Below are 56,225 nucleotides of genomic sequence, written 5' to 3' on the forward strand. Positions count from 1 at the left end.
CCGGCTCCATTGTTCGAGATCGTCCAGCGTGCGAACATGGCGAAGCTTGGACCGGACGGAAAACCAATCTTCCGGGAATCGGACCAAAAGGTCATGAAACCGGAAGGCTGGCAACCACCGGAACCACAATTAGAAGCAGAAGTACGTCGGCAAATCGCTGTAGCTTCGAGTACGTCGAAAGCGTGATTCATGACGATAAAAAGAGAGGGATGACTGGTCTGCGAACCGGTCATCCCTCTCTTGTTGTATCTATTCACTTTTGACTTGATAACGCGATAAATCGAGTTGACGGGCGGTCAGGAACTCGACCCCCTCTGCTTCAAGTGCCAGTCGCTGTTCATCGCCTTCAAGCGATAGTTTTCCGCCAGCAGCAAGCACGCGGTGCCACGGTAGACGTTCCGTCTTACTCATACTGTGAAGAATCCGCGCTACTTGTCGGGCGCTACGCGGATGACCGGCGAGTCGAGCGACTTGCCCGTACGTCATGACCCGACCAGCAGGGATCGAACGAATGATAATCAGGACATCTTGCGTGAATGGTGTCATGTTTCGTCCGTAGCAACGACATACTGTTGAATCTTATCGTCTTCATCAAATCCAATCGTCACATCGATGATACCTTGTTGCAGGCGAATCTGGAGTTCGAGACGGTCCTTGATGTCGTCCGCTTGTGCGATTGTCAACGTCGGGTCGACTTCAATCTCGACTTCGACGTGGAAATGATCGCCTTCCTTAATGACTTCGAGTTTACTGATGTCCTTGACGTCAGGGTCCTTCATGATTAGTCCACCGAGACGTGCTGCCATCGTCTCATCGGCTTCACCTAGTGCACCAGCTGCGTTTTGCAGGAAGACATTCCCGACGACGTAAAACATCATCAGTCCGATGAGGATCGAAGCAATTCCTTCTGCCTGATGAAACGGTGTTACATGCGAGATGATGACGGCAATCATTGCGACGATGCCACCGGCCGTTGCGACCAAATCTTCCAGAAACACAAGGCGTGTGGCGGGTTTTGCTTGTTTGAGTGAGCGGAAGCTGTCAAGAATCAAGCGTGGTCCTTTCGAGTCTAACTTCGCATCGTGTGCGATCTCTTGCATCGCTTTCACGAAAACGCCACTCTCTAAGACGACACCGACGAACAAGACAGACAACGTGATCCAAAAGCCAGTTGATTCCGTCGGTTCGATGATGTGGGCGATCCCTTCATGAATTGTCTCGTACGCCATGATACCGACGAAGAGGATGGCACCGAGCAAGACGAGATTGACGAGACGACCGAAGCCGTTCGGGAATCGTTTCGTCGGTGCCTTTTTACTGAGGGCAGAACCGATGAAGACAAAAAATTGGTTGGCAGCGTCCCCGAGCGTATGCATCATCTCCGCGAACATCGCGACATTTCCCGTCAGGACGTAGGCAATTGCCTTGATGATAGCGATGACGGAGTTAACGATGCCTGCCGTCAGCGCCGACCGGTTTCCCCGGCGTAATAATGTAAAAAATTCTCCCATGATTGTACTCCTTTTAGTTAAGTTACGTATTAGTTCACTTTATTATGTTACATCATTTTGAGAAAAACGACTATCTTCACACGAAAAAACCCACGCAAGCTGCGCGGGTTTAACTCGTCAAGACAAGTCGACTGTTTTATTGATTTCGTTCTCATCGTCTTTGCCGACGACTTTCTTCAAGACTTGTTTGACGGACTTCGTCGTGTTTCCCGTTTCCCAGTATTCAGCAGCTTCCGTGTTGACCTTGATCAAGACGACTTTCGGATCTTCGTATGTCGTTCCAAGGTATGCTTCGTAGCGTGGGCTCCAGAGCTTTTTTTTTCGTTCGATGTCTTCGACGAGTTCTGCTGTCCCACGGATCGAGACGTATGATTTGTCGACGTATGCGACGTTAACACTCGGATTCTTAAGTAGTTCTTGATACTTGTCTGTTTCTTTTGAAGTGAGGAACCAGAGGTCGCCATCAAATTCGATATCCTGCGTTTGCATCGGACGCGATACGAGCCCTTCTGTTGAAATCGTCGTCAGCATCGCTGTTTCGATTTTATCAATCAGTTTCTTGACCGTTTCGACTGCTTCTTGATTTGTAGTATGGGTTGACATGTAACTCCACCTCATTCGTTAGATTTTTATGCTCACTTAGGCATTGTTCCCTGAATTTCAAAATGAAAACGTCCCCATGACAGAAAGAAGCAGTTTCGTTGCACCGTACAACGAGGAGGCGTACAGTGTAGGTACGCATTCGAAAGAAAAAGGAGAGACATACATGAAACTTAGTATTTTAGACCAATCCCCGGTCTCTAAAGGACAATCCCCATCTGATGCCTTACACGAAACGGTCGAGCTCGCGAAAATCGCGGACGAACTCGGCTATCATCGCTTGTGGGTATCTGAGCACCACTTCGCTAAAACACTGGCTGGTTCAAGCCCGGAAGTCTTGATCGCCTACATGGCGGCAGTGACGAAACAGATTCGCCTCGGTTCAGGGGGTGTCATGTTGCCGCATTACAGTGCCTATAAAGTCGCAGAGAACTTCCGTGTCCTTGAAGGGCTTGCACCAAACCGGATCGACCTTGGCCTCGGTCGGGCACCGGGCGGTATGCCGCTTGCTACACGTGCGTTGCAAGAAGGATCGTCGCCACGTTTTGGTGGAGCCGATTACGGCGAACAACTCGATGATCTCGTCGATTACTTGAAAGACGGAGCGCCTGCCGGACACCGGTTCGCGGGACTCGTCGCAACACCAGAAGTCGATACGACACCAGAAGGCTGGTTGCTTGGATCAAGTGGTGGTAGTGCCTTGAACGCCGCACAACGCGGATTCGGATTTGCCTTTGCTCACTTCATCAATGGACAAGGTGGACAAGAAGTGATGGACTACTACCGTCATAACTTCATGGCGACGTCGTTCAATGAGACACCACAAACGCTCGTCTCGATCTTCGTGACGTGTGCTGAAACGACGGAAGAAGCAGAACGGTTAGCTTCAAGCCTGGATCTGTCACTCCTCCTACTTGAAAAAGGGGTCTCGTCGACAGGAACGCCAACTCCAGAAGAGGCAGCGGCGTATCCGTATACGTTCCAAGACCAATTCCGGATCGCTGAAAACCGGAAGCGGATGATCGTTGGTAACCCGGAATCCGTTGCAAAACAATTGCAAGAGCTCGCTGATTCCTATGGCACAGACGAAGTAATGATCGCTTCGATGATCGCTGACAAGGAAGCAAAACAACAATCATTGAAATTAATCATGGATGCCGTCAAAGCGACGGTCTGACCGATACGCACGTCCTTTCTCACGAAGTGAGGGAGGACGTGTTTTTTGCTTCTGCTACAGGAATGCTCTCGGATAAGATGTCTTTACGAAGTCGGAGGAATCCGAATGATGCTGCACCGAATAAGCCGACTGTACCGACTCCAAGTAGCACGATGATAGATACATGATCACTGAGTAAACCAAACAATAGGGTACCGATCGGCATCATCGCCATTGCAATCGATTCCAGCACACCGATGACACGTCCGAGGTAAGCCGGATCGGTCTGTTTTTGAACGATGAGCTGTAGTGGAATGTTCATCCGTAAGACGAGCATGCCGTCGATGAATAATAGAATCATGAAAAAAGGTAGTAGTAGAGCAGATGGAACATAGCCGAGTAGAGCAAGTGCAGGAAGCGCATAACAAGAGGCGATTAAAAAGAGCGACTCGAATATCGTGCGTAACGAACGTTTCACCGTAAAGCGAGGTAAAGCAAGAAGCAACGAAGCGACAAGAAGACCGGCACCTAGTGCGGACTCGACCATTCCAAACCGAAATGGTGTGAATTGCAGTCGATCGAGCAAGATGATCGGTAACAAGATTTCGAAAGCGACAAAAAAGAAGTTCAGGACGATCGCCATCAGGACGAGTGTCGTCAATACTGGTTGACGGAACAGATAGCGGTAGCCCTCTTTAAACTCCGAGACGAAAGACGGAGTATCGGTAGTAGCTAGAGGAGAGGTATCCACTGCAAGAAAGCGGAGGCGGCTATTCCACCAGGCAGCAGAGGCAAACAAGAGAAACGGTAAGATCAAGAATTGCGTGATGGAGACAGTGGCGATGAGCAATCCCGCAACGAGTGGAGCAGTGATCGTTGAGGTCGATTGAATCGTCGAGAAGAGTGCGTTCCCGCGTTGTAACTCCTCTTCTTCTACGAGTCGCGGTAACGAGCTTGATAAGGTAACGGACAGGAACGTCGACAGGCTCGTCAAGAGGACACTAGCAACGATGTAATGAACGGTATGTAGAGGGGCTAGTAGCGAATAGAACAAAAGTCCAAACAAGACGAGTGCACTTAAGCTTTCGGTCATGACGATGATTCGTTTCCGGTTCCAACGATCAGCGAGGACACCAGCAACCGGTGAGAGCAAAATCCGTGGCACTGATCCTGCAAGCAGGACGAGCGCAAACTGAAAACCAGACGATGTTTCCCGTAAGACGGTTAATCCGGCGACGAACGTAAAGAGACTAGCTGCGAATAATGAACAAAACTTTCCGAATAAGACACGCTTTAAATTAAATGACATCCTGTTCACTCCTTCAGAGTTAAATTTTATTGAACTTTAGTGTAGAATAAAGGAGTGGAAGAAAAATGTAAAGATAAAGTTCAATATAATTTAACTTTTATGATAAAAGGAGTGACTAGTGTGTTAGGGGAACGTATCAAACAGATCCGAAAACAGAAAAAAATGACGCAAACGGATGTTGCGACCGGCATCATCACGAAGTCAATGCTCAGTATGGTCGAGAATGGGAAAGCGACACCGTCTGTACCCGCACTACAGGCGATTGCTAGGCGATTACAGGTGACGGTCGAAGAATTGATGCTTGATCCGCGGGATGTTCAGATGCGGGAACTCATCGAAACAATCCGTTCGCGGCATACCCCATATTTTTCAGACGAAAAAATTCAGGAACTGCTAAAACCTTACTTGGTTCCGGAAACGACTTCTTATTGGCAAGGGCAGGTCTACCATAAATACGGCGATGCCCTCCGAACGAAGAATCCGGAGCTTGGTTTGACGTATTACGACCAAGCGGAGCAGATTTTTCGACAGCTCGGTCGTCAAGATGAGCAGTTGCTCGTTCAGATCTCGAAAGTCTATTTTTTATTCAATCTCAAACGGACAAAGGAAGCATACGAGCTGATCGAAGCAATGGATGTACCACGCGAGATTCCACTTGCACCGAAAACCTATTTAAATTTCCAAATCTTGCGTGCACTTCGAGCAAGTTTGTTCGATGATCACTACACAGAAGCGATCGCCTTATTGCGTGAAGGGGTTCAGTATATGCGGGAGCAAGATGTCTATTATCATGTCATTTCGTTTCAACGTTTTCTCGGACTGTTTTTATATCTAGAAGGGGAAATCGAACAATCACAGCAAGAGTTTGATCGATTGGAGCAGTTTTTTGCATTTAGTGAAACGACTGCCGTTGGACGGATTGAAGTCGATTTGACGAAAGGACTCATCGCGATTTTTGAAAACGATACGACCGGCATGCAGATGGCGTGGGAAAAACTCGTTACTGTGGCGATCGACGACGCGAAACATTACATCGGACAACTCGAAGTCCATCTCCTTGTGAACGGCATCGAATTACCGAATCAGACGCTTCAGCAGAGCGTCGATAAGATATGGGAGATGCAAGATGACTGGCTTGCGGCGAGTGGGTTCGACCAAGCGATGATGTTGCGGACGCTCGTACTGGCGATGCAACAAGGTGTCGGTCAGGAACGGCTGAATGATGTCTTACGATTGAAGGATGATCTTCAAAGTGAACGCCTCAAAGGCGATCTTGAGCGAGAGATACAAACATTGGTTAATATTCAATGACGAAAAAACAGGCATGAAGCGAGTGCGCTTCATGCCTGTTCGTGTGAGGATGTCGTTCTTCTGAAGATCAATAAGACGCATGCGACGACGGAAACAATCAAGTGACCGACATAGACGTCTCCCGTCTGGATATAATGCAAGATCATCGAGCCACCAAAAATCAATAAGGCAAGAAAGAGGAGCCGAACATAAAGTGTTTTATAAGACATGCAGACACATCCTTTCCATATCCAGTATATCCCAAAGTAAAGTGAGAAGACAAAAAACATCCATCCTAAGGGATGGATGAGGAAATGTTTAAAGTGATTTAAACCCTAACAGTTTTTGTGTCCAGTAACGTTCCGATACACGGCTGATGCCGAGTGCCGGTGTATTGGCATGAATGAACTGATCGTTGTTCAGCATGATTCCGATATGCGTCGGACCAGCAGCATATGTGTTTTCGAAGAAGATGATATCGCCGCGCTTCGGTTGACGTAATTTTGATAACTTCGCTCCGAGGTACCGATCATCGTTCCAGTAGCCGTTGACGTTCGTTCGTCCGACTGCATAGCCAGCGGCATTCAACGTATAGTTAATGAATCCAGAGCAGTCGAATCCACCATTAACGGGGTTGCTTGATCCCCAGACGTATGGTGTACCGAGATATTGTTGACCAATCGAGATGGCACGTTCCATCAATGTCGAACCAGGAACGGTCGTCACAGGAGGTGTCGTCGGAGTGACCGGAGGCGTCGTCGTGACGGATCCCGTCGTGATGTAACTCTTCGCGACATAGTAGAGACCCGTTCCGATCTTGATCTGGTACCAGCCGCTATCTTTACCTGTCGTTTCACCTGTGACATTGACTGTCGAACCGTGTCCGACTTGTGTGAAGACTTTAGACGACGTCGAAGGCAATGTGCGGACGTTCAGCCCGGTTGGTGCATTGACGCGATACGTCTTCGAGGCATCAACTGGCGTCAAAGAGACTCCGGGAGTCGTCGGTGTTGTTGGTGGTGATGCTTTTGTTGAAGCTTTGACATAGGTCGAAGCGACATATGCTTCTTTTCCGTCAAGCTTGACTTGGTACCACGAATCAACGGCACCTGTGACATCGAGCACCGTCTGATGCGGTAATGTCTTGTAGATTTTTGCGTTCGTCGCTGCAGCAGTCCGTGCGTTCAAGCCTTCCTTCGCATTGACCGTGTAGACTTTCGATCGATCAACCGCTTTAACGACTTTTTTGACGGGAGTCGTCGCTGGTGGCTTGGAGTCTGTCGTGACGTTCGACGTCTTTTTGCTGACTAACGTCGCATGGACGTAAGCCGTTTGCTTTTTATACGTGATTTGGTACCAATCTCCTGTTTTTTTCTTAACAGATAAGATTGTGTTCTTTGCCAGTTTTCCGAGTGATTTCGAACTCGTCGTTGCTTTTTGGCGAATGTTGACGGCATCGGTGTTCGTTATGTAGGTCGTAGTTGTTGGAGCCTTTTCCGTCGTCGTTTTGACATATGCTGAAGTGATGAAGGCTGGTTTGGACTGATAGCGGATTTCATACCAGCTGTTGACTTTCTTGACAGCTGTCAGCTTCGTACCTTTTTTTAGCGTCGTGATGACCTTCGCGGAAGTCGAGGCAGCCGTGCGAATGTTGACGTTATCCGTCAAAGTCAGTGTCGTTGACGCGGCTGAAACCGGAACCGTGGTACCGATCAAAGCGAGCGTCGTGAGTGCGAGAACAGTCTTTTTCACGTGACATAGCTCCTTCCAATAGATAGGTGAAAATCGTTGTTACCATTTTGTCATAAAAAGTGCTGATTCCCCTGATTTAAAAATATAATTTTTGTCTGGAAAACTGTAATACCGTTTTTCAAAAAACGAATAGGTAGAATGAGTATTTTCAAAAAAGTTCAAGTACACTAGGAGTATTAGGAAGGAGGCTACACATGTTACGCCGTTTTTATCAGTATTATATCCCGCACAAACGATTATTCTGGCTCGATTTCATATCTGCCTTATTCGTCGGGGTTTTAGAACTTGCTTTTCCACTCGCTGTCCAATGGTTCATCGACTCATTGTTGCCAAACGGTGAGATGAACTGGATCATCCTCGTCAGCGTCGGACTATTAGCACTCTACATCATCAGCACGTTGATGCAGTTCGTCGTCAACTATTTTGGACATAAGCTCGGGATCAATATCGAGACCGATATGCGTCGTCAACTGTTCAGCCATGTGCAGAAACAGTCGTTCCGCTTCTTCGATAATACGAAGACGGGTCATATCATGAGTCGGATCACGAATGATTTGTTTGATATCGGGGAACTTGCCCATCACGGTCCGGAAGATGCCTTCATTGCCGTCATGACATTGCTTGGTGCATTCTCGATCATGTTGACAATCAACGTACCACTCGCGCTCGTGACAATCATCGCCGTACCATTCCTGATCTGGCTGATCAGTTATGCGAACGTCCGGATGAATAAATCATGGGACCGGATGTATGGCAACATCGCGGAAGTCAATTCACGCGTCGAGGACAGTGTCTCTGGTGTCCGTGTCGTTCAGTCATTCACAAACGAAGCTTACGAAATCGAGCGTTTTGAAAAAGACAACGCGACGTTCAGGCAGTCGAAGATCAATGCCTACAAGGTCATGAGTAAGAGTCTATCCGGCATCTACTTGACGACCCGTGTGATGACGCTTGCCGTCTTAGTCGTCGGTGCCTACTTGACGTATCGCGAAGCTTTAACGGCAGGGGAACTCGTCGGATTCATTCTTTATATGAACATCCTGCTGAAGCCAATCGACAAAATCACCGCATTACTTGAGATGTATCCAAAAGGGATGGCTGGCTTCAAACGCTTCCTCTCGATGATTGATGAGGATGCATCGATTCCGGATGCGCCAGACGCACTCGTCGTTGATCGGTTGAACGGTGGCATTACATTCAAGGATGTGGCGTTCGGTTATGAAGCCGATCGTCTCATTCTAGAGAATATCAATCTGACGGTCGAACCGGGTCAGACAGTCGCGTTCGTCGGAACATCAGGGGCAGGGAAGACGACGATCTGTTCGTTGATTCCACGTTTTTACGATGTTCTAGATGGCGCAATCACGATTGACGGAATCGATATCCGGCAGATGACGAAGGAGTCTCTGCGACAACAAATCGGGATCGTCCAGCAGGATGTCTTCTTGTTCTCAGGGACGATCGCTGAAAATATCGCCTACGGTGACCTGAATGCGACGCACGAAGACATCGTGCAAGCGGCGGAACGTGCCCATCTCGGTCCGATGATCGCGGATCTTCCGGATGGGTATGCGACACAAATCGGCGAACGGGGACTCAAGTTATCGGGTGGGCAAAAGCAACGACTTGCCATTGCACGGATGTTCCTTAAGAACCCGCCGATTTTGATTCTCGATGAAGCGACGTCTGCGCTCGACACGGAAACGGAAGCACTGATCCAAGAATCGCTCGCCGAGTTGTCCGAGAACCGGACGACGCTCGTCATTGCCCATCGTTTAGCGACGATCCGGAATGCGGATAAGATTTTCGTCGTCACGAAGGACGGCATCGTCGAAGAAGGCTCGCATGATGAACTCATGAATCAAGGTGGTTATTTCTCCCGGTTGTTAGAGAGACAACGAGTTTGAATCGAATTGAAAGAATGAGAGGCGACGGACATGTTCTGTCGCCTTTTTTTGTTCGTCTAAAAATAAGGTTGTACAAGACAATTTTAGGGAAAACGATTTATAGAAAAGAAGGCGAGGTGGAAGGATGTACGGTCAATTCTGTGAGAACTATGATGAGAGTTATCCCGTCTTGCGGGAGGAATCGTCACATGATTTCCATCGTTTTTTTGCACTGTCCTACACGATTCATGATACCGTTTTTGAACAAACTGTCTACGAACGGCTGATGCGGACGATCAAACATAAGACGTCGCGTTTTTCAGCACTTCGGAGCCGCTATACACCGTTGCTCGTTGCCCATGTTCAATTAAATAGCACAGATCCCGATGTTCTCATCGAAGAAATCATCGTTGCGGAAAAGAAGATTAAACATCGCTTGATTCGTGATAAAGGAGTTCGCCCATTTTTTGCACTCAACGAAGTGCTGAACCGTCGACAAGGAATTGATGCGTTCCCTTATATGGAACGATTACATGCGACACGACCTCATTTGAATGCCGCGAAACAGTACGTCGTGACATCGACCTTGCTTGAACAGCAGCCATTACCAGAGGAATTTTTAGAGCGTGTCGATACATCGGAAGAATGGCTCGCGCAATATATGGAACGGACGAGTGAACGTGTCATTACGGCGCAAATCTTAGCGGCGCATCCAGATCCTTCAGCGCAACAGGAACGAATCATTGCGTGGCGGGAACTGTTAGAGCGAAGAGAAATCATCATCTGGGATCGTTTAATGCCGATTCTTGCGTTACTGCCTACAATGGAACGTGTCGACTGGATTTACGTGACCCGGATCGTCGACCGGGAGCGGGCACGGAATCGATTTTCAGACGAGGTCAACTGGTTGATTGCCTTTCATTTGTTGCTCGCTAAAACAGGTGTGACACGAGTTCAAGCCACGTTGCTATTGCTGGCTGCACTAGAGTTGACGAAAAAACCGTAAAACGAAAAACGAACGAGGAGTGGCGCGCGCCATTCCTCGTTCGTTTGGTTTAGTGACTCAATCGAACGTCGTAAACGTCGCATGTCGTTCGACCGGATACAGTTCCGTACCGGCGACAGCGTTCAAGATCAACTGGTTCCGCGAGACGGACATCCCGAGATTATCCGCAGCCGGACCGTGTGACAGCTCTAAATTAGCAGTTGCGTAAAGATGATGGGCTGTCTCGACCGAACGCACGATTTGGTAGTCGGCATCGACTTTCCAGGCATTCGGTGCTTCGAATACAATATCAAGTCGGTCGATGAAGCTCGGAAGGGATGGCGAAAAACCAGTTGCTGCAATGACGGCATCTGTTACAGACGAGCGCTCGTCCTCAAGTTCTTGATGTTGCATCGCAATCGTGAACCGCTCATCATAGGTGATTTCTTTTACTTCGAGATTCGCGCGGATCGCGACCTGTCGTTGTTCCTCTTCCGTCAAATCATAGAGATGGGCATAGATTGATTGAAGTGTCTCCGGACTGATACCGTTCTGAGAGCGGGCAAACTTCTTGACCGACTCTTGTCGTACTTCGAGTGGAAGTTGGTTGAAATACGTGACGTAGCTCGGTGAAAAAATTTCTTCTCCGAGTTTGCCGGTCTCAAGTGTCTCAAAAAGTGTCGAACGCGCGATCCACTCGAGTTCAGGACGCTCTGGAGCAGGCGTCGTCAAGAGATCAAGGAAAATCTCGGCGGCACTTTGACCGGAGCCGACGATGCTGATTTTGTTGCGCTGAAGTAAATCTGCCTTGTTCATGACATATTGCGTATTGTGGATGACGCGTTCGTCAAACGTATCTGGGATGGCGGGTTTTGAACCAGTGCCGATGACGACGTTTCGTGCTTCGAACGTTTCGCGTTTACCGGTCGAGACATCTTCGACGAGGACTTCAAAACTATCACCGGTGTCTTGCACGTCGATGACACGTGTCGAAAAGCGGAGATCTTCAAGTTGTGTTGCGACCCAACGTAAGTAATCGTTGTAACCTTGTCTTGAAATCAGAAGTTTTTCATAGAAGTAAAACGTGTGGAGACGGTGAATCGATCGTAAGTAATTGAGATAGGAAAACGAACTTGTCGGATCGGCGAGTGTGACGAGATCGGAGATGAAGCTCGTCTGCATCATCGAGTCCTGGATCATCATGCCGGGATGCCATGAAAATTGTTCGCTTTCGTCAAAAAATAACGTCTTTAAATCTGTCGGATGCGCAAGTGCGCTCAATCCTAAATTCATCGGACCAATGCCAATGCCGATTAAGTCATACATAGAAAAAGCCTCCCAATTCGATATTGTTCTAAAACAATACCCGAAAAGGAAGGCGGACGAAACGTCAGGCTGAAGCTTTACAGCTGGTCGGTCGTCGTTGTTTTGGTTTCGACCGTCATCGTTTTCCCATCACGGATGATCGTCAAGGAGAGCGGTCCATCTGATTTGATCAGTGCCGTTTTGATGTCAACGAATGCTTTGATTTCGGAGTCATTGATTTTCGTGATGACATCACCTGTTTTCAGTTTAGCCGCAGCAGCTGGACTGTTCGGTTCGACTGACATGACGACGACACCTGTTTTTTGACTGTCTGGTAGTTTGACTTGATCTTTAAGATAACCGGCAGGGAACGCCGCGACGTCTTGTAAGGACACACCGAGCGTCGGATGCTCGACTTTACCGTTTGTTTCAAGCTGTTTGAGGATTGGTAATGCATCATCGATCGGGATACTGAAGCCGACACCTTCGACACCAGACTCAGCGATTTTCATCGAGTTGATTCCGACGAGTTGTCCTTGTTCATTGATCAAGGCACCACCCGAGTTCCCTGGGTTGATGGCAGCGTCCGTTTGAATGACTGTCGTATTGAAATCGTCTTGTCCATCACTGTTCGTATCGACCGGTACGGTCCGGTCTTTCGAACTGACGATTCCGCGTGTGACGGAGTTTTGGAACTCACCGAGCGGGTTACCGATTGCAAGGACCGTTTGTCCGGCTTTTAAGTCCGCTGATTTCCCAAGTGTGATGACGCCCGGAACATCGCTTGCGTCAACTTCAAGCACTGCTAAGTCATAGGTTTCGTCGCTACCAAGCAGTTTAGCCGAGAGCGTCTTGCCGTCATTCAACGTTACATCGAGTTTTGATGCCCCGTCGACGACGTGATGGTTCGTAATGATGTATGCTTTGCCGTCCTCTTTCTTATAGATGACACCGGACCCTGAACCAGCCGCTGCTTCTTGTTGCGACATCGAGTTGCCCGCTTGATAGTTCGTTACGGTCACGACAGATTTTTGAGCCGTGGCGACTGCGTTCGTCACCGGATCATTCGTCGTCGTTGAGACTTGTTTTGGCATACCATTTGAAAGTGGGGTATCAGCGACCTGTTGTTCTTGATCGAGTAGGATCGGAAAGGCAACCGTAGCCGTCAAGACCGCGCCGATGATGCCTCCAGTCAATCCAGGTAAAAGTGCTTTCGTTTTTCCAGCCATAAGTCATCATTCCTCTCTGTATGATTTCTGATTTCATCATAGCAAATGAAACAACCTCTTCACTGATTACGGGAGACATTCCGAAATGACTCATCATTCCCCATAATTCGACGACAATTTCTAAAAGTTGAGATAATCAGGTCAGTTCGATACACTGAAGCTGTCTCGAACATATATTTCATTAACAGAAAGAGAGTGTGGAACATAATGCTATTGCGTCTAGTCTATGGAGCAGGATTGTTGTTTGCGGGAGTTGGTCATTTCCGCAATGAAAAAGGGTTCGTCAGCATCATGCCGTCGTTCATTCCGTTCAAGCGCTTCTTCGTCCAAGTGACAGGGGTCATCGAAATCGCTTACGGTGTCATGTTGTTGACAGGAAAAGGGGTGCACCTCGTTCGTAAGACTCTTCCTGCCTTCTTATATGCTGTCTTACCCGCAAACGTCAACATGGCAGTCAATCCAAAGCCGATTAATGGGAAACGTCTTCCGTCTTGGTTGCTTTGGACACGGTTGCCGCTCCAATGGGGGCTCGTCTCTCTTGCGAAACGTCTGAAATGAATCGGAACAAAAAGCCGCCTAAATGGCGGCTTTTATTGTTAGAAACGTTTGTTGACAGCAAGTAAGGAAGCTTTTGCAATCTCTTCGTAGGTAGAATCGTTCGGGTGGAATTGGTCACTCGATAAATCACGTTTGACGTCACGCACGAGATTGAATGTGTCGATGATCTCGACATCGTACTCGATACCGAGCGTCCGTGATTTTGCGTTCCAATCTTGTACGATGGCATCGAATGCTTCACCGTTTTCCGTTGCACGGAAAGGATTATAGAGCCCGACGTAGAAAATGACAGCATCCGGATTTTGTTCTCGTAGGATACTGAACGTCTTTTTCAAGTTCGCTTGTGCCGTCGTGACGGTTTCGGCTGTCTTCTTCGCATTGAAGTTCGCGACGCCTTCACCACGGTTGAATAAGTCATTTCCGCCAATCGTCACCGAGATGACTTTTGCTTGTTCTATTGAGCGTAAGACTTCTTTTTGTTCTAGTTGTTTCAGTAAATCTTCCGTCCGAGCACCACTGACGGCAAGATTCTGGAAGCGCTCGACAGTGTTATCTTTGACAAGATCGCGTCCGACGATCGCGGCGTAACTATTGCCGTTTGATGCTCCGACACCACGTGTCAAGGAATCACCAAGCGCGACGTACGTCCCGCCTTTTTTGACAGGCTCTTCCTTCGTAGGTGTCAGGACGGCACGTTTTGGTGGGTTGACGACGTCACTATAGGCACTGACGAAGCCGTATCCAAAGATTGCCGTCAAAACGAGTGAGACGGTTAAAAACAGGGGCCAGCGTAATCGCTTCATGAACGTTCCTCCTTCTAGGTTCTAACCTGATTGTAGCAAAAGTTGAAAGAATGTGCGGAAATGAAGTGTTCTGACAAGTCAAATGATTCATTATTCCGCTAGAATAGACAATAAGAGGTGAGAGACGTGAAACCAACAGTGAAATTAGAAGGTGTAACAAAGGTGATCGGAAAAAAGACGATCATTGATAATATCTCGTTTGAGATCCAACCAGGTGAAGTCTTTGGCTTCCTTGGACCGAACGGGGCAGGAAAAACGACGACGATCCGGATGCTTGTCGGCTTGATCAAACCGACGTCCGGTAAAATCACGGTCTGTGACTTCGACGTCCGCAAACAGTTCGTCCAAGCGATGGAGCGGATTGGCTCGATCGTTGAAAATCCAGAGTTGTATAAGTATTTGACGGGTCGCGAAAATCTACAAGTCTTTGCCCGGATGTTACCGAATGTCGATGATGCCCGGATTCAGGAAGTCATCGATCTCGTCGATTTGACGGCGCGTGTTGATGATCAAGTCCGGACATACTCGCTCGGGATGCGGCAGCGTCTCGGAATCGCACAAGCATTACTCGGACGACCAAGCGTCTTGATTCTCGACGAACCGACGAATGGTCTCGATCCGATGGGGATTCGGGATTTACGTCAATTCATCCGCCGGCTCGTCGAGGAAACGGGACTGTCGGTCCTCGTCTCGAGTCATATCTTGGCTGAGATCGAAATGCTTGCCGATCGAGTTGCGATCATGAGTTATGGCAAAATCGTTCAAGTCGGAACGGTCAAGGAACTGGTCGAGTCGCTCGCACCAGGCGTTGACTGGCGTGTCGATGATGCCTTTAAAGCAAATGAGATTTTATCAGCATCGGATCAAGTCCAAGTGTCCGAAGTCGTCGATGCCAATACGGTTCATACTTTAATGGATGCAAGCAAGACACCAGCGCTCAATAAGCAGCTGCTCGAAGCAGGTGTCGAAGTTTGGACGATTGAACGGAAAGTCCAAACGCTCGAAGATCTGTTTATCACGTTAACGGGAGGCGATCACATTGCGTAATCCGAACATGATCGGTCTCGTACGAAATGAAGTGACGAAAATTGCTTCAAAACGTCGTTTTGCTGTCGTTGCGATCATTCTCGTCGTCCTCGTCTCGATGTTTACGTACGCACAGTACCGAGACATCCAGGAACAAATCAAAAAGCAGGGAACGCTCGATTGGCGGGTTGAGTTACAACAAGACATCGTCGACACGCAGAACCGTCTTGCTTCTAGCAGTATTCAAGATGAGTTCCGTCAGTTCCTTGAGTTTGACCTAAAACAGAATCAATACTATCTCGATAATGACATCAACCCGAACTATCCGGGAGCCCCGACGTTCATCCGAATCTTCTTCTCGCAAGGATTGACGCTGATCTTACCGCTGTTCATCATTGTCATCATGGCGGATATCGTCAGTGGGGAGCAAAATGACGGAACGATCAAGACGCTACTGTCGCGACCAGTCCGGCGCTGGAAGATCCTGATGGCGAAATGGTTGACGGTGTTGCTCTATACGTCGATGCTGATGGCATTGACCGTCGCCGTCTGTTACGCGATATCCGGGATCGTCCTCGGCTATGACGGCTGGACCGCACCGATCTTGACCGGTTTCCAAGCTTCACCGAGCGGTACGTTCTCGACCGAGTTCGTGCATACGTTACCGATGTGGGAGTACCTCTTGATGGCAGTCGGTCTAGCGTGGATCGTTACAGCTGTCGTTGGAACGATTGCCTTGATGGTCTCTGTTCTCGTCAAAAACACAGCGACAGGGATCGGGATCATGATGGCAGTCTTGATTTCCGGTACGTTACTGACGACACTCGGTTCAAGTTGGACGAGCTCGAAATATCTCGTCAACGTCAACTTCGGACTGATCAATTATCTCGATGGACAAGCACCACCGATCGAAGGGATGACGCTTCCGTTCTCCCTTGCCGTCCTCGGTTGCTGGACGGTCGTGGCACTAGTCGTTGCGTTCTGGAACTTTACACAAAAAGATATGTATTAAGACGAACGGGTCCACCTATAGAGGGGGACCCGTTTTTCATGGATGAAGCGACAAACGATCGTATGTCTCGATTATTTTTTGATACTGAAGTTGTGTCGATAACGAAGCATCTACTATGAGAATCGGGGAAATTGACCGGTCCATTTGATACTGGTGTTCTGCGAACGTACCGATCATCGATGGGTCCGTCGCCGTGTGATACGTCCGGCACCAGTCAAGGAATTCATTGGAGCCTGTAAAATCTGGGTATCGTGCTGCTTCGCGTGCGATGAGACGTTCCATCCGAACCGATTCGTCGAGCGACAGGAAGACAAGCAAGTCCCGATTGATGAAACCGTCCGGATGCCAGGCGAAGACAGAACCGGAGACGATGTAATCGTTGTAAGACATAAGATCTGCTTCATACATGGAAAATCGCTCGGAGACGTCTCGCTTTTCAGTGAACGTCGTATCTTTCCAAAGATAATGGTCTGTATCAATCCAGGGAATCTGTTCAGCTTGCCCGATGAAGGCGCCCAGTGTACTTTTTCCGGTACCTGATCCACCAATGATTTGAATACGCACGATAATCGGCTCCTTTCGAAATAATGTATCGGCACGCAGAACAGGCCCGGGCATGATGCCGGACCTGTCGCTTGGAAGAACGAATTCTTCCTATGTCGCCTCGTGCAAGCACAAGACATGGAATCGAGAGGCAGTGCCTCTAATAGGAAGCCGATGCAGGTCAGCCTCCGCGCTACGTACCAATCGTACTTTTATCATACTGATTCCAAGAATTGGTGTCAAACCTGCTCGAAAGGGTTTACAAACCGTTCAAACCGTCAAAAGAGAGAATAACGATGACTAGAGGAGGAACGACCATGGCAGATTGGGGCATCATGCTGACAGGCGTCGTCATTTGTGGGTGGTGCATCTTTAGTGCCATCTATGACGATTTCATCCGTCGCGTATAAGACGAGCAAACGTGAACCGTCCAAGGAGGGCGGTTTTTTTGTTGATTTTTTTAATCCGAGTAAGTGGCTGTGGTACACTCGAATCAGAATGAAAAGATAGAGAATGGGTGAAGAAAAATGAAGAAACAACCAGTCATCGTCATCGTCGGACCGACGGCAGTCGGAAAAACGAAGACGGGCATTGAACTAGCCAAACGACTAAACGGAGAAGTCTTATCTGGAGACTCTGTCCAAGTCTATCAAGGGATGGATATCGGATCGGCAAAAGTGACGACCGAAGAGATGGAAGGAGTGCCGCATCATCTGCTTGATCTCGTTACACCGGATGATGAGATGAGTGTAGCGCGTTTCCAGACGGTTGCCCGAGCGACGATCGATGAGATCGCAAGTCGGGGGAAGTTACCGATCATCGTCGGTGGAACAGGGCTTTATATCCGTTCGATTTTATATGATTATCAGTTCACCGAGCAGGCAGAAGATCCAGCCTTAAGGGCTGAACTCGAAGCGTATGCAGCGACACATGGAGCGAATGCGCTACATGATCAGTTGAAGGAACTTGATCCGGTGCGTGCCGAAGCGATTCATCCGAATAACATTCAGCGGGTCGTGCGGGCGATCGAGGTCGCGCGGACGGGTCAGACACAAACGACCGGTAGCAAGCCTGCACTTTACGAGAGTCTGTTGTTCGTCTTACACATGGAAGACCGGGATCGCTTGTATGATCGGATCGATCAGCGGGTGGATTTGATGGTCGAAAGTGGGCTTCTTGAGGAAGTGGCGCGTCTTGATGCTGCCGGGTACCGTCAGACGAAGGCGTTGCAAGCGATTGGTTATAAAGAGATGTTACCTGTCCTTGACGGGGCACCACTCGATCCTGCCGTCGATATGCTGAAACGGAACACGCGACGCTTCGCTAAACGTCAATTGACGTGGTTCCGTCACCAATTTGATGGCGTTTGGGTGGATATGGGAAAGTTTTCATTTGAAGAAACGTTCAAAATTATCTATGATAGAACTGTAGAGTTTCTGAAAGCGGTTAAATAAGAGTTGCCCGAAGACAGAAACAGATAAAAAGAGGGGGCACGGGGAATCATGAAAGCGACATACAACATTCAGGACGTCTTTTTAAATCAATTACGGAAAGATGCAGTCCCGACAACGGTTTTCTTAATCAGCGGGTATCAATTACGGGGGCTGATCAAGTCATTCGATAACTTCACGGTCATCTTGGAGTCCGAAGGCAAACAGCAGTTGATCTACAAGCACGCGATCTCGACGTTCGCACCAGCGCGCAACGTGACGTTATATGAGCAAGAAGAGACACAAGAAGTCTCTCGCTAAGCAAAAAGACGACCGGGGGGTCGTCTTTTTTTTAGGTTTCATTCAGGTGTGGCGCTTCGTAAGTGAAGCGAAAAATGACAGTTGCTTCACTCCATCGTAAACGTGTCGTTACAGTAATGGTGTCAGTTCCTCGACTGCTTCTTCATAACGTCGGAGCGAGACATCCTTATAGAGGCATGTCTTCTGTAGGCGTTCTTCCTTCGTCATCTCGTCCTGATATGTTTTCAGGATAAAACTGTTGCGTAACATCGACGGCGTCAAGATCCGTTTATTATCCGACCGTTCATTCAGCTGACGCATCATCTTCGTGATCATGACGATCGACAATTGCTTCGGTGCATTTTTGCTGTAGACCCAGCGGAATGTCATCCGAGCAAAGTCGAAGGCGACGAAAAAGGGATCGGTACTGTGATAACGGGGGCGGACCGGCTCCGGAATCGTCTTCAGGTAACGCAGCATGATGTCTTGATCTTCCCGCTCGAGGTGAAGCAGGTAACGATTGCCGAGTCGATCATGAACGGTCATCTCTTGCTGGGCGAAATTGAGGTCATGCATCTTCAAACCAATGATGTGATGGACACGTAAGCCGTAGCGATAAAACAATCGAAGGATCAGTTCGTTTCGATCGATTAAAAACGGACGTGCCTTCAATTGATGTTCCGTCAAGCCGCGATCAGATTGATTCGTCCGCACCAATTGCTCGTATTCCTTGAAGGAAGCGACGTGTTTTGCCGTTAATTCGTGCGTTGGTTGTGCGTATTCGATCAGCTTCGCTTTCGTTTGCCGAATCTGGTAATTGACTTGATTGATGACGGTGACGATTCGAGCGACCGTCGCTTGCTGGTAGAGTTTCTCTTCGATCAAGTACTCATTGATGAACGTCTTCCACGTCTCGATTGAAATCGCCTTGAAATCGTCGATCGTCTCGAGTGGTTGGTCGACATCCGTCATATAACGATGGACTTCGATGAGATCATAGCGATAGCGTCGGACGGTCGAAAGTTGCCGTCCACTTGTCGTTAGATAAAACAAATAGCGTTCAATGAACTCTGGAAGCGTATACGACTGTTCGCGTACCATGGTTTTCCTCCCCTTATCGTAATCTTTCTTCCATCATAAACCGAACGGATGTTTCCTGTCCAAAAAAGTTCAGACGAACCGGTGCCTGTGGTATGATAAAGGGCGCAGTACGTCTTTACTCGTGAAAGGAATGATATTATGTCAGAACGCGTCATCGTCGTTGGTTGCCAGCTCCCCGGTGTCCCGGACCATGTCTATGAAGAATCGGTCGCGGAGCTCGAAGCACTCGTAACGACTGCGCATGGTGTCGTCGTCGGTCGTCTGGATCAAAAACGACAAGCGATTGATCGCCGTACGTTCATCGGAAAAGGAAAGGTTGAAGAACTCGTTGCTTTAGCAGACGAACTTGAACCTGATTTAATCATATTCAATGCCGAGGTCACGCCCGGTCAGATGAAGAATATCCGGATCGCCTTGTCGGACCCGGAAGCCATCAAATTGATTGACCGGACGCAGTTGATCCTCGATATCTTCGCTGGCCGAGCCCAGTCACGCGAAGGGAAATTGCAGGTCGAACTGGCACAGATGAGTTATCTCTTACCACGTCTTGCCGGGCAGGGCACACAACTGTCACGTCTTGGTGGCGGAATCGGGACGCGTGGACCAGGTGAATCGAAACTCGAGACGGACCGCCGTCATATCCGGCGTCGGGTCGATGAGATCTCGAAACAACTCGAGACATCCGTCGCGCACCGTGCCCGTTACCGGGAACGCCGCAAAGAGAACCAGACATTCCAAATCGCGCTCGTCGGTTATACGAATGCCGGCAAATCAACGATCTTCAACCGGTTGACAGAAGCCGACACATACGAGAAGGATGAGTTGTTCGCGACGCTCGATCCGTTGACACGTCAAGTCGATTTGCCGGAAGGTGGTCAAATCCTCCTGACGGATACGGTCGGTTTCATTCAAGATCTCCCGACGAAGTTGATCGCGGCGTTCCGTTCGACACTCGAGGAAGTGCTGGAAGCCGACTTGATCCTCCATGTCGTTGATGCGTCGAGTGAGCATTACTTGAATCAGATGCAGACGACGAACGATGTCCTCGATGAACTCGGTGCCGGTGACATTCCGCAACTGGAAGTCTACAACAAGAAGGATCAATTGAACCGCTTGTTCACAGGTGGAAAACTGCTGATTTCTGCGCTTGACCCGCAGGATATCGAGCGCTTGATCGAAGAGATCGAACGTTCGATCAGCGAAATCCTCGAGTATCTCGAGATTCGCATTCCAGTTGACGGATTTGCCCATTACAATCCGGCGAAGGAAGTCATGATGAATTTGAAGGAATCGTTCGAAGAAGATGGTTCCGTCATTCTAAAAGGTTACTTGCGTAAAGATACGCGTCTATACGCGACATTGAAACAATACGAGGTGTAAACATGGTCTCAGAATTAACCCATTACGAAACGCTCCGTCCGCTCATTGACCGGGCGGAGGAACAAATCGCCCCGTACGTCAAGAAAGCGCAAGAGGTCGCGGAATACAATCAATTCCGTGTCCTCGATGCGTTCCGACGTCACAAGGTCAGTGATTTTCACTTCATGCCGTCAACAGGTTACGGCTACAACGATGAAGGACGCGATACGCTCGAACGGATCTATGCCGATGTCTTCGGTGCGGAAGCCGGTCTTTGTCGTCCGCAAATCATTAGCGGAACCCATGCAATCGGTATCGCGTTGTTCGGTTTGTTATTGCCAGGAGACGAATTGCTATATATCACAGGAAAACCATACGACACGCTTGAAGAGATCGTCGGAATTCGTGGTGACGGACGCGGTTCATTAAAGGAACTGGGCGTCCAGTATGATGTCGTCGAGATGAAAAACGCCGAGACGATCGACGTACCGGCCGTTCTCGAACGGATCACACCGCAGACGAAGGTCGTCGGGATTCAGCGTTCAAAAGGGTATGCGACGCGACGCAGTCTGCCGGTCAACGAGATCGGAGAAGCGATTGCCAACATCAAAGCTGTCCATCCGCACGTACTGATCTTCGTCGATAACTGCTACGGTGAATTCGTCGAGACAATCGAACCGACGCACGTCGGGGCAGACTTGATGGCAGGGTCGTTGATTAAGAATCCGGGTGGTGGTCTTGCGAAGACTGGCGGTTATCTCGTCGGTCGAACGGACTTGATCGAACGGGCATCGTTCCGGATGACGACGCCAGGGATTGGCGCCGAAGCCGGTCCATCGTTATCCGCACTTCCGGATATGTATCAAGGTTTCTATATGGCACCACATACGGTGAGCCAAGCGTTGATGGGCGCGATGTTCACGTCGAGCATGCTCGGTCAGTTCGGCTTTGATACGGCACCGCATCATACGGCAGAACGGACGGATTTGATTCAATCGGTTTCGTTCCATGCGCCGGAGCCGATGATTGCCTTCTGTCAAGCGATTCAAGCTGCTTCACCCGTCAATGCACATGCGTTACCGATTCCGGATTATATGCCGGGATATGCGGACGATGTCATCATGGCAGCAGGAACATTCGTACAAGGATCATCGATTGAGTTGTCAGCGGATGGTCCGATCCGTGCGCCCTATACCGCGTACGTCCAAGGTGGTTTGACGTATAGCCACGTCAAGATTGCCATCATCTCAGCCGTCAATCACTTGATGGAAAAACAATTAATTCCAGAAAAAAACGTTTAATACTAGAATATCTCGTGAAAAGACCTCTGAACGACTTCATGTAAAGTGATTAAAAAAGTTGTGTTAACTTTTCTTACATCGCTTGACAAGTTGCCTGACAGAGGTTTATTCTCATGGAGTAAGGAAAAAGGAGGAACCACATGGCAGACTCATCACGCCAGTCCAAGCCACTATTTCCCATCGGAGTCGTTCAAGAGTTGACCGCGTTATCTGCCCGCCAGATCCGATACTACGAAGAACAAGGACTGATCAAACCGGAGCGGACAGAGACGAAGCGTCGCCTCTATTCGTTTAACGATGTCGATCGTCTGTTGTCGATCAAGGAATACCTGGATCAGGGACTGAATATCGCAGGGATCAAATTGATTTTTGAAAACGATCTCGTCAAACGCGAACGCGTTGCGGAGAGCGTCGTCGAGACGCGCCCGGAACTATCTGACGGCGAATTGTATAAACTCCTGAAAAATGAATTGAAGGAAGCAGGACGACATGGAAAGACGTCGCTCATCCAAGGTGAGCTCGGGCGTTTCTTCAAGTAAGGACCTGTAACCATATAAAAACGAATCGGAGAGGGGATTTGTCACATGACACGTCGCAACATTACACGAGAAGACATTTTGAAAATCGCTAAAGCTGAGGATGTACGCTTTATTCGCTTACAGTTCACAGATATCCTCGGAACGATCAAGAACGTTGAGATTCCAGTAAGCCAATTGGAAAAAGCACTTGATAACAAAATGATGTTCGATGGTTCATCGATCGAAGGATTCGTCCGGATCGAAGAATCAGATATGTATCTCTTCCCAGATTTGAACACATGGGTCGTCTTCCCATGGACAGAAGATGGAACAGGGAAAGTTGCACGTTTAATCTGTGACATCCACAATCCGGATGGCACGCCGTTCGCAGGAGACCCACGTGGTCAGCTCAAACGGGTACTTAAAGAGATGGAAGAGCTCGGTTTCTCATCATTCAACGTTGGACCAGAGCCAGAATTCTTCCTCTTCAAGAAAGATGAAAAAGGTCGTCCGACACTTGAATTGAACGACCAAGGTGGATACTTCGACCTCGCACCAGTCGACCTCGGTGAAAACTGCCGTAAAGAGATCGTCATCGAGCTCGAGAACATGGGCTTTGAAATCGAAGCATCACACCACGAAGTCGCTCCAGGTCAGCACGAAATCGACTTCAAATATGCAGATGCGATCACGACAGCGGATAACATCCAAACGTTCAAACTCGTCGTCAAGACGATTGCTGCGAAGCACAACTTGCACGCGACATTCATGCCAAAACCACTCTTCGGTGTCAACGGATCAGGCATGCACGCGAACATGTCGCTTTTCAAAGGCAACGAGAACGTCTTCTTCGATGAAGGCAACGAAGACATGCAATTGTCGGATGATGCACGTGCTTTCACGGCAGGTATCCTCAAACACGCTCGTGCGTTCACAGCGGTTTGTAACCCGACAGTCAACTCATACAAACGTCTTGTTCCTGGCTACGAAGCGCCTTGCTACGTCGCATGGTCAGCACGTAACCGTTCACCACTCGTCCGTGTTCCTGCAGCACGTGGACTCTCGACTCGGATCGAAGTTCGTTCAGTCGACCCAGCAGCGAACCCGTACCTTGCGCTTGCGACATTGCTCGCTTCAGGTCTTGACGGAATCAAGAACAACTTGAAAGCACCGGCTCCAATCGACCGTAACATCTACGTCATGGATAAACCGGAACGCGTTGCGAACGGAATTGATGATCTTCCATCAACACTCAGCCACGCACTCGAAGTCTTGAAAGCGGATGACGTCGTCATGCACGCTCTCGGCGATCACATCGCAGAACACTTCGTTGAATTGAAAGAAATCGAATGGGATATGTTCCGGACGCAAGTCACGGAATGGGAACGCGATCAGTACATGGTCTTGTTCTAATCCAACTCAAGCACTTCTGGACTTCTGTCCGGAAGTGCTTTTTTCATAGCGTCGACAGGGATTGAGTCAAGGATGTGGAAAGATACAAGAGTACAAAGAAAGGGAGACGATACATCATGAAAAAAGGATATGAAGGCAAAGAGATCACGGTCTATTTTGATTCGGAAGTCTGCATTCACTCTGGTCATTGTGTACGAAGTCTACCAACTGTCTTTGATGTCAAGCGGCGTCCTTGGATTGAAGCGGACGGAGCACCAGTCGAAGACGTCATGCGGGTCGTCGACGGTTGTCCGAGCGGCGCCTTATCTTACGAACGGAGGGAAGCAAATGGAGCTGAAACGAGCGGAACGTAAAATCGAAGCCCACCAGGAAGGTGAAGTGATTGGGGAAATCACTTACAGCGACACGAACAACGGCATGTGGATCATTGATCACACATACGTCGATCCTGCGCACCGCAATCAACAGATCGGGGAACAACTCGTTGCCGAGATCGTCAACTGGGCCCGAGAAGCAAACGTCAAACTGTTGCCGTTATGTCCGTTTGCGAAAAAAGAGTTTGAACATCAATCGGATTATCAGGACGTACAAGCAAATACGTGAACACAAAAATCTCCTCTAGTCTCTTAAGACCAGAGGAGATTTTTTCGAGTCATTGTTTATGATCCCTGACCTTCATTTTGCGAGAAACAATCATCGTACCGAAATAGGCGACGACGTACAGCACGACCAGTCCTTGTTTTAGCATATAAGGTAGATCCATTTGACTCGCGATTAGAAAAATGGCGCACAACAATATCAAATAGGGTATAAACTGCTTATTTGGCATATCAGGACCTCCTTCACTATCCATTTATTTCTATTATAAGGATAACACAAGAGATACATCGAAATAGGCTAAAGATGAATAAGTTGCTTACAGATACAATCGTAGAAACGCCATCGTGACGACACCCATCACGACCGTCCAGGATAAACTTTTACTGAAAATCGCGACCGCCATGGTCGGGAGGGCGGCGAAGACATGAAGCGTCGAAACCGTCGGAAACGCCTCATCTTGAGCGATGAGGAGATTCTGAAAAAAGAGGGCACCAAGCAGGCAGACCGGAATGAACGAGAGCCATTCTGTTACGAGGCGCGGTAACGTCAGTCCATGAAGGACGAGAAACGGTAAGACGCGTGGAATCCATGTGACGAGTCCACAAGCTAAAAAAAGAGCAATTAATTCTGGGCGGATTTCCATCGTGTGATCACGACTCCTATACTTGCACCACCGAGCGTCGCGCAAAGAACGGCGACTTCTGGAGAAAAGTAGCGCATGGTTATGTAAAGCAATAGTAAGACAATCAGTAAAAGGCAACTATTCACGGCAATACGGGAACGTTCCCCTTCAAACTGTAAGTACAATAAGCCGATGAACATCGCTGTCAGGGCAAAATCGAGACCGAAGCGCTCAGGATCAGGAAACCAGCTGCCGACAAGGGCGCCGAGAACGGTTGCGACGATCCAGCTGAAGTAAGCAGTCAGATTCAAGCCATGCATGAAGGACGGGGAGAGCTTCCCTTTTTGCGCAGTGTTCATCGCGACAGCGAACGACTCATCCGTTAGTAGCGTTCCGGTACCGAGGCGGTCGCGGAGATGACGTGTCTCAACATGTGGCGCAAGCGTCAGACTCATTAACAAGTGCCTGAGATTGACGATGAACGTCGTCAGAATGATGGCAGAAGCAGGACTATTTAATAGTAAGAGACTCGTGATGATAAACTGAGCGGCGCCGGCATAGATGAAGACGGACATGAATCCGACTTCAAGAGGGGATAAGCCGGAGGCACGACCGACGATCCCAGCTGAGAAGCCGATGCCGATATATCCGAGGACAGTGGGTAGACAGGCACGGACACCTGCTTGAAAGGCTGATGACATTCGATTCCTCCTCTTTTTTAAGAGCATAGCACTCATGCGGAATAACGTCACCAACTGGTCAATATTTTCATCATTTTTTTCGACATATTCGACTTGATTTGGTGGTAAAGACTAAGTGGTACGGCAAAATCAGTTAGGTAAAGGAGCGTTTTTCATGCACAAATTAATGAAAGATTCAAACCGGTTCGTGTCAGACATGGTCGACGGACTCGTACTAGCTCACCCTGATTTGTATAAAAAGGTCGAAGGTGTTAATGTCGTCGCACGGAAAGTGCCGCTTGATGGAAAAGTCGGACTCGTTTCTGGTGGGGGAAGTGGGCATGAACCCGCACATGCTGGATTCGTTGGGGACGGCATGCTTGCTGCGGCTGTTTGTGGGGAAGTCTTCACGTCACCAACACCGGATATGGTGCTCGAAGGCATCAAGGCAGCCCATGGTGGAAAAGGTGTCTTACTCGTCGTCAAGAATTACTCGGGTGATGTCATGAACTTCGATATGGCAAAGGAACTCGCTGAACTCGAGGACATCGAAGTCGACACGGTCGTCGTCAATGATGACATTGCGATCAAAAAGGAAGAGGATCGTCGTGGGGTTGCGGGAACGGTCTTCGTCCATAAGATTGCCGGAGCTGCGGCTGCAGAAGGGAAATCACTGAGTGAAGTCAAAGCAGTCGCGGAAAAAGTCATCCAGGGCGTTCGTTCGATCGGAATGGCACTCTCACCATGTTACATGCCAGAGAGTGGCAAACCAGGCTTTGAGTTGCATGATGACGAGATGGAAATCGGTATCGGGATCCATGGTGAAAAAGGACTTGAACGAAAAGCAGTCGCTTCCGTTGATGCGATCGTCAAAGAGTTGCTCGATCGTTTGACGAAAGAGGTACCAGACAAAAAAGTCGCCGTCATGGTGAATGGGATGGGTGGAACGCCAGAATCCGAACTGTATATCACGTATAAATATGTCGCGGAAGAACTTCAGGCACACGGTTACGAGATTGCCCGTTCGTTCGTTGGAAACTATATGACGTCGCTCGAGATGCACGGATTCTCAATCACGCTCTTACCAGTGGATGATGAACTGCTTGGGTATCTCGATGCAGAAACGAAAGCGATTGGATTCTAATTTAGATAAACGGGGTGTACAAAGATGAAGTTGACGACGGAACAGTTACGAAGCGCGCTCATCAAGGCAGCGGAACAGATTGAACAGCACAAGGATGAATTGACGGACCTTGACCGGGAAATCGGTGACGGGGACCATGGGATCAATATGTCACGTGGCTTCCAAGCAGTCCAAAAGACGTTAGAAGAACACGGCGAGTATGAGGACTTAGGAGCTTTATCGAAAGAGGTCGGGATGACGCTGATCAAGACGGTCGGTGGGGCATCCGGTCCTTTGTACGGCACGGCATTCGTTAAGTTCGCTGGTGCGTTCAAAGGGAAAACAGAAGTTGAAGGTGCAGAACTCGCGGATGCTTTCCATGAAGCGACGGAAGGCATCAAATCGCGTGGGAAATCGGAATTCGGTCAAAAGACGATGGTCGATATTTGGACACCGTTCCAAGAGGCGCTCTCGCAAGAAGGGGATTTGAAAGCGGCAATCGATCAAGCGCTTGCTGATACGAAAGCGCGCATCGCAACGAAAGGGCGTGCGTCTTACTTCGGTGAAGCGACGGAAGGCGTCCAGGACCCAGGTAGTCTATCGAGTGCGTTGTTACTCGGCGAAATCGCGGAGGTGCTTCATGGTTAATCTTGTACTCGTTTCCCATAGTGAAAAGCTTGCGACTGGACTAAAGGAACTGTTAGCAGAGATGGCACCGGATACGCCAGTCTTAATAGCAGCAGGTCTTGAGGACGGTAGCATTGGAACGGACGCGACGCGAATCGAAGAAACACTGAATACACTGGACGATGATGGAGTCGTTTTAACGGATATCGGTTCTGCGACGATGAACACGGAACTGGCCCTTGAACTATACAGTGGCGAACGGACGGTTCGGTTTATCGACGCACCACTCGTCGAAGGCGCGTTTTTAGCAGCTGTTCTTAGCGGACAGTCGAAATCCGTTGATGAGATTGAAGACGGATTGAAAAAAGAGTTTAGCAAATAAGGATCAAATCCCCTTTGCTTCAATGCAATGGGGATTCTTTCATATCTGAATGAAATGGTGCTATGAAAATTGTTATCATAATGCATGTACATAAATAGGACAGTAAAAGAATGTAAAGAATGAGGTGAGTTCTTGAGTTATACGTTAAGGAAAGCAGACACTGAAATCAAAAAGCAGACATTCATCCCCTTATTATTACTGGCTGATGAATCTATCGATAAGATTTATGAATATTTACCTAACGGTGACCTGTATTATCTCGAAGATTCATCTGGGCATGTAGTGGGTGTTATTGCTATGACCAAAATTAATCAAGATACAATGGAAATAAAAAACGTCGCCATCAAAAAAGAACAACAGGGTCAAGGGTTAGGAAAGAGGATCATCTCATTAACGCTCGAACAATATATGGAACAAGAGTATCATCATTTCATCGTAGGAACGGCTAATTCGAGTATTGATAATTTAGCTTTCTACCAAAAGCTTGGTTTCCGGCTATATGATATAAAAAAAGATTTTTTTCGGTCGTATCCAGAGGAAATCTGGGAGAACGGAATACAGGCGATCGACATGATCATGCTAGAGAAAAATGAGTGATCCACATTATATATGGAAAGGAATACATGTGAACTCCTCTATGCGAAAGAGTAGCACAAAGAATTATGATGTATGTGCTGAGGCGACACTTTTGAGTTTGGTGTTAGAAAAATGACTTTTAAAATGACTTTATTGTAGTTTTTATAAGACAGTGAAAACCCGGTCCCTCTGCAAAAGGGACCGGGTTAATTGTTTTATTTCGATGGTTTGAAGACCATAGTCGCTTCCACCGCTTTTTGCCATCCAGCATAGCGTTGTTCACGATCGTCTTCTTTCATCTCTGGTTTGAACTGGTGATCCAGTTTCCATTGTTTTTTGATCTCCGCTTTATCTTTCCAGTAACCAACAGCTAATCCAGCCAGGTAGGCTGCACCGAGTGCTGTCGTTTCGTTAATTTCTGGACGATCGACAGGAACGCCGAGGATGTCCGATTGGAACTGCATCAAGAAGTTATTCGCTACTGCACCACCGTCGACACGAAGTGTCTTCAGTTCGATACCAGAATCTTGTTCCATCGCTGTCAATACATCGCGTGTTTGATAAGCGAGTGATTCAAGCGTTGCCCGAACGAAATGCTCTTTATCTGTTCCTCGTGTTAACCCGAAGATTGCGCCACGAACATCTGAATCCCAGTATGGCGCACCGAGACCAACGAAGGCAGGAACGACATAAACACCGTCTGTTGAGTCGACTTTCGTTGCGTAACCTTCTGAATCTTTCGCATTTTTCAGCATCCGGAGTCCATCACGGAGCCACTGGATCGCAGAACCAGCGACGAAGATTGAACCTTCCAGCGCATATTCCACTTTTCCATCGACGCCCCAAGCGATCGTTGTCAAAAGACCGTGATCAGAAGAAACAGCTTTCTCACCCGTGTTCATGAGCATGAAGCAACCTGTTCCGTATGTGTTTTTCCCTTCACCTGCTTCAAAGCACGTTTGACCGAAGAGTGCGGCTTGTTGGTCACCCGCAATACCAGCGATGGGCACTTCGTAACCGAAGAAATGATACGGTACCGTTTTGTCGTAGACTTCACTCGACTGACGAACTTCTGGCAACATGGAAGCAGGAACACCGAGGATATCGAGTAACTCTTCATCCCATTTTTGTTCGTAGATATTGTACATCAACGTCCGTGAAGCGTTCGTGTAGTCCGTGATGTGCGTTTTTCCACCAGACAGTTTCCAAACGAGCCACGTATCGATCGTACCGAAGAGCAATTCACCGTTTTCCGCCTGTTCACGCGCACCTTCGACATTATCGAGGATCCATTTGACTTTCGTCCCAGAGAAGTAGGCATCAATCAAAAGTCCTGTCTTATCGCGGAATTTCTGGTTCAATCCTTGTTCTTTTAAGTCATCACAGATACCAGACGTTTGACGCGATTGCCAAACGAGTGCGTGATAGACGGGTCTGCCTGTTTCTTTGTTCCAGACGACTGTCGTTTCACGTTGGTTCGTGATGCCGATTCCAGCGATTTGCTCAGGTTTGATATCTGCTGTACCGAGTGCTTCAGCCATGACAGCAAGAATCGAACCCCAGATTTCGTTTGCATCATGTTCGACCCAGCCTGGTTGCGGGAAGTACTGTTTGAATTCCCGTTGTGCCGAGTTGACGATTTTCCCATCGTGATCGAAGATGATCGCACGTGAGCTTGTCGTACCTTGGTCGAGTGCTAGGATATACTTGTTTTCCATTTCGAAATCCCCCTTGAGCGGTATGTGTTAGTGAGACGTGATCTTAGTAGATTAATTGATAGATGAACACGGCAATCGCTCCACCGATGATTGGACCAACGACAGGAATCCATGAATAGCCCCAGTCAGATGAACCTTTATTCGGAATTGGTAGGATAGCGTGCGCAATACGCGGTCCAAGGTCACGAGCCGGGTTGATGGCATACCCTGTTGTACCACCGAGCGATAGACCGATGACGACGACGAGTAAACCGACGATGAGTGGTTTTAAGCCGTCTCCGAACGTCGTTAAACCGAGTGCCAAGATACCGAAGACGAGAACGAATGTCCCGATGATCTCAGAAATCAAGTTCGACGGCGTATGACGAATCGCTGGACCTGTTGCGAACACACCGAGTTTTGCAGCTTGATCATCAGTCGCTTCAAAATGTTTCATGTAATGAAGCCAAACGAGAATGGCGCCGATGAAAGCTCCGACAAGTTGTCCGGCAATGTAGATCGGAACGTCTGCCCACGGTAGGTCAGAGTTCAAAGCAAGTGCGATCGTCAATGCGGGGTTCAAGTGTGCTCCACTTTCAGCAGCTACGAATGCTCCTGTCATGACGGCAAGACCCCAAGCGAACGTGATGACGATCCATCCGCTGTTTTCCGATTTCGTCTTTTTCAAGACGACACCGGCGACGACTCCATCCCCGAGCAGGATGAGGATCATCGTACCGATCATTTCCAATACAAAGTTATTCATGCAAAAACCCTCCCTTTGGATTAAAGCAGATAATGGCCTTTCTACTTTAAATTACTCCGATTTGAGAACGTTTTCAATACATATAATTGAAATATAGGAATGGAAATTTTTTATTTTGATGTTTAAAGATACGTAAAAGTGGATAAGAAAACACCTCTTACTGCCTGCAAGCAAGCAAAAGAGGTGTTACCGACGACGTTTTTTTCTTTTTTTAGGTCGAAACCAACTGCTGGAATAATCTAGTAGGATATGAATCGTGCTGGCTACGATGATGCCAATAACAAAAGCTGGCAGGGAAGCGAACCACGAATCAATCGTAGCAGAATCAAGAACCTGAAAATATAGACTTAAAAATAGTAGCGGAATCAGAATCGCAGCACTATAAAGAAGCCGAATGATGTCTCCGATGATCAGTCCATGCGACCAGATCGATCGGTGAGGCATGATCTTGACATACGGCATCCACAAGACTCGAAATGGTCCAAAGCGATAATAAGGTTCTGACTTTAAATCGAGGTCGGGTGACAACCAAAGGGTACCGACAGCGATACCGATGGCGGTTGGTAACCAATCGGTTTGTTGCGTTGCGACCGAATACGCAACGTAACCCGTCAGTGCGACGGTATTGACGGTATCATGTACATTTCCTGAAGGCATGAAAAAAGACCAGTCGTAACTGGTCCCTCCGTCAATGAATCGTCCGATACACGCCGATTACCTTACCAAGAATGGAGACATTATCGAAATACATCGGATCCATCGAGTCATTTTCTGGTTGTAAACGTACCTGTTGATCTTCTAAGAAGAACCGTTTCACCGTCGCTTCGCTATCTTCGGTCATAGCTACGACGATTTCTCCGTTTTCTGCTGTGTTTTGTTGGCGCACGATGACACGATCGCCGTCAAGAATACCTGCATTAATCATCGATTCACCATCGATCGTCAACATGAAGACCGTTTCGTTTCCTACATAATGTGCAGGGAGCGGGAACTGTTCTTCGATATTTTCAATCGCTGTAATCGGAAGACCCGCTGTGACTTTCCCGATGACGGGAACATGGACGATGGCTTCCGTGATTTCTTCAGGCTTATCAAGCAATATCTCAATCGCACGTGGTTTCGTCGGGTCACGGCGAATCATTCCCCGTTTCTCGAGTCGATCCAAATGACCGTGTACCGTCGAGCTAGACGCGAGTCCGACTGCTTCTCCGATTTCACGAACTGATGGTGGATACCCCTTCAGTTTCACTTCAGAGACGATGTAGTCGAGAATCTCTTGTTGGCGCTTAGACATTTTCCGCATACGAATTGCCACCTCTTTCTGGATTGAAGTTTGAAATGTAAGAATATATGTTTCTAGATTCACTATAACATAGAACAAATGAGCGTACAAACAATTGTTCGACATTTTGTGTTGACCGAACACGGGTTCTGTGTTTATTATGAGTTATGCGAACAATTGTTCCGCGAACATTTATTCTAACTCATTCATTTCATATTTGGAGGGATTCATGATGATTCATACGATTCGTACTCATGCTTTTTCAATTCTCTTCTATGCATTAAGTATTGCCTTCGTGATCTTTTTACTCACACCGCGCCCGGATGAAAAAGTGGCGCAACTAATGACTGCTTCCGTTACGGTCGATGAGAACGCTACAGTTGAACAAATCGCTGAAGTCTACAATGACGGTTCGATGTCAGATGAAGAATACGTCAACTGGTTGATTAAAAATAATGATGTCGAGACAAAACACGTCATCTCAAAAAGCAAAATCGTTGTACCAATCGCACAACAATGACAAAATGGAAAAGTTGTGAAAGAACGAACAGGGATGTGAGGTACGATGAAGGTCGTGATTTATTGTCGGGTGTCGACCGAAAAAGAAGCACAAGATAGTTCGATTGAACGCCAACGGATGGAACTTTCGAAGGTTGCGTCTCAAAAGGGTTTTGATGTCGTGGATGTCGTCTCTGAAAAAGAGAGTGGATATGACGTCGATCGGGAAGGGATGCTGACGGTTCTTGATCATGTGACACGTGATGCGGTAGATGCGGTCCTCGTAACGGATGACACACGGATTGGTCGAGGGAATGCGAAAATCGCTATTTTGCACACGTTTAAGAAGCACGGTGTTCGGTTGATGACACTTGATTCCGATGGAGAATACCAACTTGCTGATGCAGAAGCGATGGTCCTTGAGATCGTCTCACTCGTGGAAGAATATCAACGGAAACTGCATAATGCAAAAATCGCGCGCGGCATGCGGCGAGCGGTCGAACAAGGCTTTCGCCCGGAACGAAATCTGAATCGCCAAGGAGAGAACGCCGGGCGTAGCCGAAAGGACGTACCGATCGAAGAAATCGTACGTCTCCGTGAACTCGGACTGACGTTTTCAGATATCGCCATTACGCTTCGCGGGATGGGACATGATATTTCAAAGGCAACGGTCAATCGTCGATACCTTGAATACCGCGAATTGACGCCTAGCCCGGAATGAGAAGCAAGTAACCCGTCGACTGACGCGGTTAACTTGCTTTTTTTAGTAAGCTCTTTTACAGTAAGAATACAATTGAACTACTCAAGTTTGAGTCGTACAGAAAGAGGGATTCCATGTTATCACAAGAACAATTAGATCGAATCAACGCATTAGCGAATAAATCAAAAGTCGAGCCGTTATCAGAAGCAGAAGCGGCAGAGCAAAAAGAGTTACGTGCAGCGTATCTCGCAGCATTCCGTGGATCGTTCAAAAACCAACTCATGGGCATGAAGATCGTCGATGAAGAAGGTACGGACGTAACACCAGAGAAATTAAAACAAGCACAAGAAGAAGAACGGAATAAACAATAATCGTTTGTTTCTTCTATAGAAGAAAGAGGTTCGCGTTAAGCGGACCTCTTTTTTGTTTAGCGCTGTTAGATGAGGAAACATTGCACGATAGCAATACATCTTAATAACGATCTTTCATCAATTCATGCATCCTGTATGAGTCGATAGAACGGCTATAGATAGCGCATTCATTTTAATGTGATATACTATTTAGAAAAGTTGTATCACATTTAAGAGTGTGCTAAAATGAGTAGGAATTTGTGAAAAAGAGAGAGGATGATTGTTTTGACGAACATGACGACAGTAGAACAATTAGCAATTAATACGATTCGTACCTTATCGATTGATGCCGTGCAAAAGGCGAACTCGGGTCACCCAGGTATGCCAATGGGAGCAGCGCCGATGGCATTCTCGCTTTGGGCGGATCATATGAACCACAACCCTAAAAATCCAGAATGGTTCAACCGCGACCGTTTTGTACTTTCAGCCGGACACGGTTCGATGCTTCTCTACTCACTCCTCCACCTATCGGGATATGATCTATCAATGGATGATCTTAAATCATTCCGTCAATGGGGATCAAAAACACCAGGTCACCCGGAATACCGTCACACGGCTGGTGTAGATGCGACAACAGGTCCACTTGGTCAAGGGATTGCAATGGCAGTTGGTATGGCGATGGCAGAACGTCATCTTGAAGCAAAATACAACCGTGACGATCTCAACGTCGTCGATCACTTCACATACGGAATTTGTGGAGATGGAGACTTAATGGAAGGTGTCTCAGCTGAGGCGGCTTCACTCGCAGGTCACCTTGGTCTTGGTAAATTGGTCGTATTGTACGATTCAAACGATATCTCACTTGATGGCGATCTCGATAAATCATTCTCTGAAAACGTCCAGAAGCGCTTCGAAGCGTACAACTGGCAAGTCATTCGCGTAGAAGACGGAACGGATATCGATTCGATTTCGAAAGCAATCGCGGCGGCACAAGCAGAGACGACAAAACCAACGTTGATCGAAGTCAAGACAGTCATCGGCTTCGGTTCACCGAACAAGTCAGGGAAATCGGCTTCTCACGGTGCACCACTCGGTGAAGCGGAAATTAAATTGACGAAAGCTAGCTACATTTGGGATCACGAAGAGTTCTACGTCCCTGAAGAAGTCAAATCATTGTTCGACGAGCGGATCGTCCAACGTGGTGCTTCTGCGGAAGACGCATGGAACGAAACGATGAAACAATACGAAGCAGCGCATCCAGAATTGCATGCGGAACTCGTTCGCGCAATCGCAAACGAATTGCCAAGCAACTGGGAAGCAGATCTTCCGACGTACGACTTGTCATCGAAAAAAGCGACACGTCAAACGAGTGGTGAGGTCTTGAACGGTCTTGCGAAGAACGTTCCGACATTGTTCGGTGGTTCAGCTGACCTTGCAGGATCGAACAACACGATGCTCAAAGGCGAAGCAGACTTCGACATTGACCCAAGCGGTCGTAACATCTGGTTCGGTGTACGTGAATTCGCAATGGCTGCTGCTGTCAACGGTATGGCACTTCACGGTGGCGTCATTCCTTACGGTGCGACATTCTTCGTCTTCTCGGATTACCTCCGTCCGGCGGTTCGTCTTGCTGCGTTAATGGGACTTCCATCAATCTTCGTCTTGACGCATGACTCGATCGCTGTTGGGGAAGATGGTCCAACACACGAGCCAGTTGAGCACTTGATGAGCTTCCGTGCAATGCCGAACGTCACGATCTACCGCCCAGCAGACGGAAAAGAGACGATCGCAGCATGGAAAACAGCGGTTCAAGCAAAAGACAAACCGACACTTCTCGTCTTGACACGTCAAGGTCTTCCTGAACTGGAAGGTACGACGACAGAGGGCGCTGAAAAAGGTGGTTATGTCATCGCTGGTGACGTCACGAAAGCTGATACGCTCTTAATTGGTACGGGTTCAGAAGTTCACCTTCTTGTCGAAGCACAAAAAGAACTTGGTGAATCAGCAGCTGTCGTTTCGCTTCCATCATGGGAAGTATTCGAAGCACAGTCAGCAGAGTACAAAGAATCAGTTCTTCCGAAACACATCACGAAACGTGTAGCGATCGAAGCAGGGGCTTCACTCGGTTGGTACAAATATGTAGGAACAGAAGGACAAGTCATCGGAATCGATCGTTTCGGCGCATCTGCTCCTGGAGACTTCCTCTTGAAAGAATACGGCATGTCTGTTGAGAACGTATTAGCGACAGTCAAGCAACTCGGATAATCACTTCCGGAAAAAACGGGTCCGATCTTACGTCGGGCTCGTTTTTCATCTATTATCATCTATGCAAACAATTGGAATTATAGTATAGTAAAAAGCGACGTTTTAAGTTAGAGGAGGAAGCAACTTGGCTACATGGATTTGGATTTTAATTGCCCTTCTTTGCTTGGTAGCAGGTGTCGCCCTTGGTTTCTATATCGCTCGTCGATACATGATGAACTACTTGGAGCAAAACCCACCAATCAACGAAGATATGATTAAGACATTGATGATGCAAATGGGTCAAAAGCCATCACAAAAGAAAGTCAACCAAGTGATGCGTTCAATGAGTGGTTCAATGAAATCACCTAAAAAATAAGCTGTACGAAAGGGGACCAAATGGTCTCCTTTTTATTTGCTATTTTTTAGAAAGAGAACTAATCTAAAATGTGAGACTATTTCAAATAATCATAGGATTTAAAAAAGGGGGGAGACTTGAATGGGAGTCTTCAGGAAACTCGGTTGGTTTTTCCGACGAGAATGGAAAGCGTATAGTCTTGGGGTCGTCTGCTTGATTTTTGTAGCAGCGTTAGAACTCATTCCACCGAAGATCATCGGGACGACAGTCAATGGTCTAAGCGAGGGGAGCTTGACGAAGAATGATTTGATTCGTCTCGCAGGTACATTGTTGCTCATCGGGGTCGCGACGTATTTCATTCGTTATTTTTGGCGTTTTCATATCTTTGGGGCATCGATTCGTCTCGGTCGATTGTTACGCAGTCAACTGTATGGTCATTTTTCAGATTTGGATCAATCGTTCTATAAGAAATATCGGAGTGGAGATTTGATGGCGCATGCGACAAACGACGTACAGGCGGTATCGATGACAGCGGGTGCGGGTATTCTAACGCTCGTCGACTCGGTGACGATGGGGAGCTTCGTCATCATCACGATGGTCACGACGATCAGTTGGAAATTGACGCTCGTATCACTTCTACCGATGCCGCTGATGGTTTACTTAACGTCACGCTACGGGAAAATGTTACATTCGCGTTTTCATGACGCGCAGGAAGCCTTCTCCGACTTGAATGACAAGGTCGCGGAAAGCATTAGTGGTGTCCGTGTCTTAAAAGCAACAGGAGAAGTGGAGTCTGATGTACAGACGTTTACGGATCTATCGGATGACGTCGTCCAAAAGAACCGTCGTGTCGCAAAAATCGACGCGCTGTTTGACCCGACGATTTTTGGATTAGTCGGTCTATCGTACATCATCGCTGTCGGATACGGTGCGTATCTGTTACAACAAGGCGAAATCCGAATCGGTGACATCGTCTCATTCACTACATATCTTGGTTTATTGACATGGCCGATGCTCGCCTTCGGTTGGTTGTTCAACATCGTCGAACGTGGTCGTGCTTCTTACGATCGGATCGAGCGGATGCTTGCGATCGAACCGGAAATTAAAGACGCGAAGGAAGCAGCGACAAGTGTTTCCTCACCAGAACTCTACGTTGGGATTGAGCGTTTCATCTATGATACGCAACCGGTCTTACAAGACATCGATGTGACGTTGAAGCCCGGTAAATCGCTCGGCATCGTCGGGAAGACGGGTGCCGGGAAATCGACGTTCGTTCGCTTATTGTCTCGCGAATACGACGTCAAACAAGGTGCCATCACGATTGGTGGACGAGACATCAAACAATTGACACGTGACACCGTCCGTCGTCAAGTGGCGATCGTTCCACAGGATCATTTCTTATTCTCGGCGTCGATTGCCGACAATATTGCTTTTGCAAAACCGGATGCATCAATGGAAGACATCATGGAAGCGGCACGTATTGCAGCAGTCCATGAGGATATTCTTGGATTTAAGGAAGGGTACGCGACGATGGTCGGGGAGCGTGGGGTGACGTTATCCGGCGGTCAAAAACAACGGATCTCGATTGCCCGAGCATTATTAGCGGATTGTCCGATTTTAGTGCTCGATGATGCCTTGTCTGCGGTCGATGCCAAAACCGAGGAAGCGATCATCCATCACTTCCGCACGGCGGATCACGATCAGGCACAAATCATCGTTGCCCATCGCCTGTCGGCTGTGTCGCATACCGATGAGATCATCGTCCTTGAAGACGGTCGGATCATCGAACGGGGCACGCATGAACAGTTACTCGCCCATGACGGTTGGTATAAAGAGACGTACGATCGCCAGCAACTAGAATCACTTGTTGAACAAGGAGGGCGTTCCGAATGAATCATGATATCAATGAAAAAGCCGTCCTGAAGCGATTGCTTGATTTCGTCAAACCGTTCAAAAAGCAAGTCAGCATCGCCTTCATCCTGCTATTCATCACGACAGCAGCAAAACTCGGGGGACCGTATCTCGTCAAGATTTTCATTGATGAGTATGTTGCACCAGGGACCTATCCAGTACAGGAAGTCGCACTTTTGTTTACAGCGTACTTGTTACTGCATACGACAGGGATCATCGTCGATTACTTGCAAGCGTTCGAATTCCAAAAGATTGCCTTGCAAGTCATTCAACGCTTACGCATTGATGTGTTCCGGCATGTCATGCACTTACGGCTTGCCTATTTTGACCGGACGCCTGCCGGAGTGCTCGTGTCCCGGATCACGAACGATACGGAAGCGATCAAGGAGCTCTACATCGGTGTCTTGTCGACATTCGTACAAAGTGGTGTCCAGTTGATTGGAACATATATCTTCCTCTATCTACTAGAGCCGCGACTCGCGACGATCGCGTTACTATTGTTACCACTATTTTATTTCATCATTTGGATTTACCGGAAGTATTCGACGAAGTATTACGCGGAAGTCCGCGATTTACTATCGAAAATCAACGCCCAACTGAACGAATCCATCAACGGCATGGCGATCATTCAACAATTCCGCCAAGAAAAACGCTTGATGGCAGAGTTCGAGGAGACGAACGTCGCCCACCAGAATGGACGTTATAAGAACTTGAAGCTCGATAGTTGGTTACTGCGACCAATCATTGAATTGTTACTCGCCATTTCAATTGCGACACTCGTGACGTATTTCGGTGTCCTATCTTTCTCACAAACGGTCCAAGTCGGTGTCGTCTATGCCTTCATCAGCTACATGGAGCGGATCTTCCAACCGGTTCAGCAAATCATGCAACGGTTATCCGAGTTCCAGCAAGCTGTCGTCTCAGCAGACCGTGTATTCAAGGTCCTCGATACGGATGAGCCGGAACCAACGAAACAACTCGAAGGGGATGCACGAGTATCGGAAGGACATATCGTCTTTGAAGACGTGCGCTTTAGTTATGACGGAGAGAAAGATGTCTTGAAAGGGATTTCGTTCGAGGCGAAAAAAGGACAGACGATTGCCCTCGTTGGTCATACGGGAAGTGGAAAAAGTTCGATCATCAATATCTTGATGCGTTTTTACGCGTACCAATCGGGTCGGATCTTGATCGATGGTCAACCGCTTGAGCAGTTATCAGAAGAAGAACTACGACAGCATGTCGGACTCGTGTTGCAGGATTCATTCTTGTTCACAGGAACGGTCGCTGACAACATTCGATTATTCGATAGTTCGATTTCCTTTGATCGTGTCGAAGCGGCTGCTAAATTCGTACAAGCTGACGGATTCATCAATCAACTGGACCAGCAATATGACAGTCCCGTTGCGGAACGGGGGGCGACGTTCTCAGCTGGGGAACGTCAGTTGATCTCCTTCGCACGCACGATGGCGCGGGATCCGAAAATCCTGATCCTCGATGAAGCGACGAGTTCGATCGATACGGAGACAGAGGAGAAAGTGCAAGTCGCACTTGAACGGATGCGTCAAGGGCGGACGACGATTGCCATTGCCCACCGTCTATCGACAATTCAAGATGCAGATTTGATTCTTGTATTGCATCAAGGGGAAGTGATCGAGCAAGGAAATCACCAAGAATTAATCGCACAAGATGGTCTGTATAAGAAGATGTATCAGTTGCAATCCGGTCATGTCACGGTCTCTTAAAAAAAGACATAAAAAAAGCCTGCCAGGCGGCCTCGCCCGGCAGGTTGTTTGTTCTGATTAGTAGACTGTGACTGTGACGTTTTGGCGTCCCCAGTTAAGTGCTTCTTGTTGTGAACCAACGAGAAGATCAAGTTTGTTACCTTGGATTGCGCCACCACGGTCGAGTACGATTGCTTCACCAATGCCTTCGATGTGCATACGTGTACCGATTGGGTATTGTGAAGAAGCTGCTACGATACGCATACCATTGTACGTGATCGTATTTGTAACGTCATAACCGCTTGCTGTCAACGCACGACCGTTGTAGAGTTGGCTACCGTTGTTAGACGGGTCGTTCGTGTAAGCAGTGACGTTCATTGTCACTTTCGTACCTGATTTTGCAGGTGTCGATTGTTTTGTTGCAGTTGCTGGTTTAGCAGCTGCTTTTGGTGCTGGCTTCGCAGCTGGTTTAGCAGCTGGTTGTGCTTGTGCTGCTGGTGCTTTCGATACGCCAGCGAGTGAAGTGTAGTCGCTGTGTACGTAGCGTGTTTTACCATCGATTGTTGTTTTGATCCATGCACCGACTTTACCTTCTACGTTGACTTTTTCGCCTTTGTAGAGGTTACCGACATCTTTCGAGCTTGTCGTTGGTTGTGTGCGGACGTTTAGTACTGCCGTAGTAACTGTCGCTTTTTTAAAGTCGAATGAGCCTGCTGCAGACGTATACGCACCATGGACATAACGTTTTTGACCGTTAACTGTTGTTTTGATCCATGCGCCAGAACGTCCTTCGACATTTAATGTTTGACCTTTATATACATTGCCTACGTCTGCTGATGCAGTTGTAGGTGCTGTGCGTACGTTGAGTACTGGTGTATTTACTGTTACCGTTTCTGAGGCAGCCTCTGTCTCTTGGGCAAATCCTACTGATAGAGCTGTTGCTGCAAGACCGGCAGCGAAAACTGCTTTTTTCATTATTGATGTCCTCCTGACATATGCTGTGTTTACTGTTCCTACTTTACACGGCAAATCTGACCTGTGCGTTTACAGGTCAATGTCATTCGAGTTACAAACCAGGCTTTTGTGACAACGAGATTGCAAAAGGTCGGTTTTTGTCATCGATAGGACATACTGATTATGAAAAACGGATGTTTATAGGTCTTTTGGATTACTTTTGCTGAAAGATTCGCACAATTCAACAGAAAAAAGCCTTAAAAATAGAAATTGTTGAATCCTTCTATCGTCTGATGATGAAAAAGTGAAATGGAGGATACGTAGATCAATACTTGACGATCGTCGTCACGCCGAACGCTGTCAGGTAAGAACGATGATACAATTCTTGCATCCAATCGTTAGCGGAAAGCTGAAACGTGCCGTGAATCGTTTGGTACGTTCGCTGGCGAATATTGATTTCAATCGGCTCTAGTAGCGGAGTGGACGGTAGATGGTCATGCATGCTGTCATTTTGATTTTCGATATAGAGCAGCTCGAGGACATCTCCTTCTTCCATATAACGCTGTAGATAAATCATGAACTCCCACTGATCGGCACCTTCGATCGTGTACAAATAAGGCATCGTGAATCTTCCTCGCTTCAATGAAACGTATTCAAGCGCTTCGACTTCGTGTACGTATAATTGAGAGAGATCGTCTGGTATATAAAGAGAACGAGAACTAGCAATGAATGTAAGAGCGGACATAAAGCACCTCCATCAGAAATAAGAAGTCACAAAAAAGTCAGCATTCGCACTCGAATGCTGACCAGATCGTGCATTAAGATAAGAGCGGTTCATTCGAACCGTGAATGGTATAGTTTTGGACGATGCGTGAATATTCTAAAAGCAAGACGTCGAGTTCATGACTAAGTTGTAAAACACGCGGGGAGGTGAAGCTGGACTGGTCAGCTTGATGATATAGTTCGCTACGTTTGGCTTCGATCGCTAACGTCAATAGTTGTTGTGTCGTCATAGCAGTCTCCCTTACATTGGTGTCGTATCCATATTCTAGCAAGTCCATTTACTAGGTGCAACGAGATTTCAGTAAAATCGACGAAATGTAATTTTTTTGTAATTTTGGCGGACACGAATCTTTTGCAACTTTCTGTGAGATAATAGGTGCTAAATGCAGAGGAGTTTGGCAAAATAGAGGAGGAACTTCTTCTATTAGTAGTAAAGGAAAGGGGATGCTCATGATGGAGCTCTCGTTATGGTTAGCGTTTGGAGCAGGATTATTATCTTTCGTCTCTCCATGTACGCTACCACTGTATCCTGTGTTTCTCTCATACATCACAGGCGTGTCGGTAACGGATTTAAAAGAACGGGGCGTACGAGAAAAGCGATCCTTGTTTCATACGTTAGCGTTCCTCGTTGGTTTTGCGATGGTATTCGTTGTGCTCGGGTTATCGACATCGTTATTCGCAGATGTCTTTATCACATATCGGGATACGTTACGGATGATTGGGGCACTCGTCATCTTCGTATTTGGGATTGTTCTCGTCGGATTATGGCAACCAACATTCTTGATGCGTGAAAAGAAACTGAATCTCGGGGAACGAAAAGGGGGATACGTCGGGACGGTACTCGTCGGAATCGGTTTTGCAGCCGGTTGGACACCGTGTACAGGTCCGATTCTCGCAGGCGTCATCGGATTAGCTGCGACCAATCCGAGTCAAGGCATGTTCTACATGCTCGCGTATGTCCTTGGCTTCTCGATTCCGTTCTTATTGATGGCGTTCTTCGTCGGTCGTTCGCGCTTGTTCGTGCAGTATAGTCTGAAATTAACGAAATTCGGGGGAGCCTTGATGATGGTGTTCGGAGTCATGCTGTATTTTGATGGCTTAAGTAAATTCGCAGCATGGATGAGTGACATCGTCGGATTCACTGGATTTTAATCAAGGAAGTGATCGGATGATTTGGATATCAACTGGGGTAGCGCTCGTCATGGGATTGCTGATCAGCTTCATTCGTGTGAAGGCATCAGCAAAACCGACGAATGCTAAAAAAATCTTGATCCCTCCCTTTGCGATGTCGACGGGGATGCTACAGTTTTTATATCCAGCATCCCGTCTGACATGGACGGAAGTGGCAGAAGCATTGCTCATTGGAGCCATCTTCAGCATCTTTTTGATCAAGACATCCAATTTTTATGAAGCAGAAGGGCAGATTTATTTGCAACGTTCGAAAGCTTTTTTCATCGTCTTATTCGGTATCTTATTCATTCGGACGGTTGCGAAGTTCTTCATCGGCGGGCAGATTGATATTTTCGAAACGGGCGGCATTTTTTATCTCGTCGCATTCGGAATGATCGTCCCTTGGCGCTTCGCGATGTATATGAAATACAAACGAGTCAAGTCGGGCACCGTACCGGTTGCTCACTTACCTCACTAAAAAACCGCTGAAGGCGACTTCGGCGGTTTTTCGTGCATCTTTCAATTTTGGAAGTATAATGCGTAGTCTCGCCAGTCGATGGCGTGCTCCGTTAGTGCTTTTTTCAAGAATTTATGATCGCGTTTCGGTGTCGCAGAAATATACCCTTTGACGACCAGTTCGGATGTCATCTCTGTCGCCCGTTCTTCAAGTGCGAACTGTCCGATCCGCCCGGCAATCTTGCGGCGTGCGACATCACGAAATGCCGATGGAACCGGCATGACGAGAGCATTCAATAACTCCATCGTCTCATCCGTCCAAAGGTGTCGTGTTTTGTCGATGTACTCATCTTCCCAGTCCATCATCGATTTACCGTCTTCTTTCGGTAACTTCTTGAGGAACTTCCGGAACATGAAAAACCCGCCAATCGCCATGAGTGTAATCATGATAAAGCCCCAGAGCAGAATCCCGTTCATGAACCATTCCATGCGCGACTCATCCCCCTTTCACATCAAATATAGATTAGCATAAATCAGGTGGACGTGCTATGATGAATGACGGAGAAAGTGAGGCGAAAGAATGCTGCAACCATACGTACAATTGGACGAGACCGGACAGCCCCGTAAAGGTGTTTTACCTGAAACAGCGGACGGTCGGATCGTTGAATTCTATTATGATACGAAGGGCGAAGAGATCACGGTCATCTTCGTCACCGTTCCGGCAGAAGATGCGAGCCGGAAGCGTGCGTTTACGGTCGGGAAAACGTTCAAGACGGTCTCGACACTCGAAGACTTCACGTTACTTCACTATGAATGGGCAAATGACCAGATTTTCGCAACACTTGAGATGTTCGCGGATGGGTCGAAACGTCAAATCGACGCTTCGAGATTGCTCGACTACTAAAAAAGAAGGAGATGCGGATTGCCGCGTCTCCTTCTTTTGATATTCAAGAAATATGAAGTCGGATGACCTCGTCATGCAGTTCAACCTGACCACCAATCGGAAACGTGAACAAAGGACTCGTATGTCCGAAGTCGACATTCGCAAGAACCGGTACGTGCTCTAGGACTGGATAGAGTGAGATCAGATATCGCAGATGCTCTTCCGTCATCTTCGTTGCGAGCTGGAAGCGCCCGAAGACGATCCCGCGAATCGTTTCGGCACCCGGTTGCGCCATCAAAGAGGCGAAATCACGGGCGAACGTCGCTGGATGGACTTCGTAATCGTCTTCAAGGAATAAAATCGTATCCCGTAAATCAGGGAAGTGCGGTGTGCCTTGCAGGAGATTTAACGTACAAAGATTCCCACCGAGTAGTCGACCACTTGCTTGTCCCGGAGATAAGAGAAGTGGACCTTTGTTTGGTAACGTAATGACGTGTCCGCGATCGGTATCACGCCAATGCACCGAAGGCTTGATCGTAACGGGATCCGTTCCAAACAACACTTGCTTGAAGTAATCGATCGTATAGGCGTCGCGATCACGGAAAGCCCGTAACATTGGTCCCGAGTACGTCACTAAGCCGGTATTCGTTAGAATGGCATGACTGAGTGCTGTGATATCGGAGAAGCCACAAAGGATTTTCGGATGTGTCCGAATCAATTCGTAGTCAAGTAAGTCGACAAGTTCATTCGTACTGAACCCACCGCGAACGCACAGAATCGCATCAACATTTGGATCAGCGAACGCGGCATGGAGGTCTGCGACGCGTAACTCAGGATCACTGGAACCGAACGGATTGACGGCACGCGCATGTTGACTGATCGAGACACGTAATCCAAGTGATTCGAGGGTCTGGATCGCACCATCGATGATCTTCATCTCGACCGTCGAGAGGCTTGAGGCTGGTGCGATTAAGCGGACATGAGAACCATCCGTCAACTTCTTCGGCGTTAACGTCGGCAGGTGGGCAGCGATGATCTCCAAACGGTTACCGAAGGGATCAGCTGTGAAGAAACGACGACGTGGCGCAAGGCGTGTGTCATGCTCAACCGGATAACCGGCAGCTTGAAGAACATCGCTCAAAGCTTCGAACGCAGCGACGGTTAATCCAGGATGCGCTTTTTTAGCAGGGGAGAATGGCTCCTCGATGCCGAGATGAAGTGCTGCACCATGATCTTCGAACCAGACACCACCACTGGCTTGAACACCAGCCGGTTTTTCGACTTCCTTCATATGTAAAAGCCCGGCATAAAATGCACGGGCGCGATCTTCTTCGTTTTTTGGCATAGCGAGCTGGACATGATCTAACATGAAGACACTTCCTTTACGAATTAGATTCAGGCAACGAACTGGGTGATCCGTTTCAGTTCACGTTCGACGAGGTTCAAGTAGAAGACACCTTCAATCCGGCGATCGAGAGATTGTGCGATCTCGTATAGATTCGTCCGAAGCGCTGCGAGATACGACGCTTCCTCACCAAGAGATTGACGATGGGCGAACGCATAGTGAGCGAGTAGGAACTGGAGATATCCACGGTCGGTCAAGAATGGAATCAATTGTTTTTTCTCTTCCATCGACCAGGTATAGTTCGTATCGTAATACATCTTCGCATATAGGTGGTACGGCTCGTCGCCACCTGTGAACAAGGTTTCGCCACGCTTAACTTCTTCGATCAAGCGTTCACTCCAGTCAAAGCGTTCTTTTTTGCGACTAAGGAACAACGGTAGGATATATGGATGTGCCTGATCCGGCATCCGTGAACAACCGCGTTCATGCCGAAGTGCTGCATAAAGTAGCAAGGCACGATCTTCGAAGCCACGTTCAATCGCATACGTCATCCGGCTAAATGCTTCACAGGATGGGCAATCACTAAGTTCGTCACTTGGCGCGTCAACCCATTCCGATAGATAATGATCGGCTTGTTCCTCGTCACCGAGTTTGCTATAGACCATGAAGCTGATATAGTCGCGCGTCCGAATAAAGCCATGCGCGTCACAGAAATCGATGAAGCGATCAAGATCTTCTTCGAGAAGCGAGACCGTCACGTCTTCTTGTTCTGCCATATAGATCAAGTAGGACTTGTAGTTCCAGTACAAATCAAGTTCTTGTTTTGGAGTTAGTGTCATCTCATCTTTTCGGATCCATTCCATCAAGAGCGTGAAGGACACAAGAAACGATCGGAAGTGTCCTAAATCAAATTGATTTTGTGAAAATGTCCATAAGGAGAGGAAGCGGAGTGAATCATCAGCTGTTTCCTCAAAGATGGCCCATAAGGCCTCACCGCGTGCAACGGAGGGTTCTTCTTCCTTTAAGCGAAGATATAAGAGATGGAGTTCTTCTTGAGGGTTCATCTGTACCCCTCCTTTCTTATATAAGTATACCACGAGCGTTTTGAGAAATCGCAATTGAGCGAGGACGGAATAAAAAAAGATTCCGAACCCGCTCAATCGCGGTTCGGAATCATTTCAAGTATTTGTGGATGAGTTTCAGCTGTCGGATGTAGCAAATCATGTACTGTGTAACCATTGAGTACTTGATGGAACGCCGCAATGGCATCATCGAAAGCATCACGTGCTGGATTGAGCGAAGGAATCTCGTGAATGCCTTCTTGCGGATCGAGAAAATGAACGGTTGGTTCAAACAGTTGTACGACGTCACCGATATGAATTGCATCCGGAGGGCTCGCTAATCGAAAACCACCTCCACGACCACGGACAGATTCAATCAGACCACTCTGTCCTAAACGATAGACTACTTTCATCAAATGATTCTTAGAAATGTCGTAACAATCCGCTACTTCCTGGATTCGGACTAAACGATCGGGATGAGCTGCTGCGAACAGCAGAGACCGAATCGCGTAATCCGTATAACGTGTCATGCGCATTTTCATCACCTACTTACCACACATACTAGGGGGGGACGCAAGCATTTACAACTTTCAATGTGCAAAAAATAAGATGCATTTTAGAGATTGTTTTTGAGAGTGGATTCACGCATAATGGACGGTGAAAGGTAGGTTAAATTATGCATTTCGATCAGGCATTACACCTTTTGCAACAGCTCGGTCCATCGATGGAGCAAAAGGGATTGCGGATCGCGACGCGCTTCTATGACTCGCTCGAGGCGACGTACGAAGAAGAATTGCGCGCGCTTCGAGAAGCGGGAGCTCAGGACGGAACTCGCGCATTACGGATTTTACGCCTGAGTCAATTATTGAATCAGATTACAAACCAGCATGAATCGAGTGAACTGTTTAAATTGATTTTACTGAATGAAATCGATCAGACGAAATCGTTTCTGTTGACGTACCCTGACATCATCAGTCGTGAAATTCTTCAAGCTATTCAAATCGAATATGACCTTAAAGAAGATGCACCTTTACTTCAAGCATGGGCAATTGTTCACCATCAACTCGTCGATACGTGTCGCCATTTTTGTAAATACCGCCGTGCTGAAAACTGGCGCCAACAAGATATCTTGTTGATTGCAGAAGAGCATCATCTTGGAGCCGTCATCGACGAAGCTCGGCATGCACTCCTGACCGGTCGAAAAACGACATTGTTACATGTCTCAGCTGAGGAACTGGCAGAACGAATGTTAGCGAATGTCGTATCCTTGACGACGAAAGGGATGGTCGTTCATCACATTCGTCAAGAAGGATGGGAACAACAGATGCACGAATTCTTGACGATGATCACGGTAAATGATCCGATCGTCTTCGTCAGTGGATCGACGAATTTCATTGAAGAAATCCAGCAACGACTTGATCCGTTACCGGTCCTGTTCGGTCCGTTCGTAGCGGCAAATCAATTACCCTCTTAACGAGAAAAGCGATGTGTAACGCTCTGACAAAAGTCGGAGCATGACACATCGCTTTTTTTTTTAGGCGGATTTCGTTAAGCGTTTCGCGCGTTGGATCGACCGGTCTAGTGCGAGATAGACCCCACCTGATACACAGCAGAGCAGTCCGACGAATCCGAGCGCAAAGTCACCTTTTCCAGTATCAAGGAATAACGATCCGAGAAGCGGTGCGGTGACGCCGCCAATCAACCACTGGAGACTCGCAGCACCGTTGTACGTTCCGCGGAGATGTTCTGGTGCAATCAAAGCGATGAACGTCATCTGCACAGGGGACATGATCATCTCACCGAGCGTATAGAACGCATAAATCGCAAGCAATACCGTCACGAGCACGACATAACTCGTTCCGAGTGAGAACAGGTAAGACGGCACGAATGCGAGGAAAATCATGCCGATTCCGAAAATCGAGGCCCCGAGCAACATGACTTTTCCGAATGCTTTGCCAGACAAGCGAGCAGCGATCGGGAACTGGAACAAGACGACCATGATTCCGTTCAGAGCCATCAGATAAGGGAACGGATTTTGTTTTGTCGGTAATCCCGGTAGTGCTTCCTTCAAGAAGACCGGTAACATACTCTCGACGAGGGCAAATCCCATCGAGATGAAGACACCCGCCCCGATGAAGATTAAAAAGACATGATCCTTCCGCAATACAGTGAGCGGTGATACTTTGACTTCGTCCGTCTTTTCGATATAGTCTGGCTTCGTCTCTTCGATGAAGAAGTAGAGAACGATTCCGTACAGGAAAAAGACGAAAGCGGCAGAGTAGAAGATGAGTGAACGGTCGACGAACAAGACGGCACTTCCGAGAAGTGGACCGAATGCGGCCCCGACGTTATGTCCCATCCGCAGCAGACCGAACGATTCGTTCAGGCGTTCTGGTGGCGTGACGTCAGCGACCATCGCGCTTGCCGCGGGATGGAACAGTGAACTCGATAAACCGAGCAACGCGTTCAACGCGAGAAGTGGTCCGAATGAATCAGCGAACGAGAAACCGATTAAAGCAATGACGTCACCGATGATCGAGAGGACCATCAGTGGTTTTCGACCGAATTTATCAGCGAAGTGACCACCAAGGACGGCGCCGACGAGTGACATGATCGGTCCGGTCGCCATGATGACACCAACCAAGAAGTAGGAATCGAGTCGATCCGCATAATAAAGAACTAAAAATGGTGCAATCATGAACATCATGATCCCCGTGATCGTTTCCCCGACGAACCGGATCCAGATGTTGCGATCAAGCTGTTTGAGTGCGTTAAACATAGTGAAAACCCCTTATATTCCGTTTTTAGACAATAGAAAAGACGGATACGCACAAATATGGGCATACCCGTCCTAATATAAGAGGGCAGCATGTACGTATACGCATACGTACACCCTGCTTAATTAAAAATTAAACGATTGGGTGACGTACAGTTGTAGCCGATACAAAGACAGTGTGGACAGATGTCCGGGCTTGATGGAATACCATTGTACGTCTCCTCCTTCTGTAATAGTGAACTTCCTTGTCATCGTAAAGAAGATCGTGATGAATTGTCAACTTTAAATCTGAAAATTGAGTCAATGAAGTGAAATGGACGAGACCTTGAAAATTCGGTATGATAGACTAGTTGCGAAAAAGATTGATCGGACTTTTGAATATATCGGTGAAAGGAACTACCATACATGACAAACATTCTACAAACGGAAGTCGAAAAGCGTCGGATTTTCGGCATCATTTCCCACCCGGATGCGGGTAAGACGACATTAACTGAAAAATTCCTCCTGCACGGAGGGGCAATCCGTGAGGCAGGTTCTGTCAAAGCACGGAAAAACTCGAAATTTGCGAAATCCGACTGGATGGAAATCGAAAAACAACGCGGAATCTCCGTTACGTCTTCGGTCATGCAATTCGAATACGACAAAAAGATCGTCTCGATCATGGATACACCAGGTCACTCGGACTTCGGTGAAGATACGTACCGAATCCTGACAGCGGTTGACTCAGCGATCATGGTCATCGATGCGGCGAAAGGGATCGAGTCACAAACGAAGAAACTGTTCCAAGTCTGTCGGATGCGCGGGATTCCAATCTTTACGTTCATCAACAAGATGGACCGTCAAGCGCGTGACCCACTCGAATTGATGGAAGAACTCGAAGAAGTCCTCGGCATCCCGTCTGTTGCTGTGACGTGGCCAGCTGGTTCAGGTCAACAGTTCGAAGGGGTCTATGACCGCGTCAAAGGACAATTCCACTGCTTTAAAAATGATCGTAAGACGATCGAACTCGGCGAGGAAGGTCTCGCGAACGAAGAACTCGCGACGACGATCAACTCGGAAATGTACGAGACGTTGATGGATGAAGTCGACTTACTCGACGGCGCAGGTAACGAATACGATGAAGAATTGATCGCAAAAGGTGAGTTGACTCCGGTCTTCTTCGGATCAGCCCTCGTCGATTTCGGCGTCACACCACTTCTCGAGCATTACTTGAACTTGTCTCCTTCACCGACACCACGTGAGTCGAACAAAGGGAAAGTCGAACCGGCACAAGACTTCTTCAGCGGTTTCGTCTTCAAGATTCAAGCGAACATGAACCCGAATCACCGTGACCGGATTGCGTTCGTCCGTATTTGTACGGGTAAATTTGATCGTGGAATGGACGTCGTCTTGACACGGACAGGCAAGAAGATGAAGTTATCTCAATCGACACAATTCATGGCGGATGAGCGGGAAACGGTCAATGAAGCGTTCGCAGGAGACGTCATCGGGTTGTACGATTCAGGCAACTATCAAATCGGTGATACGATCACGAACGGTGATCCATCATTGCAATATGAAGCACTCCCAACGTTCGCACCAGAACTCTTCTTGAAGGTCTACACGAAAAACGCCTTAAAGTCGAAACAGTTCCAAAAAGGTGTCGAACAGCTCGCGCAAGAAGGTGCGATCCAGGTCTACAAAACGGAATACAACGAAATCATCCTTGGAGCGATCGGACAACTCCAATTCGAAGTCTTCGAGCACCGGCTCAAAGGTGAATATGGCGTTGACATCTTGAAGGATGCCGCGAACTTCCAAGTCGCAAAATGGATCAAGCCAGCAGAAGTCGCTGCCGTCAAACAATTGACGGATTCTCGGACGGTTCTCGTCTACGACCGTTGGGAGAATGCTGTTCTATTATTTGCGAATGATTTCGTCTACGAGCGGTTCGTTCAGAAAAACGAAGGAACGATCACATTGGTCGATTCACCGCAACAACTCTAAGCTTTGACGGACTACTTTTCGAAGTGGTCCGTTTTTTCGTTCCTGAAATCTCGTTTGATGGCAAGCGAACAAGGGTAAAAACAGAGCGAGTTTGAATTCATATGAAAAAGGAAGGTGTCATGTGATGGCGAAACGGTTTGTTGGAATCTATCAGGATCAATCGAGTCTGGAACGAAAAATCGAGGAATTGAAACAACAGGGGCATCATGATTCGGATTTATCTGTCGTCGGTCGAGATGACGCGGCAGACGAAGCATCGGGTGCAAGTTGGATTGATCAGGTCAAATCAAAATTTTCTAAAGAACCACCGCTCCGCGAGACATTAAAACGTGTCGGACATTCGGACGATGAGGCAGAACGGCATTACGCAGAAGTCGAGCGTGGCGGTCTTGCATTGTTCGTCAAGGATCGAGATCATGACCACGACCATGAGCACCATCATCACCATGACCACGATCATGATCATGACCATGACCATCGGCACGATGATAACAAGGTCGAAAATCCGGGGAACAACGCCTATGAATCCAATCACCGCGGGGACGGTGAGAAGAGCGACCGGGCGAAGTGGAAAGCGGACGATCTCGACTAATACCTAGAAGTGAAGGCACCGATATCGGTGATCTTCACTTTTTTTCTCGCGTCCGGAGTCGCAAAGCGAGATGTGTGGGGAATCGAGGTGCTATACTGAGAGCATCGAAGAGGTGATATGACATGAAAAAAATAGTGACAGCTTTAGCAGGAATTGGTCTTGCAAGTGCTTGGTTCATCAACCGATACCCGGTGTTCGGGAAACGACCAAGCCGTGCAGAGCGGCGGAGTTTCGAACGATCAGATCGTTTTGTCGACGGGAAGTTCAAAAATGAGATGGATTTCCAGTTGAAGATGGAATGGGACTCGATGAAAAGTATCTTAAAGGATTACGGGCGAAACATTCCGAATCTGCGTCCTGTCAAAGCGTTACCGACGCTTCCGTATCAGCGACGTCAAGACGATAGTGAAACACCACGTGTCACATGGTTCGGACATTCGGCATTTTTACTCGAACTCGATGGGCAAACGATTTTCTTTGACCCGATGCTCGGGCGCGCACCATCACCGTTCCCGAAACTGGGGGGAGGACGTTTTCAAACGACGCAGACGGTTGATCTCGAACGTTTACCGTTGATTGATGTCGTCGTCTATTCGCATGATCATTATGATCATCTGGATTATCCATCCGTCCTCGCCTTGAAAAATCGAGTCGGTCGCTTCATCGTGCCGCTCGGTGTCGGGAGTCGTCTCCGTGGATGGGGCGTCTCAGCTGAGCGAATCACGGAACTCGACTGGCATGAATCGACACAAGTCGGTGGCATCAAACTGACAGCGGCTCCGTCGCGCCATTATTCAGGGCGAAATGGTCTTGATCAATTTTCAACGCTATGGGCGTCATGGGTCATCGAAGGCTCGCAAAAGGTCTTCTTTAGTGGCGATAGTGGATATGGTCCACACTTTAAAGCAATCGGCGAACAATATGGTCCGTTTGACCTGACGATGATGGAATGTGGGCAGTACGATGTCCGGTGGTCCAATTCGCATATGTTACCGGAACAAACAGTTCAAGCTCATCGAGATGTAAAAGGTCGTGTCCTGATGCCGATTCACTGGTCTGCCTTCATCCTCGCGTTTCATGCCTGGTTCGAACCGGTCGAACGGTTGCTCAAGGAAGCGAAACGCGATGAGATTCCGGTTCTGACACCAATGATCGGGGAGAGTGTGACACCCGAGAGCACGACACGAAAATGGTGGCGGGAAGTGCGTTGAGTAGTTAATTTTTCAATCTAATTCATATGTCTTTACGAAAGAGCGCGGTTTTAAAATCGTGCTCTTTGTTATATCTAGTATAGGAGTGAGAGGATTGCAAGAATATTTCAAAGTGCTAGATGACTTATCAAGTTTTCGAAATAAAAAACAGGTGGATGAATACTATAATTACATAAAAAAAAGAATCTAGTAAAAATCGTCATATCACTGAGTTAATCAGATTGAAAAAAGGACGATTTAAAGAGTTCATCGAGGAATTCATTCCAGCTTATACTTTTTCGAAATCAGCTTATTTTCCTGAAGGTGCTCAAATTAAGATTATCATTGGGAACCAAGGATATGATGCATTAATGAAGTTAGAAGATGGTTCAATCGAAAAGCTTGAATTTACATCGTACATAAATGGTCTAAAAGAAGTTGAAGTTGCTAAATCCTTGAACGAAAAGGGGATGTGGAGATCTCGATTAAATAGTTTGGAAACATTAGAGGAGAAACGGACACATTTTTTAGAAGAAACAAAAAAGAACATCGATAAAAAAGCTACAAAAAATTACAGTGATGTAAGTTTAGTTTTTAGTATTCACATCATTGAACTAGAACAAATTCCAGAACATCATGACTATCGTCTGCAGGATAAAGTGAGAGAGTATCTTCAAGAGACAACCTTTAATGCTAAGGAAGTATTTTTAATAATCGATGACGGAGGAAAAACGGAATCGATAGATGATCGTGTCATTCGAATTAAATAAAGCAAACAGCAAGGGAGCTCGATAACCGAAACATATTCGGAATCGAACTCCCTTGCTGTTTGAATGATTCAGGACGAGATGTTCATCCTCGACTCTTATAGAAAAGCGAGGATGATGACATCGTCCGGTCGTAAAATACCATTTAGCTTGCCAATCGATCTGCTTGTTTCGCGCGACGAGAGCGAACTTTTTCGATGATTTCGAAACCGAGCACAAGCATCGTTCCGACGAGTAATCCATTACTGAGGAACGGACGAAGCGTCAAAGGCAGAACTTCCGCGATGACGGTCGATTGCAACAAGATACTGATACCGATGACGGCACTGATCGCAAACGCATGGCGGCGACGGCTATTCTCCATGTTACTTTCCGCAGACTGCCAAGCAATCAGGAACATGTGTGGCAATGTCGCAAGCAACGCGGCACTCGCGACGCTACGCGGTAATGTTGCGATGATACCGATCAAGCTTGGGAAGAAACCGATCAACGCGATGACGAGCGAGGCAATCAAGAACGGGCGACGTTTCCGGCTTCCCGTTTGCGCGATGAATCCGCTCGTGATCGGTAACGGCACCGGCACAAGCGTCGAGAATATAGCAGCGAGTAAATGAATGACGCCTTCGATGGATAACCCTTGGTGCAGACGTCCTTGTTTTTGAAGCGTCGCTTCGACGGCGCTTAAAGCGGCAATCAAATTGACGACAAGCAAGATCGCGAACGGAATCGCGACAAGGAATGCACTGCCGTCAAACTGTGGCCATCCGAACGGTAACGCTTGCGGTGGTGCGAACAAACTAGACGATGCAGGAAGCGACGGACGGCTGACGAGCCAACCGACGATGATTCCGATCATCAAGGCAAACGGACGTAAGCGACTCGGTCCGAATTGGCTGAGTCCGAGCACGAGCAAGAACGTGATGATCCCAGCGAGGCGTGTTGCCTCGACGGCGAGGACGGCACCGAGCATGACGCCCGTTAATTGAATACATAATAAGAGCAAAAACGTTCCGCTGACGAGCGGTGTGAAGACGGGTAATAAGTATTTCGTCCATCCTGTCAAACCGAGAATGATGAGGACGACGCCGGCAATGACGACGGCTGCCATCGCGATCGTAAAGGCCGTTTTTGAATCGACCGGTAGTGCGGCGATGACGACGAAGATGCTGACCCATGATCCGGCAGGTCCCGATACGATCGGAAGCCGGTGGCCGAAGGCTCCGTGTAGGAAACAGGCAATCCCGCCTACAAAGAACGACCGTTGGACAAGGGCAGCAGTCTCAACTGATGAGAGGTCGAACAGACTGGCGACGACGATTGGTAAGGCGATCGTGTTCGCGAGTAAAAAGACGATCCACTGGAAGGTAGAAGTCGTTTGTTTCATGAAAAAGCTCCTTTCTTAAACTTCAGATATTCCTGCATCATAGCATATGATTGATGTTATGATTCATATATCTTTATACATGAAAACATATGAAAGAGATGATGAATATGGATTTACGCCAGTACCGCTATTTTTGTGCGGTCGTCGAGGAACAATCCGTCACGCGAGCAGCGGAGCGCTTACGGATGGCACAACCTGCATTGACGCAGCAAATCCGGCGGATGGAAGAAGAGCTAGGCGTTCGTCTGATTGAGCGGGCAGGACGCGGGATCCGGATTACATCGAGCGGCAACCGCTTATATGAACGAGCGGTTTCGTTGCTGCAGTTCGAGCAGGAGACACGGATGGAAGTGAGCG

The 56,225-nt window shown here is 47.9% G+C and carries 62 protein-coding genes (2 of these 62 cut by a window edge); 36 read left to right on the top strand and 26 right to left on the bottom strand.

Annotation, left to right across the window (positions count from 1 at the left end):
* On the top strand, window positions 1-186 hold the 3' portion of the coding sequence (locus KNQ08_RS02045) for a pyrophosphohydrolase domain-containing protein (RefSeq protein ID WP_064300216.1). Its footprint begins 336 nt before the window's first position; 186 of the gene's 522 nt are visible here — the last part of the coding sequence; its start codon lies beyond the left edge, outside the window; it ends in the stop codon at window positions 184-186.
* Between the two features lie 63 nt (window positions 187-249).
* Here the strand turns inward: KNQ08_RS02045 and KNQ08_RS02050 are convergent, their stop codons facing one another.
* The 3 genes from KNQ08_RS02050 to KNQ08_RS02060 all read right to left on the bottom strand — a co-directional run bounded on the left by KNQ08_RS02050 (window position 250) and on the right by KNQ08_RS02060 (window position 2,114).
* Window positions 250-546: an MGMT family protein gene (locus KNQ08_RS02050; protein WP_149427034.1), complete on the bottom strand. Its 297-nt coding sequence runs from the start codon at window positions 544-546 to the stop codon at window positions 250-252.
* Window positions 543-1,511, bottom strand: coding sequence for a cation diffusion facilitator family transporter (locus KNQ08_RS02055; RefSeq protein ID WP_149427035.1), 969 nt, complete (start codon window positions 1,509-1,511; stop codon window positions 543-545). The genes KNQ08_RS02050 and KNQ08_RS02055 overlap by 4 nt, the downstream gene beginning before the upstream one ends.
* A gap of 117 nt (window positions 1,512-1,628) precedes the next feature.
* The gene (locus KNQ08_RS02060) at window positions 1,629-2,114 is read right to left on the bottom strand and encodes a pyridoxamine 5'-phosphate oxidase family protein (protein WP_214804465.1); all 486 of its coding nucleotides are present in this window, start codon (window positions 2,112-2,114) and stop codon (window positions 1,629-1,631) included.
* 163 nt (window positions 2,115-2,277) lie between these two features.
* Here KNQ08_RS02060 and KNQ08_RS02065 point away from each other — a divergent pair, with 163 nt between their 5' ends.
* On the top strand, window positions 2,278-3,288 hold the full coding sequence (locus KNQ08_RS02065) for an LLM class flavin-dependent oxidoreductase (RefSeq protein ID WP_023467737.1): 1,011 nt from the start codon (window positions 2,278-2,280) through the stop codon (window positions 3,286-3,288).
* Between the two features lie 19 nt (window positions 3,289-3,307).
* Here KNQ08_RS02065 and KNQ08_RS02070 read toward each other — a convergent pair whose 3' ends face one another.
* Window positions 3,308-4,576: an MFS transporter gene (locus KNQ08_RS02070; protein ID WP_214724548.1), complete on the bottom strand. Its 1,269-nt coding sequence runs from the start codon at window positions 4,574-4,576 to the stop codon at window positions 3,308-3,310.
* Between the two features lie 120 nt (window positions 4,577-4,696).
* Between KNQ08_RS02070 and KNQ08_RS02075 the strand changes: the two genes are divergently transcribed.
* Window positions 4,697-5,887 (top strand): helix-turn-helix domain-containing protein, encoded by a 1,191-nt coding sequence (locus KNQ08_RS02075; protein ID WP_167507531.1) that lies wholly within the window; start codon window positions 4,697-4,699, stop codon window positions 5,885-5,887.
* 29 nt (window positions 5,888-5,916) lie between these two features.
* Here the strand turns inward: KNQ08_RS02075 and KNQ08_RS02080 are convergent, their stop codons facing one another.
* Together KNQ08_RS02080 and KNQ08_RS02085 are read right to left on the bottom strand one after the other, a co-directional pair.
* Window positions 5,917-6,096 (bottom strand): hypothetical protein, encoded by a 180-nt coding sequence (locus KNQ08_RS02080; protein ID WP_029341228.1) that lies wholly within the window; start codon window positions 6,094-6,096, stop codon window positions 5,917-5,919.
* An 88-nt stretch (window positions 6,097-6,184) separates the two neighbouring features.
* Window positions 6,185-7,618: an SH3 domain-containing protein gene (locus KNQ08_RS02085; RefSeq protein WP_214724550.1), complete on the bottom strand. Its 1,434-nt coding sequence runs from the start codon at window positions 7,616-7,618 to the stop codon at window positions 6,185-6,187.
* Between the two features lie 194 nt (window positions 7,619-7,812).
* Here KNQ08_RS02085 and KNQ08_RS02090 point away from each other — a divergent pair, with 194 nt between their 5' ends.
* Both KNQ08_RS02090 and KNQ08_RS02095 read left to right on the top strand, forming a co-directional pair.
* Window positions 7,813-9,525 (top strand): ABC transporter ATP-binding protein, encoded by a 1,713-nt coding sequence (locus KNQ08_RS02090; RefSeq protein WP_149427038.1) that lies wholly within the window; start codon window positions 7,813-7,815, stop codon window positions 9,523-9,525.
* A 124-nt stretch (window positions 9,526-9,649) separates the two neighbouring features.
* A complete protein-coding gene (locus KNQ08_RS02095; RefSeq protein WP_064300209.1) occupies window positions 9,650-10,510 on the top strand; it encodes a DUF4003 family protein in 861 nt (286 codons plus the stop codon).
* A 57-nt stretch (window positions 10,511-10,567) separates the two neighbouring features.
* On the opposite strand, the gene KNQ08_RS02100 is transcribed toward KNQ08_RS02095, so the two are convergent.
* Both KNQ08_RS02100 and KNQ08_RS02105 read right to left on the bottom strand, forming a co-directional pair.
* Window positions 10,568-11,815 (bottom strand): lysine N(6)-hydroxylase/L-ornithine N(5)-oxygenase family protein, encoded by a 1,248-nt coding sequence (locus tag KNQ08_RS02100; protein WP_047391148.1) that lies wholly within the window; start codon window positions 11,813-11,815, stop codon window positions 10,568-10,570.
* Window positions 11,816-11,892: 77 nt separating this feature from the next.
* Complete coding sequence (locus KNQ08_RS02105) at window positions 11,893-13,023, bottom strand: S1C family serine protease (RefSeq protein ID WP_023467745.1); 1,131 nt, start codon at window positions 13,021-13,023, stop codon at window positions 11,893-11,895.
* A gap of 207 nt (window positions 13,024-13,230) precedes the next feature.
* Here KNQ08_RS02105 and KNQ08_RS02110 point away from each other — a divergent pair, with 207 nt between their 5' ends.
* Window positions 13,231-13,581 (top strand): DoxX family protein, encoded by a 351-nt coding sequence (locus KNQ08_RS02110; protein WP_029341233.1) that lies wholly within the window; start codon window positions 13,231-13,233, stop codon window positions 13,579-13,581.
* A gap of 38 nt (window positions 13,582-13,619) precedes the next feature.
* On the opposite strand, the gene KNQ08_RS02115 is transcribed toward KNQ08_RS02110, so the two are convergent.
* Window positions 13,620-14,384: an SGNH/GDSL hydrolase family protein gene (locus KNQ08_RS02115; protein ID WP_214804468.1), complete on the bottom strand. Its 765-nt coding sequence runs from the start codon at window positions 14,382-14,384 to the stop codon at window positions 13,620-13,622.
* 126 nt (window positions 14,385-14,510) lie between these two features.
* On the opposite strand from KNQ08_RS02115, the gene KNQ08_RS02120 reads away from it, so the two are divergent.
* Together KNQ08_RS02120 and KNQ08_RS02125 are read left to right on the top strand one after the other, a co-directional pair.
* Window positions 14,511-15,431, top strand: a complete 921-nt coding sequence (locus KNQ08_RS02120) for an ABC transporter ATP-binding protein (RefSeq protein ID WP_029341234.1) — start codon at window positions 14,511-14,513, stop codon at window positions 15,429-15,431.
* A complete protein-coding gene (locus KNQ08_RS02125; RefSeq protein ID WP_214804470.1) occupies window positions 15,424-16,422 on the top strand; it encodes an ABC transporter permease in 999 nt (332 codons plus the stop codon). The genes KNQ08_RS02120 and KNQ08_RS02125 overlap by 8 nt, the downstream gene beginning before the upstream one ends.
* Before the next feature lie 36 nt (window positions 16,423-16,458).
* Here the strand turns inward: KNQ08_RS02125 and KNQ08_RS02130 are convergent, their stop codons facing one another.
* Complete coding sequence (locus KNQ08_RS02130; protein WP_029341236.1) at window positions 16,459-16,986, bottom strand: P-loop NTPase family protein; 528 nt, start codon at window positions 16,984-16,986, stop codon at window positions 16,459-16,461.
* 506 nt (window positions 16,987-17,492) lie between these two features.
* Between KNQ08_RS02130 and miaA the strand changes: the two genes are divergently transcribed.
* Window positions 17,493-18,419 (top strand): tRNA (adenosine(37)-N6)-dimethylallyltransferase MiaA, encoded by a 927-nt coding sequence (gene miaA, locus KNQ08_RS02135; protein ID WP_050678349.1) that lies wholly within the window; start codon window positions 17,493-17,495, stop codon window positions 18,417-18,419.
* 48 nt (window positions 18,420-18,467) lie between these two features.
* Window positions 18,468-18,716 (top strand): RNA chaperone Hfq, encoded by a 249-nt coding sequence (gene hfq / locus KNQ08_RS02140; RefSeq protein WP_023467753.1) that lies wholly within the window; start codon window positions 18,468-18,470, stop codon window positions 18,714-18,716.
* Between the two features lie 108 nt (window positions 18,717-18,824).
* Here hfq and KNQ08_RS02145 read toward each other — a convergent pair whose 3' ends face one another.
* Window positions 18,825-19,796 carry a tyrosine-type recombinase/integrase gene (locus KNQ08_RS02145; protein ID WP_214804472.1) on the bottom strand — a complete coding sequence of 324 codons (972 nt, stop codon included), beginning with the start codon at window positions 19,794-19,796 and terminating at the stop codon, window positions 18,825-18,827.
* 138 nt (window positions 19,797-19,934) lie between these two features.
* Between KNQ08_RS02145 and hflX the strand changes: the two genes are divergently transcribed.
* From hflX to KNQ08_RS02175, 6 genes are all read left to right on the top strand, one after another.
* Window positions 19,935-21,176: a GTPase HflX gene (gene hflX / locus KNQ08_RS02150; RefSeq protein ID WP_214804474.1), complete on the top strand. Its 1,242-nt coding sequence runs from the start codon at window positions 19,935-19,937 to the stop codon at window positions 21,174-21,176.
* A 2-nt stretch (window positions 21,177-21,178) separates the two neighbouring features.
* A complete protein-coding gene (locus KNQ08_RS02155) occupies window positions 21,179-22,456 on the top strand; it encodes a methionine gamma-lyase family protein (RefSeq protein WP_214804476.1) in 1,278 nt (425 codons plus the stop codon).
* A gap of 140 nt (window positions 22,457-22,596) precedes the next feature.
* Window positions 22,597-22,995: a MerR family transcriptional regulator gene (locus KNQ08_RS02160; RefSeq protein ID WP_023467758.1), complete on the top strand. Its 399-nt coding sequence runs from the start codon at window positions 22,597-22,599 to the stop codon at window positions 22,993-22,995.
* A gap of 45 nt (window positions 22,996-23,040) precedes the next feature.
* The gene (glnA, locus tag KNQ08_RS02165; RefSeq protein ID WP_023467759.1) at window positions 23,041-24,387 is read left to right on the top strand and encodes a type I glutamate--ammonia ligase; all 1,347 of its coding nucleotides are present in this window, start codon (window positions 23,041-23,043) and stop codon (window positions 24,385-24,387) included.
* A 116-nt stretch (window positions 24,388-24,503) separates the two neighbouring features.
* Complete coding sequence (locus KNQ08_RS02170) at window positions 24,504-24,740, top strand: (4Fe-4S)-binding protein (protein ID WP_050678346.1); 237 nt, start codon at window positions 24,504-24,506, stop codon at window positions 24,738-24,740.
* Window positions 24,715-24,990 (top strand): GNAT family N-acetyltransferase, encoded by a 276-nt coding sequence (locus KNQ08_RS02175; RefSeq protein WP_035398130.1) that lies wholly within the window; start codon window positions 24,715-24,717, stop codon window positions 24,988-24,990. The genes KNQ08_RS02170 and KNQ08_RS02175 overlap by 26 nt, the downstream gene beginning before the upstream one ends.
* Before the next feature lie 313 nt (window positions 24,991-25,303).
* On the opposite strand, the gene KNQ08_RS02180 is transcribed toward KNQ08_RS02175, so the two are convergent.
* Window positions 25,304-25,630: an AzlD domain-containing protein gene (locus KNQ08_RS02180; protein ID WP_050678345.1), complete on the bottom strand. Its 327-nt coding sequence runs from the start codon at window positions 25,628-25,630 to the stop codon at window positions 25,304-25,306.
* The gene (locus KNQ08_RS02185; protein ID WP_214804478.1) at window positions 25,609-26,310 is read right to left on the bottom strand and encodes an AzlC family ABC transporter permease; all 702 of its coding nucleotides are present in this window, start codon (window positions 26,308-26,310) and stop codon (window positions 25,609-25,611) included. The genes KNQ08_RS02180 and KNQ08_RS02185 overlap by 22 nt, the downstream gene beginning before the upstream one ends.
* Before the next feature lie 154 nt (window positions 26,311-26,464).
* Here KNQ08_RS02185 and dhaK point away from each other — a divergent pair, with 154 nt between their 5' ends.
* From dhaK to KNQ08_RS02205, 4 genes are all read left to right on the top strand, one after another.
* Complete coding sequence (gene dhaK / locus KNQ08_RS02190; protein ID WP_023467763.1) at window positions 26,465-27,433, top strand: dihydroxyacetone kinase subunit DhaK; 969 nt, start codon at window positions 26,465-26,467, stop codon at window positions 27,431-27,433.
* A 24-nt stretch (window positions 27,434-27,457) separates the two neighbouring features.
* Window positions 27,458-28,060, top strand: coding sequence for a dihydroxyacetone kinase subunit DhaL (gene dhaL / locus KNQ08_RS02195; RefSeq protein ID WP_029341247.1), 603 nt, complete (start codon window positions 27,458-27,460; stop codon window positions 28,058-28,060).
* On the top strand, window positions 28,053-28,421 hold the full coding sequence (gene dhaM / locus KNQ08_RS02200) for a dihydroxyacetone kinase phosphoryl donor subunit DhaM (RefSeq protein ID WP_023467765.1): 369 nt from the start codon (window positions 28,053-28,055) through the stop codon (window positions 28,419-28,421). The genes dhaL and dhaM overlap by 8 nt, the downstream gene beginning before the upstream one ends.
* Window positions 28,422-28,553: 132 nt before the next feature.
* Window positions 28,554-29,018 (top strand): GNAT family N-acetyltransferase, encoded by a 465-nt coding sequence (locus KNQ08_RS02205; RefSeq protein WP_214804480.1) that lies wholly within the window; start codon window positions 28,554-28,556, stop codon window positions 29,016-29,018.
* Window positions 29,019-29,212: 194 nt separating this feature from the next.
* On the opposite strand, the gene glpK is transcribed toward KNQ08_RS02205, so the two are convergent.
* The 4 genes from glpK to lexA form a co-directional block, all read right to left on the bottom strand.
* A complete protein-coding gene (gene glpK / locus KNQ08_RS02210) occupies window positions 29,213-30,715 on the bottom strand; it encodes a glycerol kinase GlpK (protein ID WP_047391182.1) in 1,503 nt (500 codons plus the stop codon).
* Between the two features lie 43 nt (window positions 30,716-30,758).
* Complete coding sequence (locus KNQ08_RS02215; RefSeq protein ID WP_149427048.1) at window positions 30,759-31,460, bottom strand: MIP/aquaporin family protein; 702 nt, start codon at window positions 31,458-31,460, stop codon at window positions 30,759-30,761.
* A gap of 186 nt (window positions 31,461-31,646) precedes the next feature.
* Window positions 31,647-32,117, bottom strand: a complete 471-nt coding sequence (locus tag KNQ08_RS02220; RefSeq protein WP_058704278.1) for a metal-binding protein — start codon at window positions 32,115-32,117, stop codon at window positions 31,647-31,649.
* 31 nt (window positions 32,118-32,148) lie between these two features.
* Window positions 32,149-32,763: a transcriptional repressor LexA gene (lexA, locus tag KNQ08_RS02225; RefSeq protein WP_023467770.1), complete on the bottom strand. Its 615-nt coding sequence runs from the start codon at window positions 32,761-32,763 to the stop codon at window positions 32,149-32,151.
* A gap of 211 nt (window positions 32,764-32,974) precedes the next feature.
* On the opposite strand from lexA, the gene yneA reads away from it, so the two are divergent.
* The 7 genes from yneA to KNQ08_RS02260 all read left to right on the top strand — a co-directional run bounded on the left by yneA (window position 32,975) and on the right by KNQ08_RS02260 (window position 40,542).
* A complete protein-coding gene (yneA, locus tag KNQ08_RS02230; RefSeq protein ID WP_023467771.1) occupies window positions 32,975-33,262 on the top strand; it encodes a cell division suppressor protein YneA in 288 nt (95 codons plus the stop codon).
* 45 nt (window positions 33,263-33,307) lie between these two features.
* Entirely contained in the window at window positions 33,308-33,961 is a 654-nt protein-coding gene (locus KNQ08_RS02235) for a YneB family resolvase-like protein (RefSeq protein WP_029341251.1), read from the top strand.
* Window positions 33,962-34,074: 113 nt separating this feature from the next.
* The gene (locus KNQ08_RS02240) at window positions 34,075-34,311 is read left to right on the top strand and encodes a DUF896 domain-containing protein (protein WP_023467773.1); all 237 of its coding nucleotides are present in this window, start codon (window positions 34,075-34,077) and stop codon (window positions 34,309-34,311) included.
* A 273-nt stretch (window positions 34,312-34,584) separates the two neighbouring features.
* Window positions 34,585-36,555: a transketolase gene (gene tkt, locus KNQ08_RS02245; RefSeq protein ID WP_244290112.1), complete on the top strand. Its 1,971-nt coding sequence runs from the start codon at window positions 34,585-34,587 to the stop codon at window positions 36,553-36,555.
* Between the two features lie 124 nt (window positions 36,556-36,679).
* Window positions 36,680-36,910 (top strand): YneF family protein, encoded by a 231-nt coding sequence (locus KNQ08_RS02250; protein ID WP_012370001.1) that lies wholly within the window; start codon window positions 36,680-36,682, stop codon window positions 36,908-36,910.
* Window positions 36,911-37,030: 120 nt separating this feature from the next.
* A complete protein-coding gene (locus KNQ08_RS02255; RefSeq protein ID WP_214804482.1) occupies window positions 37,031-38,782 on the top strand; it encodes an ABC transporter transmembrane domain-containing protein in 1,752 nt (583 codons plus the stop codon).
* On the top strand, window positions 38,779-40,542 hold the full coding sequence (locus KNQ08_RS02260; protein ID WP_058705250.1) for an ABC transporter ATP-binding protein: 1,764 nt from the start codon (window positions 38,779-38,781) through the stop codon (window positions 40,540-40,542). Before KNQ08_RS02255 ends, KNQ08_RS02260 begins: the two co-directional genes overlap by 4 nt.
* Before the next feature lie 57 nt (window positions 40,543-40,599).
* On the opposite strand, the gene KNQ08_RS02265 is transcribed toward KNQ08_RS02260, so the two are convergent.
* From KNQ08_RS02265 to KNQ08_RS02275, 3 genes are all read right to left on the bottom strand, one after another.
* Complete coding sequence (locus tag KNQ08_RS02265) at window positions 40,600-41,496, bottom strand: SH3 domain-containing protein (RefSeq protein WP_214804484.1); 897 nt, start codon at window positions 41,494-41,496, stop codon at window positions 40,600-40,602.
* 304 nt (window positions 41,497-41,800) lie between these two features.
* Window positions 41,801-42,097, bottom strand: coding sequence for a hypothetical protein (locus KNQ08_RS02270; RefSeq protein WP_214804486.1), 297 nt, complete (start codon window positions 42,095-42,097; stop codon window positions 41,801-41,803).
* A gap of 196 nt (window positions 42,098-42,293) precedes the next feature.
* Window positions 42,294-42,488: an aspartyl-phosphate phosphatase Spo0E family protein gene (locus tag KNQ08_RS02275; RefSeq protein WP_029341257.1), complete on the bottom strand. Its 195-nt coding sequence runs from the start codon at window positions 42,486-42,488 to the stop codon at window positions 42,294-42,296.
* A gap of 223 nt (window positions 42,489-42,711) precedes the next feature.
* On the opposite strand from KNQ08_RS02275, the gene KNQ08_RS02280 reads away from it, so the two are divergent.
* Both KNQ08_RS02280 and KNQ08_RS02285 read left to right on the top strand, forming a co-directional pair.
* Window positions 42,712-43,410 carry a cytochrome c biogenesis CcdA family protein gene (locus KNQ08_RS02280; RefSeq protein WP_064300421.1) on the top strand — a complete coding sequence of 233 codons (699 nt, stop codon included), beginning with the start codon at window positions 42,712-42,714 and terminating at the stop codon, window positions 43,408-43,410.
* A 16-nt stretch (window positions 43,411-43,426) separates the two neighbouring features.
* Window positions 43,427-43,906 (top strand): CcdC family protein, encoded by a 480-nt coding sequence (locus KNQ08_RS02285; RefSeq protein WP_149427051.1) that lies wholly within the window; start codon window positions 43,427-43,429, stop codon window positions 43,904-43,906.
* 41 nt (window positions 43,907-43,947) lie between these two features.
* On the opposite strand, the gene KNQ08_RS02290 is transcribed toward KNQ08_RS02285, so the two are convergent.
* Entirely contained in the window at window positions 43,948-44,373 is a 426-nt protein-coding gene (locus tag KNQ08_RS02290) for a DUF2621 family protein (protein ID WP_035408684.1), read from the bottom strand.
* A 91-nt stretch (window positions 44,374-44,464) separates the two neighbouring features.
* Between KNQ08_RS02290 and KNQ08_RS02295 the strand changes: the two genes are divergently transcribed.
* Complete coding sequence (locus KNQ08_RS02295) at window positions 44,465-44,788, top strand: hypothetical protein (protein ID WP_023467783.1); 324 nt, start codon at window positions 44,465-44,467, stop codon at window positions 44,786-44,788.
* Between the two features lie 43 nt (window positions 44,789-44,831).
* On the opposite strand, the gene KNQ08_RS02300 is transcribed toward KNQ08_RS02295, so the two are convergent.
* The 3 genes from KNQ08_RS02300 to KNQ08_RS02310 form a co-directional block, all read right to left on the bottom strand.
* Window positions 44,832-46,136, bottom strand: a complete 1,305-nt coding sequence (locus tag KNQ08_RS02300) for a VOC family protein (protein ID WP_214804488.1) — start codon at window positions 46,134-46,136, stop codon at window positions 44,832-44,834.
* A 26-nt stretch (window positions 46,137-46,162) separates the two neighbouring features.
* On the bottom strand, window positions 46,163-47,176 hold the full coding sequence (locus KNQ08_RS02305) for a hypothetical protein (protein ID WP_023467785.1): 1,014 nt from the start codon (window positions 47,174-47,176) through the stop codon (window positions 46,163-46,165).
* A 92-nt stretch (window positions 47,177-47,268) separates the two neighbouring features.
* A complete protein-coding gene (locus tag KNQ08_RS02310; protein ID WP_231681780.1) occupies window positions 47,269-47,703 on the bottom strand; it encodes an RrF2 family transcriptional regulator in 435 nt (144 codons plus the stop codon).
* A gap of 146 nt (window positions 47,704-47,849) precedes the next feature.
* Between KNQ08_RS02310 and KNQ08_RS02315 the strand changes: the two genes are divergently transcribed.
* Complete coding sequence (locus tag KNQ08_RS02315) at window positions 47,850-48,647, top strand: hypothetical protein (protein ID WP_214724578.1); 798 nt, start codon at window positions 47,850-47,852, stop codon at window positions 48,645-48,647.
* Window positions 48,648-48,707: 60 nt separating this feature from the next.
* On the opposite strand, the gene KNQ08_RS02320 is transcribed toward KNQ08_RS02315, so the two are convergent.
* Window positions 48,708-49,952, bottom strand: a complete 1,245-nt coding sequence (locus tag KNQ08_RS02320; protein WP_214724580.1) for an MDR family MFS transporter — start codon at window positions 49,950-49,952, stop codon at window positions 48,708-48,710.
* A 402-nt stretch (window positions 49,953-50,354) separates the two neighbouring features.
* Here KNQ08_RS02320 and KNQ08_RS02325 point away from each other — a divergent pair, with 402 nt between their 5' ends.
* From KNQ08_RS02325 to KNQ08_RS02340, 4 genes are all read left to right on the top strand, one after another.
* Window positions 50,355-51,935 (top strand): peptide chain release factor 3, encoded by a 1,581-nt coding sequence (locus KNQ08_RS02325; RefSeq protein ID WP_035408673.1) that lies wholly within the window; start codon window positions 50,355-50,357, stop codon window positions 51,933-51,935.
* Between the two features lie 124 nt (window positions 51,936-52,059).
* Window positions 52,060-52,527 carry a YflT domain-containing protein gene (locus KNQ08_RS02330; RefSeq protein ID WP_214724582.1) on the top strand — a complete coding sequence of 156 codons (468 nt, stop codon included), beginning with the start codon at window positions 52,060-52,062 and terminating at the stop codon, window positions 52,525-52,527.
* A 122-nt stretch (window positions 52,528-52,649) separates the two neighbouring features.
* The gene (locus KNQ08_RS02335) at window positions 52,650-53,738 is read left to right on the top strand and encodes an MBL fold metallo-hydrolase (protein ID WP_214724584.1); all 1,089 of its coding nucleotides are present in this window, start codon (window positions 52,650-52,652) and stop codon (window positions 53,736-53,738) included.
* Window positions 53,739-53,959: 221 nt separating this feature from the next.
* Window positions 53,960-54,487 carry a hypothetical protein gene (locus tag KNQ08_RS02340; RefSeq protein ID WP_214804490.1) on the top strand — a complete coding sequence of 176 codons (528 nt, stop codon included), beginning with the start codon at window positions 53,960-53,962 and terminating at the stop codon, window positions 54,485-54,487.
* Window positions 54,488-54,629: 142 nt separating this feature from the next.
* Here KNQ08_RS02340 and KNQ08_RS02345 read toward each other — a convergent pair whose 3' ends face one another.
* Window positions 54,630-55,868, bottom strand: a complete 1,239-nt coding sequence (locus tag KNQ08_RS02345) for a purine/pyrimidine permease (protein ID WP_214804492.1) — start codon at window positions 55,866-55,868, stop codon at window positions 54,630-54,632.
* A 107-nt stretch (window positions 55,869-55,975) separates the two neighbouring features.
* Between KNQ08_RS02345 and KNQ08_RS02350 the strand changes: the two genes are divergently transcribed.
* Window positions 55,976-56,225, top strand: partial view of a LysR family transcriptional regulator gene (locus KNQ08_RS02350; protein ID WP_149427057.1) — the 5' end (the start) only. The gene runs 572 nt beyond the window's last position; the window shows 250 of its 822 coding nt (coding positions 1-250); the start codon lies at window positions 55,976-55,978; the stop codon falls past the right edge of the window.

The organism is Exiguobacterium sp. s46 (assembly GCF_018618875.1).
GTDB classification, from domain to species: Bacteria; Bacillota; Bacilli; order Exiguobacteriales; family Exiguobacteriaceae; genus Exiguobacterium_A; species Exiguobacterium_A abrahamii.

Coding starts and splice junctions, on each gene's coding strand:
- KNQ08_RS02310 (WP_231681780.1), bottom strand. CDS start 47,703: ATGACACGTTATACGGATTACGCGATTCGGTCTCTGCTGTTCGCAGCA.
- KNQ08_RS02290 (WP_035408684.1), bottom strand. CDS start 44,373: ATGGAATGGTTCATGAACGGGATTCTGCTCTGGGGCTTTATCATGATT.
- KNQ08_RS02285 (WP_149427051.1), top strand. CDS start 43,427: ATGATTTGGATATCAACTGGGGTAGCGCTCGTCATGGGATTGCTGATC.
- dhaM (WP_023467765.1), top strand. CDS start 28,053: ATGGTTAATCTTGTACTCGTTTCCCATAGTGAAAAGCTTGCGACTGGA.
- miaA (WP_050678349.1), top strand. CDS start 17,493: ATGAAGAAACAACCAGTCATCGTCATCGTCGGACCGACGGCAGTCGGA.
- KNQ08_RS02050 (WP_149427034.1), bottom strand. CDS start 546: ATGACACCATTCACGCAAGATGTCCTGATTATCATTCGTTCGATCCCT.
- KNQ08_RS02300 (WP_214804488.1), bottom strand. CDS start 46,136: ATGTTAGATCATGTCCAGCTCGCTATGCCAAAAAACGAAGAAGATCGC.
- KNQ08_RS02060 (WP_214804465.1), bottom strand. CDS start 2,114: ATGTCAACCCATACTACAAATCAAGAAGCAGTCGAAACGGTCAAGAAA.
- KNQ08_RS02160 (WP_023467758.1), top strand. CDS start 22,597: ATGGCAGACTCATCACGCCAGTCCAAGCCACTATTTCCCATCGGAGTC.
- KNQ08_RS02105 (WP_023467745.1), bottom strand. CDS start 13,023: ATGGCTGGAAAAACGAAAGCACTTTTACCTGGATTGACTGGAGGCATC.
- glpK (WP_047391182.1), bottom strand. CDS start 30,715: ATGGAAAACAAGTATATCCTAGCACTCGACCAAGGTACGACAAGCTCA.
- KNQ08_RS02180 (WP_050678345.1), bottom strand. CDS start 25,630: ATGGAAATCCGCCCAGAATTAATTGCTCTTTTTTTAGCTTGTGGACTC.
- tkt (WP_244290112.1), top strand. CDS start 34,585: ATGACGACAGTAGAACAATTAGCAATTAATACGATTCGTACCTTATCG.
- glnA (WP_023467759.1), top strand. CDS start 23,041: ATGACACGTCGCAACATTACACGAGAAGACATTTTGAAAATCGCTAAA.
- KNQ08_RS02090 (WP_149427038.1), top strand. CDS start 7,813: ATGTTACGCCGTTTTTATCAGTATTATATCCCGCACAAACGATTATTC.
- KNQ08_RS02080 (WP_029341228.1), bottom strand. CDS start 6,096: ATGTCTTATAAAACACTTTATGTTCGGCTCCTCTTTCTTGCCTTATTG.
- KNQ08_RS02055 (WP_149427035.1), bottom strand. CDS start 1,511: ATGGGAGAATTTTTTACATTATTACGCCGGGGAAACCGGTCGGCGCTG.
- KNQ08_RS02175 (WP_035398130.1), top strand. CDS start 24,715: ATGGAGCTGAAACGAGCGGAACGTAAAATCGAAGCCCACCAGGAAGGT.
- KNQ08_RS02265 (WP_214804484.1), bottom strand. CDS start 41,496: ATGAAAAAAGCAGTTTTCGCTGCCGGTCTTGCAGCAACAGCTCTATCA.
- KNQ08_RS02295 (WP_023467783.1), top strand. CDS start 44,465: ATGCTGCAACCATACGTACAATTGGACGAGACCGGACAGCCCCGTAAA.
- KNQ08_RS02155 (WP_214804476.1), top strand. CDS start 21,179: ATGGTCTCAGAATTAACCCATTACGAAACGCTCCGTCCGCTCATTGAC.
- KNQ08_RS02330 (WP_214724582.1), top strand. CDS start 52,060: ATGGCGAAACGGTTTGTTGGAATCTATCAGGATCAATCGAGTCTGGAA.
- KNQ08_RS02270 (WP_214804486.1), bottom strand. CDS start 42,097: ATGCCTTATTTGTACACGATCGAAGGTGCCGATCAGTGGGAGTTCATG.
- KNQ08_RS02315 (WP_214724578.1), top strand. CDS start 47,850: ATGCATTTCGATCAGGCATTACACCTTTTGCAACAGCTCGGTCCATCG.
- KNQ08_RS02305 (WP_023467785.1), bottom strand. CDS start 47,176: ATGAACCCTCAAGAAGAACTCCATCTCTTATATCTTCGCTTAAAGGAA.
- KNQ08_RS02320 (WP_214724580.1), bottom strand. CDS start 49,952: ATGTTTAACGCACTCAAACAGCTTGATCGCAACATCTGGATCCGGTTC.
- KNQ08_RS02235 (WP_029341251.1), top strand. CDS start 33,308: ATGAAGGTCGTGATTTATTGTCGGGTGTCGACCGAAAAAGAAGCACAA.
- dhaK (WP_023467763.1), top strand. CDS start 26,465: ATGCACAAATTAATGAAAGATTCAAACCGGTTCGTGTCAGACATGGTC.
- KNQ08_RS02325 (WP_035408673.1), top strand. CDS start 50,355: ATGACAAACATTCTACAAACGGAAGTCGAAAAGCGTCGGATTTTCGGC.
- dhaL (WP_029341247.1), top strand. CDS start 27,458: ATGAAGTTGACGACGGAACAGTTACGAAGCGCGCTCATCAAGGCAGCG.
- hfq (WP_023467753.1), top strand. CDS start 18,468: ATGAAAGCGACATACAACATTCAGGACGTCTTTTTAAATCAATTACGG.
- KNQ08_RS02185 (WP_214804478.1), bottom strand. CDS start 26,310: ATGTCATCAGCCTTTCAAGCAGGTGTCCGTGCCTGTCTACCCACTGTC.
- KNQ08_RS02170 (WP_050678346.1), top strand. CDS start 24,504: ATGAAAAAAGGATATGAAGGCAAAGAGATCACGGTCTATTTTGATTCG.
- KNQ08_RS02215 (WP_149427048.1), bottom strand. CDS start 31,460: ATGAATAACTTTGTATTGGAAATGATCGGTACGATGATCCTCATCCTG.
- KNQ08_RS02335 (WP_214724584.1), top strand. CDS start 52,650: ATGAAAAAAATAGTGACAGCTTTAGCAGGAATTGGTCTTGCAAGTGCT.
- KNQ08_RS02110 (WP_029341233.1), top strand. CDS start 13,231: ATGCTATTGCGTCTAGTCTATGGAGCAGGATTGTTGTTTGCGGGAGTT.
- KNQ08_RS02345 (WP_214804492.1), bottom strand. CDS start 55,868: ATGAAACAAACGACTTCTACCTTCCAGTGGATCGTCTTTTTACTCGCG.
- KNQ08_RS02145 (WP_214804472.1), bottom strand. CDS start 19,796: ATGGTACGCGAACAGTCGTATACGCTTCCAGAGTTCATTGAACGCTAT.
- KNQ08_RS02260 (WP_058705250.1), top strand. CDS start 38,779: ATGAATCATGATATCAATGAAAAAGCCGTCCTGAAGCGATTGCTTGAT.
- KNQ08_RS02095 (WP_064300209.1), top strand. CDS start 9,650: ATGTACGGTCAATTCTGTGAGAACTATGATGAGAGTTATCCCGTCTTG.
- hflX (WP_214804474.1), top strand. CDS start 19,935: ATGTCAGAACGCGTCATCGTCGTTGGTTGCCAGCTCCCCGGTGTCCCG.
- yneA (WP_023467771.1), top strand. CDS start 32,975: ATGATTCATACGATTCGTACTCATGCTTTTTCAATTCTCTTCTATGCA.
- KNQ08_RS02255 (WP_214804482.1), top strand. CDS start 37,031: ATGGGAGTCTTCAGGAAACTCGGTTGGTTTTTCCGACGAGAATGGAAA.
- lexA (WP_023467770.1), bottom strand. CDS start 32,763: ATGCGGAAAATGTCTAAGCGCCAACAAGAGATTCTCGACTACATCGTC.
- KNQ08_RS02065 (WP_023467737.1), top strand. CDS start 2,278: ATGAAACTTAGTATTTTAGACCAATCCCCGGTCTCTAAAGGACAATCC.
- KNQ08_RS02240 (WP_023467773.1), top strand. CDS start 34,075: ATGTTATCACAAGAACAATTAGATCGAATCAACGCATTAGCGAATAAA.
- KNQ08_RS02115 (WP_214804468.1), bottom strand. CDS start 14,384: ATGAAGCGATTACGCTGGCCCCTGTTTTTAACCGTCTCACTCGTTTTG.
- KNQ08_RS02100 (WP_047391148.1), bottom strand. CDS start 11,815: ATGTATGACTTAATCGGCATTGGCATTGGTCCGATGAATTTAGGATTG.
- KNQ08_RS02280 (WP_064300421.1), top strand. CDS start 42,712: ATGGAGCTCTCGTTATGGTTAGCGTTTGGAGCAGGATTATTATCTTTC.
- KNQ08_RS02220 (WP_058704278.1), bottom strand. CDS start 32,117: ATGCCTTCAGGAAATGTACATGATACCGTCAATACCGTCGCACTGACG.
- KNQ08_RS02070 (WP_214724548.1), bottom strand. CDS start 4,576: ATGTCATTTAATTTAAAGCGTGTCTTATTCGGAAAGTTTTGTTCATTA.
- KNQ08_RS02275 (WP_029341257.1), bottom strand. CDS start 42,488: ATGACGACACAACAACTATTGACGTTAGCGATCGAAGCCAAACGTAGC.